A 55,430-nucleotide genomic window follows, 5' to 3' on the forward strand; every position below is an offset into this window, starting at 1 on the left:
GAGCTGGCTCGCTGTCGCGCTCGGCCTGCTCGTCGTCGCACCGGGGCTGCGCCAGCGACGTACCGTCGTCGCGCTCGCCGCGTCGGCGCTGCTCTATGGCGGGGCCTATGCCGTGGTCAGCGTCGCGCCCGACCTGCGCTACAATCTCTGGACGATGCTCGCCGGGATGGCGGGCCTGTGCATCCTGCTCGCCGAGCGCCCCGCCCTGCCCTGGTGGCGCTGGGCCCTCGCGGGCGCGCCGCTGGTCGCGGTGTCGGCGGTCGAGGTCGCGGCGATGGCCTGAACGGTGGAGCGCATTCTAGGCCATCAACGCCCGCAATCCCGCGCGATAGTCGGGATGGCGCGGCGTCCAGCCGAGCAGCCGCTTCGCCCGGCCGTTCGCGACCCGGCGATTCTCGGCATAGAAGGCGCGCGCGGCGGGGGAGAGGCCGGCCCGGTCGAGCGGCAGCAGCGGCGGTGGCGCGATGCCGAGCAGGGCGCAGGCCGCCTCGATCACCGCATTCTGGCTCGCCGGGCGGTCGTCGGCGAGGTTGAAGACCCCCGCCGGGCCGCGCTCGATGCTCGCCAGCACCCCGCCGACGATGTCGTCGACATGGATACGGCTGAACACCTGTCCGGGCAGGTCGACGCGATGCGCCTGTCCGCTGCGCACCCGGTCGAACGGCGAGCGGCCGGGGCCGTAGATGCCGGGCAGGCGGAAGACACGGACCTGCGGATGGAGCGCCTGCCACGCCAGGTCGGCGGCGGTGCGGGCGGTGCGGCGCCCGGCCCCGACCGGCGCGGCCTCGTCGACCCAGGCGCCGCCGGTGTCGCCATAGACCCCGGACGAGGACAGATAGCCGATCCAGCGCGCGTCCGATCGCGCGATCGCCGGCCCATGGCGGGCGAGCACCGGGTCCGCGTCGCCGTCGGGCGGAACCGACGACAATATGTGGGTTGCCCGGCCGATTGCCGCGGTGACGTGCGCCTCGTCGGCGAACGTTGCACGATCGATCGTTTCGACCGCGAATTCCCGCTCTTGCGCCGCGATCACGATATGCGATGCTGTGTAGCCGGGACCGAAGACCAGAAGGTGCGCCATGCAGCCGGTTTAGCCGCGACGGTCGCGACCGCCAGCATTGTTTGTGACGACAAGAGGACTAGATCGAGGCCATGCTCGACGCCCAATCCGCCGCCGCCGCTCCGCCCGTCATCCGGCGCGAGGACTATCGCAAGCCCGACTGGCTGATGCCCGATGTGCATCTCGAATTCCGGCTCGATCCGGCGCGGACGCAGGTCGCTGGCCGGCTGAAGGTCACCCGGAACGGCGCCCATGGCCGGCCGCTGCGTCTCAACGGCGACGGGCTGACGCCGCTGGCCGTGCTGATCGACGGCGAGCCGCAGGCCGACGCCTGGCGGATGGACGGGCCCGATCTGCTGATCGACCTGCCCGGCGACGCCCATGTCGTCGAGACGAGGGTGGAGATCTCGCCCGAGGCCAATTCGCAGCTCATGGGCCTCTACGCATCGGGGGGCAACCTGTGCACCCAGTGCGAGCCCGAGGGCTTCCGCCGGATGATCTTCTTCATCGACCGGCCCGACGTGCTGAGCCGCTACACGGTGCGGATGGAGGCCGACAAGACGCGCTTCCCGGTACTGCTGTCGAACGGCGACAGGACCGCGAGCGGCGATCTCGACGGCGGCCGCCATTTCGCCGAATGGACCGACCCCTTCCCCAAGCCGAGCTATCTGTTCGCGCTGGTCGCGGCCGACCTTGCCGCCAATGTCGACAGCTTCACCACCAAGAGCGGTCGTCCGGTCAAGCTGGCGATCTGGGTGGTCGAGAAGGACCTGCCCAAGACCGAACATGCGATGGCGGCGCTCAAGGCGTCGATGGCCTGGGACGAGAAGGTCTATGGCCGCGAATATGACCTGGGCGAGTTCAACATCGTCGCGGTGGCCGACTTCAATTTCGGCGCGATGGAGAACAAGAGCCTCAACATCTTCAACTCGCGCTACATCCTCGCCGATCCCGAGACCGCGACCGACATCGACTATGACGGCGTGTCGGGCGTCGTCGCGCACGAATATTTCCACAACTGGTCGGGCAATCGCGTCACCTGCCGCGACTGGTTCCAGCTCTCGCTGAAGGAGGGCTTCACCGTCTTCCGCGACCAGAGCTTCACCGCCGACCAGGGATCGGCCGCGGTCAAGCGGATCGAGGACGTCCGTCTGCTCCGCGCCGCGCAATTCCCCGAGGACGCCGGCCCGCTCGCCCATCCGATCCGGCCGGAAAGCTATATGGAGGTGTCGAATTTCTACACCGCCACCGTCTACAACAAGGGCGCGGAGATCATCCGCATGCTCCACACCATGTTGGGCCCACAGAAATTCCGCGCCGGCTGCGACCTCTATTTCGCGCGCCACGACGGCACGGCCGCAACCTGCGAGGACTTCGTCGTGGCGATGGAGGACGCCAGCGGCGTCGACCTGACCCGCTTCCGCCTGTGGTATTCGCAGGCAGGTACGCCGCGCGTCCGCGCCGCGCTGAGCCATGAACCGGCCGGCGCCCGCGCGCTGCTGACGCTGGAGCAGACGGTGCCGCCGACCCCGGGCCAGCCCGAGAAGCAGCCGATGCCGATTCCGCTGCGCATAGCCCTGTTCGGCGAACGCTCGGGCCGCGCCTTCGAGGAGGAGCGGCTCGTCGTCCTCGAGGACGAGCGCTGCGAGATATTGTTCGAGGGGATCGCCGAACGCCCGGTGCTGTCGATCAACCGCGGCTTCTCCGCCCCCGTCATCATCGATTCGGACCGGTCGGCGGCCGATCTCGCCTTCCTGTCGGCGCACGACGACGATCCCTTCGCCCGCTATGAGGCGATGCAGCAGCTGATGGTCGATACGCTGGTCGGCGCGGTGTCCACCGGCCAGGCCGACCATGGCCCGGTGATCGAGGCGGTGCGCAACACGCTGACCGATCCCAAGCTCGATTCGGCTTTCATCGGCGAGACGATGCTGCTCCCGTCCGAGGCATTCATCGGCGACCAGATGGCGGTGGTCGATCCGGTCGCGATCCACCGCGCCCGCGAGGCGCTGCGCCGCGATCTCGGCGGCCAGCTCGAAGGCGAGTGGCGCGACGCCTATGAGCGCAGCCGCGCCAACCGCTTCGAGCTGTCGCCCCAGGCGAAGGGTGCACGGCGGCTGCGCACGATCGCGCTCGGCTTCATCATGGCGAGCGGGGCGGAGGATGCCGCCGGCATCGCGCTGCGCCAGTTCGAGGAAGCCGACAACATGACCGACCGGCAGGGCGCGTTCGGGGTGCTGGCGAACAGCCTCGCGCCCGAGCGCGACGTGGCGATCGCGGCTTTCTACGATCGCTTCCGCGACAATGGGCTGGTGCTCGACAAATGGTTCTCGACCCAGGCCTTCTCGATCCGTCCCGACACGCTCGATCGGGTCGAGGAGCTGTCGCGCCATCCCGACTTCACCCTGGCCAACCCGAACCGGCTGCGCTCGCTGGTCGGCGCGATGTCGGGCAACCAGCTCGTCTTCCACGAGGCGGGCGGGCGCGGCTACCGCTTCCTGGCGGACATGCTGCTCAAGGTCGACGGCCTCAACCCGCAGACCGCCGCCAAGCTCGTCCCCCCGCTCGGCCGCTGGCGCCGCTTCGACGAGGGCCGCGCCGCGCTGATGAAGGCCGAGCTGCAACGCATGCTCGACACGCCGGGCCTGTCCAAGGACGTGTTCGAGCAGGTATCGAAGAGCCTAGCCTGAATCCCGGCCCTCGTCCGCATCGGACCAATAAGCGCTTGACGCGAGCGGCGCGTCATAGTCCGATCGGCCTGGGGTCATCGGGGGGGAACGGCATGGCGGACGATCAGGCGGGCAGCGCGTTCCGGTTCAACGGCAACTGGCGCGAATTCGCGCCGATCGCCTTCACCAACCTGCTGCTGATGATCGTCACCCTCGGCATCTACCGCTTCTGGGCGAAGACGCGCGAGCGCCGCTATCTGTGGAGCCGCACCGACTTCATCGGCGATCCGCTCGAATGGACCGGCACCGGGCTCGAGCTGTTCATCGGCTTCCTGCTCGTCGCGCTGCTGCTGTTCGTGCCGATCATCGTCCTCCAGTTCGTCGTGCAGGGCCTCGCCATGCGCGGCCAGATCGGGCTCGCGGGACTGCTGATGCTGGTCGCCTATGCGGGCCTGATCTATCTCTACGGGCTCGCCCGCTACCGCGCGACACGCTACCGGTTGAGCCGCACCTTCTGGCGCGGCATCCGCGGCGGCAGCGACGACCGGGGCTGGGGCTATGCGCTCACCGCGACGTGGAAGACGGCGGTCGGCGCCTTCGTCTTCGGCTTCCTGATCCCCTGGTCGATGACCAGCCTGTGGAACGACCGCTGGAACCGGCTGAGCTTCGGCAACCAGGGCTTCGCCGCCACGGCCGACTGGCGCCCGATCATCGGCCGCTTCCTGCTCTTCTACCTGCTGCCGATCGCCGGCTGCATCGGCGGGGCCAGCCTGCTGCTCGGCAGCTTTGACCCCAGCCGGCCGCCCAACCCGGCGATCTTCGGCGCCTTCCTGATCGGCGCCTTCGCCGTCTATTTCGCGATCGGGATCGTCGCGATCGTCTATTACGCCGCCTTCCTGCGCGAGGCGATCGGCGCGCTCGCGCTCAACCGGCTCCAGTTCGCCTTCACCGCGCGGACGTTGGACTGGATCAAGCTGATCCTCGGCCACATCGGCCTGATCATCGTCACCCTCGGCATCGGGCTGATCTTCATCGGCTACCGCAACTGGTCCTTCTTCATCCGCCATATGGAAGCGAGCGGCGAGATCGATCTCGCCGGGCTGACCCAATCGACCACCGAGGAACCGCGCCAGGGCGAGGGGCTGCTGGACGCGTTCGATGTCGGAGCCTTCTGAACCGGAGTCGGATCGCGTTCCGGCCTGGCTCCATGACGGCCAGTCCGCCATCCGCCATGACCTGTTCGTCGCGCTGTCGGGCGACCGGCTGCTGATCGACGGCTTCGATCCGGTGCCGCTCGACGCGCTGCGGCGGATCGACGGGCGCGGGCTCCAGTTCGGCCGCGGCGACATGAGCGGCTGGCGGCTCGGCTTCGACGCAGCGCCGCCCGAAGCGTTGCTGCGCCGCCTTCCCGCCGCCGCCCGCTATGGCGGACCGATCGACCGGATCGGCCTGTGGGGCGCGGCGGCGATCGCGCTCTGCCTATCGGTGCTGGTCATCCTCGGCACGATCCAGGGGCTCGATCTGCTCGCGCGCATGATCCCCTATCGCTGGGAACAGCGGCTCGGCGACGCGATCAGCGGCGATTTCGGTGCCCGGGCCTGCCGCACGCCCCCGGGCCAGGCGGCACTCGACGAGCTTGCGCGGCGGCTGTCGTCCGCCGACCGGCCGGTCCGTGTCGGCGTGGTCGACATCCCCATCGTCAACGCGGTCGCGCTGCCCGGCGGCCGCATCCTGATCTTCCGTGGGCTGATCGATACGGCCCGGTCGCCCGACGAGGTGGCGGGGGTGCTGGCGCACGAGATCGGTCATGTCGAGCATCGCCACGTGCTGGTCGCGCTGCTCCGCCGCTTCGGCATCGGCCTGCTGGTCGGATCGGGCGGGACCGCCGCCGACTATGGCCAGGCGCTGCTCGAATCGCGCTACAGCCGGGCGGCCGAGAGCGAGGCCGACGCCAGCTCGATCGAGCATCTCGTCCGCGCCGGGATCAGCCCGACGCCGACCGCCCGGCTGTTCGACCGGCTCGGCCGCGACGAGGCGGCGATGCCGAAGCTGTTCGTCTACATGGCCAGCCACCCGCCCTCGGCCGAGCGCCGCGCGCGGTTCGACGCGGCAGCGAAGCGGGTGCCGCACCCCCGGCCGTCGCTCGACCCGGCGCGTTGGGCCGCGGTCCGCGCGATGTGCGGCAAGACGAAGGCAAAGGACCAGTTCGAGCTTCGATTCTGACGCCCGCCGGGTTAGACCTTGAAGAGAACCTGATTCACGTCATCGGCGGAAGCGCAAAGCGCTTCCACCTCAAACGATCAGGCTCTAAGCCCGGCCCATGACCGCCTATCTCACCCGGCCCGACCAGCCCGCGCTCGCCTATCGTTATCGCCCCGGTCGCGGGCCGACGATCGTCTTCCTGCCCGGCTACCGATCCGACATGGAAGGCGAGAAGGCGACCGCGCTCGACGCCTGGGCGGGGCGGGAGGGGCGGGCGATGCTGCGGCTCGACTATTCGGGCTGCGGCGCAAGCGAGGGCGCGTTCGAGGATTTCACCCTGGCCGACTGGCGCGACGACGTGCTCGCCATGATCGGCGCCTTTGCGCCGGCCGGACCGCTGATACTGGTCGGATCGTCGATGGGCGGCTGGCTGGCGCTGCTCGTCGCGCTGGCGCTGCCGGGGCGGGTGCAGGCCATCGTCGGCATCGCCGCCGCGCCTGACTTCACCGACTGGGGCTTCTCCGCCGACGTCGTCGAGCTGCTCCGCCGCGAGGGGCGGATCGCGGAGCCGAGCGATTATTCCGACGAGCCCTATGTCACCACGCTCGGCTTCTGGGAATCGGGACAGGCCAACCTGCTGCTCGACGGCGAGATAGCGTTCGACGGCCCGGTGCGGCTGCTCCATGGCGAGCGGGACGACACGGTGCCGGTGTCGATCGCGCTGCGGCTCGGCAGGGCGCTCCGTTCAGGCGACGTGCAGACGACCCTGATCAAGGAAGGCGACCACCGCCTGTCGCGGCCGGGCGACATCGCCCTGCTGATCGCGACGGTGGCCCGCCTGATGGAGCCCTGATGCTGTCGCTGCTCATTGCCGCTGCCGTGGCCGCGGCGCCCCCCGCCGCCCCGCCGAACCAGGAAGCGCACAGCGTGCGCGGCCGCAAATGCGCGGCGTTGGCCGACAGCAACCCGACCGCCGCAGTCGACGAGGCGCAGGCCTGGGCCGCCGCCGGCGGTGGCATGGCCGCGCGCCAATGCCTCGGCATTGCCCAATCGGCGCTCGGACAATGGCCGGCGGCGACCGCGACCTTCGAAGGCGCCGCCAAGGAGGCACAGATCGCGATGGACCCGATGGCGGTTGTGCTGTGGATGCAGGCCGGCAATGCCGCGCTGGCGGGCGACGACCCCGCCCGCGCCCGCACCGCCTTCGATCGCGCGCTGGCCCTGCCCGGACTGTCCGACGAGATGAAGGGCGAGGTCCATCTCGACCGCGCCCGCGCCGGCGTCGCCGTCAACGACCTGCCCGGCGCCAAGGCCGACCTGGCCGAGGCGACCCGGCTGGTGCCGCGCGACGCGCTCGGCTGGCTGCTCAGCGCCAACCTCGCCCGGCGGATGAAGGACCTGCCGCTCGCCTTCAGCGCGATCCGCCAGGCGGCGACGCTGTCGCCCGACGATCCCTCGATCGCCTATGAGGCTGGCAACATCGCCGCCGCCTCGGGCAATATGGCCGATGCGAAAGCCGCCTGGACCCGCGCCGCGACCGCCGCGCCCGACAGCAATGCCGGCAAGGCGGCGGCGCTGGCGCTGAAGGGCGGGGAGGGGGCTTCCCCGCAATAGCTTTCGCCGCGCCCGATCAGGCTCTAGACAGAAGCCGGTCAAGCAGGGGAGTGGCGGATGCGGCGGATACTGGGAGCGGCGGTCGGAACGGCGATATTGTTCGGCGCGGGGACGGCCCAGGCCGGGCTGCGCGCCGTCTATATCGACGTGCGCGAGGCGAAGCAGCTCCAGATCGACGTCCACGACAATGGCGACGCCCGTATCGCGGAGGTCGGCAGCGAGGATTACGGCCTGCTGATCGGCGGGGAGTTCTACATCGTCGACGTCGAAGGCAAGAAGGCGACGGTGGCGCGGCTCAAGGATGTCGCGACCGCGATCGACCGGGTGCTGCCGCCGATCTTCAAGGGCCTGTTCGACCAGGCGGCCGAGACACGGCCCAAGGTCGCGCTGACGATCGAGCCGGGCGAGCCAGGCAGCGCAGGCGGGCGCGAGGGGCGCGTCTATCATGTGAAAGGGCTCGACAGCAGCAAGCCCGACAAGCCCGCCGACTACCTGATCAGCAGCGATCCCGACCTCAAGCCGGTCGGCGCCGCGCTCGAGCAGTTCATGAACGCCGCGATCGTGCCCTCGGCGCCGCTGCTCGGGTCGATGGCGACCGAGATGATCGGCGAGACGCGGACGATCTTCGCGCTCGGCACGCCGATCGACGTCGACGGCCGCTTCCGCCTCAACCTCGCCAGCAAGGCCGCCTTTCCGTCCGCCTATTTCCGCCTGCCCGCCCAGCCGCAGAGCGTCGAGGCGCTTGTGCTGTCGATGAAGCAGTCGATGGAGAAGGGGGACGGCGGAGAGGAGGGGAAGTAAGGCCCCAATATATCCCCCTCCCTTGCAAGGGAGGGGGAAACGAGGTCAGTGCGCGATCCCCGCGGCGGCGAGGAGGGCGAGGGTCATGATCTCGGCGGCGTTCGAGGACATCGTCGCGATCTGGACCGGCTTCTCCATGCCGACCAGCATCGGCCCGATCATCGAACCGCGACCCAGCTCGCGCAGCAGCTTGGCCGAGATGTTGGCCGACTGCAGCCCCGGCATGACCAGGACGTTGGCCGGCGCCGACAGCCGGTTGAACGGATAGAGCTTCATGATCGACGGATTGAGCGCCGCGTCGGGCGCCATCTCGCCTTCATATTCGAAGCTGACGCCGCGCGCGTCGAGCTCGCTCACCGCGCCACGCACCGTTTCCAGCCAGTTGCCCGACGGGTTGCCGAAGGTCGAATAGCTCAGGAAGGCGACGCGCGGCTCATGGCCCATGCGGCGCGCGACGGCGGCGGTCGCCTCGGCGATGTCGGCCAGCTCGGTAGCCGACGGACGCTCGGTCACGGTCGTGTCGGCGATGAAGGTGGTATGGTTCTGGCCGACGAACAGGTGGATGCCGAGCGGCTTCTTGCCCTCGATCGGGTCGAGCACGCGACGGATCGGACGGAAGGTCTGGCTGTAGGTACGGGTGGTGCCGGTCACCATCGCGTCGGCCTCGCCGAGCGCGAGCAGCAGCGCGCCGAAGATGTTGCGATCCTGGTTGACCATCGCCTGCACCTCGCGGCGCAGTGTGCCGCGGCGCTTGAGCCGGTCGTAGAGATAGTCGACCATCCGCTCGATCAGCGGCGAGTTGCGGCTGTTGTGCAGCTCGTAGGTCTCGGGATCGTCGACACCGAGCTCGCGCAGCTTGTCGGGCACGTCGTCGCGGCCGACCAGCACCGGCGTGCCATAGCCGAGATTCTTGAACTGGATGGCGGCACGCAGCACCACCTCCTCCTCGGCCTCGGCGAAGACGACGCGCTTGGGATGCGCGCGCGCGGTCTCGGACGCGAGGGTCAGGACCGAGGTGGTCGGGTTGAGGCGCGCCTTCAGGCTGTCCTTGTAGGCGGCCATGTCGAGGATCGGCGCGCGGGCGACGCCCGTGTCCATCGCCGCCTGGGCGACGGCGGCGGGCACCACCTCCATCAGCCGCGGGTCGAACGGCGCCGGGATGATATAGTCGCGACCGAAGCGCGGCGCCGCGCCGCCATAGGCGGCGGCGACCTCCTCGGGCACCTGCTCGCGCGCCAGTTCGGCGAGAGCGCGGGCGGCGGCGATCTTCATCTCCTGGTTGATGCCCGTCGCGCGCACGTCGAGCGCGCCGCGGAAGATGAAGGGGAAGCCGAGCACGTTGTTGACCTGGTTCGGATAGTCCGACCGTCCGGTCGCGACGATCGCGTCGGCGCGCACCGCCTTGGCGTCGGGCGGCAGAATCTCCGGATCGGGATTGGCCATCGCGAAGATGATCGGGTGCGGCGCCATCGTCTTGACCATGTCGGGGGTCAGCGCCCCCTTGACCGACAGGCCCAGGAACACGTCGGCGCCCTCGACCGCCTCGGCCAGGGTGCGCTTGGTCGTGGGGGTGGCGTGGGCGGACTTCCACTGGTTCATGCCTTCGGTGCGGCCCTGGTAGACGACACCCTTGGAATCACACAGCAGCACCTTGTCGGGCGACACGCCGACCGACTTGATCAGCTCGGTGCAGGCGATGGCCGCCGCGCCGGCGCCGTTGACGACGACGGTCATGTCCTTGAGCTCGCGCTTCGTCAGATAGGCGGCGTTGATCAGGCCGGCTGCGGCGATGATCGCGGTGCCGTGCTGGTCGTCGTGCATCACCGGGATGTTCATGCGCTCCTTGAGCGCCTGTTCGATGATGAAGCACTCGGGGGCCTTGATGTCCTCGAGGTTGATGCCGCCGAACGAGGGTTCGAGCAGCGCCACCGCGTTGATGAACGCCTCCGGGTCCTCGGTGGCGAGCTCGAGGTCGATCGAGTCGACATCGGCGAAGCGCTTGAAGAGCACCGCCTTGCCCTCCATCACCGGCTTCGACGCGAGCGCGCCGAGATTGCCGAGGCCGAGGATGGCGGTGCCGTTCGAGATGACCGCGACGAGATTGCCCTTGGCGGTGTAGTCGTAGGCGGTGGCGGGATCGGCGGCGATCGCCTTCACCGGGACGGCGACGCCGGGCGAATAGGCGAGGCTCAGGTCGCGCTGCGTCGCCATCGGCTTCGACGCGACGATCTCGATCTTCCCCGGCCGGCCGGTCGAATGGAAGAACAGCGCCTCCCGGTCGGAAAATTGCACCTTGCTGTCGCTCATGGAACGGCCCCCTCGACGCCTTGTCAGATGTTTGCCCGCCCCGCTTTTGGGGCATGGCCCGGGAGTCCACAAGTCGCTATCAGCGTCCGGATGGCGCAAACCGCAAAAAAGGATACGGCCCCGTCAGCATCGGCCCCCACCCCGATGATGGCGCAATATCTGGCATTGAAGGCGGCGGCCGAGGACTGCCTGCTCTTCTACCGGATGGGCGACTTCTTCGAGCTGTTCTTCGACGACGCGAAGACGGCCTCCGCCTGCCTCGACATCGCGTTGACCGCACGCGGCGAGCATGACGGGCAGCCGATTCCGATGTGCGGTGTCCCCGCCCATTCGGCGGAGGGCTATCTCGCCCGGCTGATCAAGGCCGGCCATCGCGTCGCGATCGCCGATCAGACGGAGAGCCCGGCCGAGGCGAAGAAACGCGCCGGCTCCAAGGCGCTGGTCGGCCGCGCGATCGTCCGCGTCGTCACCGCGGGGACGCTGACCGAGGAGGCGCTGCTCGATTCGCGCGCGGCCAACTGGCTGGTCGCGGTGGCGAGCGCGGGGCAGGGGGCCGATCGCCGCATCGGCATCGCCGCCGCCGACATCTCGACCGGGCGGTTCGAGATCGCCGGGCTGATCCCCTCCGCGCTCGACGCCGAGCTTGCCCGGCTCGACGCCGCCGAGATCGTGGTCCCCGAGGATTTCGAGGAGCCGCCCGCCGGCGCGGTCGCCTGGCCGCGCGAGCATTTCGAGTCGGTGCGCGGCGAGGAGCGGCTCAAGCGGCTGCTCGGCGTCGCGACGCTCGATGGTTTCGGCGCGTTCACCCGCGCCGAGCTGGCGGCGGTGGGGGCGCTGATCGCCTATCTCGAACGCGCCGGCCAGGGCAGCCTGCCTTTCCTGCAGCCGCCGCGTCGCCGCGTCGTCGCCGATCATATGATGATCGACGCGGCGACCCGCGAGAGCCTGGAGATCACACTGAGCCAGGCGGGCGTCCGCAAGGGCAGCCTGCTCGACGCGGTGGACCGCACCGTGACCGGCGCGGGCGCGCGGCTGCTCGGTGCCGATCTGTCCGCCCCGCTGACAGACGTCGCCGCGATCGAGGCGCGGCTCGACCTGGTCGCGCTGTTCGAAGGCGACGGCGCGCTGCGCGACCGGCTGCGGTCCGCCCTTCGCGCCCTGCCCGATATCGGCCGCGCGCTCGGCCGGCTGGTCGCGCGGCGCGGCAGTCCGCGCGACCTCGGCCAGCTCCGCGACGGGCTCGATCAGGCGCGGCTGCTCCACGAGCTGCTCGGCCGCGCCGCGCCGATGCCGACGCTGCTCGCCGATCTGCTGCCCCAACTCGTCGGCCATGACGAGCTGGTCGACCTGCTCCGCCGCGCGCTGGTCGCGACCCCGCCGATCGACGCGGCGCAGGGCGGCTATATCGCCGAGGGCTACGACCCTGCGCTCGACGCGCTGCGCGGCCAGGGCGGCGAGGGGCGCAAGGCGATCGCCGCATTGGAGGCGCGCTACCGCGCCGAGACCGGCATCCCCTCGCTCAAGATCAAGCATAACGGCGTGCTCGGCTATCATATCGAGGTGCAGGCCAAGCATGCCGATCCGCTGATGACGGCGGATTCGGGCTTTACCCATCGCCAGACGCTGGCCGGGGTGGTGCGCTTCAACGCGCCCGACCTGCACGAGCAGGCGATGCGGGTCGGCCAGTCGGGCGAGCATGCGCTGGCGGCCGAGGCCGCGCATCTGGAGGAGCTGATGGCCGCCGCGCTCGGCCGCACGGGGGAGATCGCCGCGACCGCCGATGCGATCGCCCGGCTCGACGTCGCGGCGGCGCTCGCCGAGCGCGCTGCCGAAGGCGGCTGGACCCGCCCGCATTTCGAACCGCACAGCTGCTTCGACGTGATCGGCGGCCGCCATCCGGTGGTCGAGGCGGCGGTGGCGGCCCAGGGCGCGCGCTTCGTCGCCAATGACTGCCGCTTGTCGGAGCAGGAGCGGCTGTGGCTGGTCACCGGCCCGAACATGGGCGGCAAATCGACCTTCCTGCGCCAGAACGCCGCGATCGCGATCCTTGCCCAGGCGGGCAGCCCGGTACCGGCGACGAGTGCGCGGCTGGGCATCGTCGACCGGCTGTTCAGCCGGGTCGGCGCATCGGACAACCTCGCGCGCGGGCGATCGACCTTCATGGTCGAGATGGTCGAGACCGCGGCGATCCTGGCGCAGGCGACCGAGCGCAGCTTCGTCATCCTCGACGAGGTCGGGCGCGGCACCTCCACCTATGACGGCCTCGCCATCGCCTGGGCGGTGGTGGAGGCGGTGCACGACATCAACCGCTGCCGCTGCCTGTTCGCGACCCATTATCACGAGCTGACCCGGCTGGCCGAACGGCTCGACGCGCTGTCGCTCCACCATGTCCGCGCACGCGAGTGGAAGGGCGAGCTGGTGCTGCTGCACGAGCTCGCGGACGGCCCGGCCGACCGCAGCTACGGCATCGCCGTCGCCAAGCTGGCGGGGCTGTCTCCGCCGGTGCTGGCCCGCGCCCGCGACGTGCTCAAGAAGCTCGAGGCCGGGCGTGCCGCAACCGGCGGGCTCGCCGCCGGGCTCGACGACCTGCCGCTGTTCGCCGCCGCCGCGCAGGTCGAGCAGGCCGCGCCCGATCCGCTGCGCCACGAGATCGAGACGATCGACGTCGACTCGCTCTCCCCGCGCGAGGCGCTCGACATCCTCTACCGGCTCAAGTCGCTGGCGCGCGACGCGGCGGAATAGCCGCGCCGTCGCTCGTCCAGCCGCGCCGTTGGTTGGTCGAAGCCCGCTTGCCCCCGAACCGGCGCGAAACCAAGGGTCGTCCTGCTTTTTTCGGGAGGACCATCATGACCAGGCAGATTCGCCTTGCCGCCGGGGCGGCGCTCGGCGCGCTCCTTGCCGGCGGCACCGTCGCGGCGATCGCGGCGGCGCCGACCGCACCCTATACCGCGCCGGTTCCGGCGGTGGCTGAGGTTCCGCCGCCGCCCGCCGTCCCGCCGGCTCCCCCCGCGCCGCCGGCTCCGGCGATGGCGGCGATCCCGCCGATACCCCCCGTCCCGCCGCTGCCGCCCGGCGAGGGCGTCGTCATCCGTCACGGCCGGCTGAGCGAGGCGGAGCGCGCCGAGATCCGCGCCGCCGTCGAGGAAGCCCGTGCCGCCGCGCGCGAGGCGGCCGCGGAGGCCCGACGCGACGCGATGCGCGACGTCCAGGAAGCCCGCCGCGAAGCCGCCCAGGCCCGACAGGAGGCATTGGCCGAGGCGGCCGAGGCGCGCCGCGCCGCATTCGAGGCGGCGCGGGAGGGCCGCAGCGGCGAGGTTCGTGCCGCGCTGGTCAGCGCGCGCGCCTCGGTCGCCCAGGCGCGCGGCATGCACGAAGCCGATCGCAGGACGGCGCTCGACAGCATCGACCGCGCGCTGTCGAACCTCGACCGCGACTGGAGCCGGAGGCCGACGCTGCAATGATCGGCGACGGTCAGGGCAGCGCGTAGCCCACTGTCGACTGGGCGACGAGCCGGTCCTCGCTGTCCTGCCACAGCCGCACGTCGATCGTCGCGAGGCGGCGGCCGAGCTTGAGCAGCCGCGCATCGGCGATCACCGGCGCAACCGCACAGGCGCGCAGGAATGCCATGTTGAGGCTGTGCGTCACCGCCATCGCGACCGGCCCGGCATGGGCGAGCACCGCCGCCCAGGCGGCGACATCCACCAGTCCCATCAGCACCGGGCCGGAGACGATGCCGCCGGGCCGGACCATGTCCTCGTCGGGATCGAGCCGCAGCCGCGCATGGCCGGGCGCGAGCGCGACGAGTTGGCCCAGCGCGGGCCGAGCCCTGGCCGGGAAGGAACCGTCGATGAAGGCCGCAAGGCCATCGAGATCGAACTGCAGCGGAGGGAAGGAGGAGGTCATGGTCCGCTCCTAGCGGGCGGGCGCCGCGCCGACCAGCGCGCGCAGTCCTTCGAAGGCGCGGGCGAGCCGGTCATGGCCGATCGCCCCGCCGATCGAGATGCGCACCGCGCGCTCGGCCGCCGCCGGATCGACTGCGAAGCGCTCACCAGGGACGATCGACAGGCCGAGTGGAGTCAACCGCGACGCCAGCTCGGCGGGGGCGACGGCAGCCTCGGCCAGCCGCAGCCAGATATGATAGCCCTCGGGGTGGGCGGCATGGTCGAGCCCCGCGAGCAGCGGCGCGACCCGCCGCTGGCGCGCCACGCCCTCGGCCCGCACCCGTGCGACGAGATCGGCGAACACCCCCTCGCGCAGCCAGTGGGTGACGAGCGCCGCGTTGAGCGGCGGCGCCATCACCGAGGTCTCGCTGATGTCGCCGACCAGCCGCCGCGCCGCATCCGGCGAAGGCGCCCGCACATGCGCGACGCGGAGCACCGGCGAGACGATCTTGGCGACGCTTGCGATATGCCAGCTCCGTTCGGGTGCGAAGGCGGCGAGCGGCGGCAACGGCCGGGCAGGAAGCTGGCCATAGGCATCATCCTCGATCAGGATCAGACCGTGGCGGCGGATGATCGCCGCCAGCCACAGCCGTCGTTCGAGGTCGAGCGTCGCGGTGGTCGGGTTGTCGTTGGTCGGCACGGCATAGACCGCCTTCGCGCCCGCCAACGCCGCCGCCTGGACCGCATCGGGGTCGAGCCCCTCCCCGTCGCCGGGGATCGCGCGCACCGTCAGGCCGAAACGGCGGGCGAGTGCGAGCAGCCCCGGATAGGTCGACCGCCCGGCGCAGATGACGTCGCCGGGCGCGAACATCGTACCAATGATCGCGTGGAGCGCGTTCTGGCCGCCCGCCGTGATGATCGCCTGGTCCTCGGCGGTCGCCATGCCACGCGCGGCGAGCGCCTGCGCCGCCTCCTGCCGGTCGCGCAGCGCGCCGCCGCTCGGCTGATACTGGAGCAGCGGCGATTGGCCCCCGGCGCGGAGCAGCTTCGCCATGCCGTCGCGCATCGCCTGCCCGAGCAGCGCGAAGCCGGGCTGGGGCGGCATGATCATCCCCGAATCGGCGGTCAGGTCGGCAAGCGGCAGCCCGGCGGCATTGCGGACATAGGAGCCGAGCCGCCCCGCCCCCTCGATCAGCCCCGCGTCGCGGGCGAGGCCATAGGCGCGGGTCACCGTGGTCAGGTCGACCCCCAGCTCGGCCGCCAGCTCGCGCTGCGGCGGCAGCCGCTCGCCGGGGCGTAGCACGCCGGTCCGCACCGCATGGTCGATCGCGTCGGCGATGGCCAGATATTTGGGACCGCCACGGTCGGCGAGATGGTCGAGCCAGCTTTGCATGGAGGGGGCCGGGCATTATGTATGGTTGTGTCAGCCATACAAACTTCTATCTCGCGGGCAAGCATTTCGCAGGAGTTCGACATGGTCGATCAAGCCGCCGAAAAAGACTGGCCCAGGCTGGAGCCGATCCGCACCGGCCTGCGCGGCCGCTGCCCGCGCTGCGGCGAGGGGCGGCTGTTCCAGGGTTTCCTCAAGCTCGCCGACGGCTGCGACCATTGCGGGCTCAGCTACGACTTCGCCGATCCCGCGGACGGCCCCGCCTTCTTCGTGATCTGCTTCGGCTGCGTTCCCGCCGTCACCTTCGCGCTGATGCTCGAGATCTGGACCAACGCTTCGTTGCTCACCCAGCTGCTCGTCACCGGGCCGATGCTGATCGCCACCTGCGTGCTGCCGCTGCGCCCGCTCAAGGGCTGGCTGGTATGCAGCCAGTTCTTCTTCAAGGCGGGCGAGGGACAGATCAGCCGGCCGTGGAGCCCCTATGGCGCCGGCGGACCGCAAGTGCAGCCGCCCAAGCGGCGCTGGTAAACACGCTTCTCCACGCGGGGACGCTTCCACCACGGGCCATCACGCCTTATGTGGCGGATATGGCCACCAAGTTCGACCTGCTGCCGCAGCGGCGCGCGATCATCGATCGGCGCGCGGTCGCCGACACACTGGCCGAGCTGTTGCCCGGCAGCAGCGACGCCGCGGCACTGCGCGCGGGCGCGACCGCGGCCCTGAAGGCGGCGCTCGATACCGGCCGTACCGAGATAGCACGCCGCCTCGCCGAGCAGCCGACCCGCGGGTCGGAGACGGCCGCCGCCTATGCCTTCCTGACCGACCAGATATTGCGGCTGATCTTCGACTTCACGGTCGAGCGGCTCTACCCGATCAACAACCCCTCGGCCGCCGAACGGCTCAGCCTGGTCGCGGTCGGCGGCTATGGACGCGGCGAGATGGCGCTCCATTCGGACGTCGACATCGCCTTCCTCACCCCATGGAAGCAGACGAGCTGGTCCGAGCAGGTCATCGAATCGATGCTCTATTCGATGTGGGACCTGGGACTGAAGGTCGGCCATTCGAGCCGCTCGCTCGACGACATGATCCGCATGGCGAAGGGCGACCTCACCATCCGCACCGCGCTGCTCGAAGGCCGCTTCGTATGGGGCGACGAGGCGCTGTACGACGAGGCGAGCGCGCTGTTCCGCCGCGACGTGCTGACCGGCACCGCGCGCACCTTCGTCACGGAGAAGCTGGCCGAGCGCAACGAGCGCCACAAGCGGATGGGCGACAGCCGCTATGTCGTCGAGCCCAACCTGAAGGAGGGCAAGGGCGGCCTGCGCGACCTGCACACGCTCTTCTGGATCGGCAAATATGTCTACCAGGTGCTGTCGGTGCCCGAGCTGGTCGAGAAGGGGCTTTTGACCCGGGCCGAGCTGCGCCAGTTCCAGAAGGCCGAGAATTTCCTGTGGGCGGTGCGCTGCCACCTCCACATCGTCGCGGGCCGGGCCGAGGACCGGCTGACCTTCGACGTCCAGCCCGAGATCGCCCGGCGGATGCGCTATGCCGAACGGCCCGGCAAGTCGGCGGTCGAGCGCTTCATGCAGCATTATTTCCTGATGGCGAAGCGGGTCGGCGACCTGACCGCGATCTTCCTGGCGCATATCGACGAGACCTTCGCCGCGCGCGGGCGCCGCTTCGGCCTGCCAAGCCTGCGCCGCCGGCCGTCGAAGCTGGACGGCTTCGTGCTCGATCGTGGCCGGCTCGCCATCCCGTCGGACGACTTCTTCGTGCAGGACCCGGTGCGGCTGGTCCAGATGTTCGCGATCGCCGACCGTCACGGGCTGGAGATCCACCCGCTGGCGATGCGCGCGGCGGGGCGCGACGCGAAGCTGATCGACAATGGCGTGCGCCGCGATCCGCGCGCCAACGCCTTCTTCATGGACGTGCTGACCTCGCACAACACGCCCGACACGGTGCTGCGCTGGATGAACGAAGCCGGCGTGTTCGGGCGCTTCGTTCCCGATTTCGGCCGGGTCGTCGCGCAGATGCAGTTCGACATGTACCATCACTACACGGTCGACGAGCATTCGATCCGCGCGATCGGCCTGCTCAGCCAGATCGAGAAGGGCGAGCTCAAGGAGGATCACCCGCTCGCGTCGAAGATCCTGCCAGGGCTGGTGCAGCGGCGCGTCCTCTATGTCGCGGTGCTGCTCCACGACATCGCCAAGGGGCGCGGCGGCGACCATAGCGTGCTCGGCGCCGAGGTGGCCGAGCGGCTGTGCCCGCGCTTCGGCCTGAGCCCGGCCGAGACCGAGACGGTCGCCTGGCTGGTCCGCTATCACCTGGTCATGTCGGACACCGCGTTCAAGCGGGACCTGTCCGATTTCAAGACGATCCTCGACTTCGCCGAGCGGGTGCAGAGCCCCGAGCGGCTTCGCCTGCTGCTGTGCCTGACGATCGTCGACATCCGCGCGGTCGGCCCCGGCGTGTGGAACGGCTGGAAACGCCAGCTGCTCGGTGACATCTACGAGGCGGCGGAGGAGGTGCTGCGGCTCGGCCACAAGCAGACCGGCCGGCGCGAGCGGATCAACGCCAAGCAGGAGCAGCTCCGCGACCGGCTCGGCTGGGACGAGGACCGCTTCGACCGCTTCGCCGCCCGCCTGCCAGAGGCCTATTGGGTCGCCGAGAGCGTCGACATCCTCGAACGCAACGCCCGGCTGATCGAGACGGCCGACGCCGACGGCAAGCCGCTGTCGATCTCCGCCTCGCCCGATCCGGATCGCGGCGCGACGCTGGTCAGCATCTATGCGGGCGACCATCCCGGCCTGTTCTACCGCATCGCCGGGGCGATCCACCTGGCCGGCGCCAGCGTGATCGACGCGCGCATCCACACCACGCGCGACGGCATGGCGATCGACAATCTGCTGGTGCAGGACCCGTTCGGCCAGCCCTTCGAGGGCGACGACCGGATGCGGCGGCTGAGCGTCGCGATCGAGGATGCGCTCGCCAACCGCAGCCGGATGGCAGACAAGCTGCTCGCCAAGCCGCTCGCCCGGCCCCGTGCCGACGCCTTCTCGATCGAGCCCGCGGCACTGATCGATAACCGCGCGTCGAACCGCTACACGGTGATCGAGGTCAACGCCCGCGATCGGCCGGCGCTGCTCTATGCGCTGGCGCACGCGCTGTTCCAGGCGAAGGTGATGATCCATTCGGCGCACATCGCCACCTATGGCGAGCGCGCGGTCGACGTCTTCTACGTGGCCGACTTGACCGGCGACAAGATCACCAGCGCGGCGCGGCTCAAGACGCTCGAACGGCTCGTCCTCGACGCGGCGGCCGGCACGCCGGTGCGCAAGGCGGCCTGACGGCCCTCAATCGCCCCGCAGCGCCGCGACGATGATGTCGGCGGCATCGCTTGCCGACGTCGCGCCGCTGTCGATCCGAAGGTCGGGCGCCGGCATCGCCGCGAGGCAGGCGGCGAGGCCGGGGCGCAGGCTGCGCAGCAGCTCGACCGAGCGGAGCTTCCCGAAGGCGGCGCGATCCGCGGCGACCAGGCGCCGCTCCTGCTCCGCATCGGACAGGGTCAGTGCGACGTGGAGCACCCGCCCGCCCGCCGCGGCGACGATCGCCGACATCCGTTCGGGGAAATCGGCGGCGACGCTGGGTTCGGGCGCGAAGGTGAAGATCAGCGATCGGCCCTCGCGCGCCGCCGCGGCGATCGTCTCGATCCAGAAATGCTCACGCAGCCGGATGAATTCGGGCGAGCCGAAGGGGAATACGGCCGCCACCGCATCGACCACCAGATGGTTGTGGAACAGTGCGATGCCGGTCCGCTCGGCGACCAGCCGCGCGACGGTGAGCTTGCCGGCGGCGACCGGGCCGTGGAGGAAGACGAGCTGCATCGCCCCGGTCTACCGGCCGCCGCCGCGCTTTACCACATCGCCGCCGTCCGCCGCATGAGGTGCGTGCCGGGGCCATAGGGCGACGGCCCGTCGCGATCGGCATAGGCGAAGCCCTGCGCCGCCCAGAAGCCGTCGGCGCCGTTGACCGCGGTCAGGGTGACGTCGTCGAAGCCCGCCGCCACGGCCTGGCGCAGGACCAGTGCCAGCGCGGCCCGGCCCGCCCCCGTGCCCTGCGCCGAAGCCAGCAGCGCGAGATCGTGGAGATAATAGCCGTCGGCGTCGGACGGGATCGCGCCGAGCGGCCGGTCGAGCTTCGGCGGATCGTCGCGCCGCCAGGGATGGCTGATCAGATAGCCCTCGACCGGCCCGCCGTCGCCGCGCACGAACACATGGCAGCCGGCGGGATAGAGCGCGAGCCGCTCGACATAGATGGCGGGCCGCTCGGTATAGGCCGCGCCGTGGACGGTGTCGGAGATCGCCGCCACCGCTGTCAGGTCGTCCACGCGCATCGGCCGCCAGCGACCCGTCATTGCCTTGCCGATCATAGGCCGAACCTCACCCGTCCCTCGTCGTCGATCGCGAAGCCGGGGTTCCAGGCGATTTCCCAGGCATGTTCGTCGGGATCGGCGACATAGCCGCGAAAGCCGCCATGCGGCGGCGCATCGGCCGGGCGCAGCAGCGCGCCGCCGGCCGCGACCAGCCGCTCCATCAGCGGCGCGACCAGCTCGCGCGCGGCGACGTTGTGCGCGAGCGCGAAGGCGCCGCGCTGTTCCAGGCCTGCGCGGTTCATGTCCTCCTCCAGCGCCGCCTTGAGGAAGGTGCCGAGCACCAGCCCGTTCATCTGGTAGAAGATGATCTCGTCATTCTCGAACACCGGCGTCCAGCCGAAGCCGTCGCCGTAGAAACGCCGCGACCGGGCAAGGTCGGTCGTGCCGAGGGTGATCACCGAAACCTGCTGCATCATGTCCACAACCCTTCGTCGGCCGGCGCGGGCTGCACCGGCGTGCCAGGTCATGGGGCTCGCGGCCGGAAAGCTGTTCCGGCGACGGCCAGGACCCGCGAGGGGCGGGGGCCGGGCCAACCGCACCGGCCTTTCCTTTTCTGACTCCCGCAGGATAGCGAGCGACGGCGCAAGAAAAAAGGGCCCGCCCGGATCGCTCCGGACGGGCCTCGTCATTTTGCGGTGGACCGCCTTTACATCGCGGCGTGGGCCAGCGCGGCCAGCAGCAGCAGCGCGACGATGTTGGTGATCTTGATCATCGGGTTCACGGCGGGACCTGCGGTGTCCTTATAGGGATCGCCGACGGTGTCGCCAGTCACGGCCGCCTTGTGCGCGTCCGATCCCTTGCCGCCATGGTTGCCGTCCTCGATATATTTCTTGGCATTGTCCCATGCGCCGCCGCCCGAGGTCATCGAGATGGCGACGAACAGGCCGGACACGATCACGCCGAGCAGCAGCGCGCCGAGCGCGGCGAAGCCGTTGGGCTGGCCCGCGACCTGCGCGATGACGAAATAGACGACGATCGGCGCCAGCACCGGCAGCAGCGAGGGGACGATCATCTCCTTGATCGCCGCCTTGGTGACCAGGTCGACGGTGCGGGCATAGTTGGGACGGCTGGTGCCTTCCATGATGCCCGGATTGTCGCGGAACTGGGCGCGCACCTCCTCGACCACCGAACCCGCCGCGCGGCCCACCGCGGTCATCCCGAAGGCGCCGAAGATATAGGGCAGCAGCGCGCCGAGCAGCAGCCCGACGATGACATAGGGGTTGCTCAGCGAGAAATCGACCTGGAGGTCGGGGAAGTAGATGCCCAGGTCGGTGGTGTAGGCGCCGAACAGCACCAGCGCGGCGAGGCCGGCCGAACCGATCGCATAGCCCTTGGTCACCGCCTTGGTGGTGTTGCCGACCGCGTCGAGCGCGTCGGTCTTGACGCGGACGCTGTCGTCCAGGCCCGACATCTCGGCGATGCCGCCGGCATTGTCGGTGACCGGGCCATAGGCGTCGAGTGCCACGACCATGCCGGCCAACGCCAGCATCGCGGTCGCCGCGAAGGCGATGCCGATCAGGCCGGCGAGCTGATAGGCGACGACGATGCCGACGCAGATCACGATCGTCGGCAGCGCGGTCGATTCGAGGCTGATCGCGAGGCCCTGGATGACGTTGGTGCCATGGCCGGTCTCGGACGACTTGGCGATCGAGCGGACCGGGCGATAGCTGGTGCCGGTATAATATTCGGTGATCCAGACGAGCAGGCCGGTGACGGCGAGGCCGACGAGCGCCGAATAGAAGATGTGCATCGCCGGGAAGCTGGTGGCACCCACCGTGATCGGCGCCGAAAGATCGCCAAGCACCTGCTGCGTCGCGAGGTAGATCGCCGGGATCGACAGGATCGCGGTGGTCCAGAAGCCCTTGTAGAGCGCGCCCATGATCGACTGGTTCGAACCCAGCCGGACCATGTAGGTGCCGATGATCGAGGTGATGATGCACACGCCGCCGATCAGCAGCGGCAGCGCCATCAGCTTGCCGATCCAGGCCGCGTCGCCCGCGACGAGCAGCGCGGTCAGCACCATGGTGGCGCCGACGGTGACGACATAGGTCTCGAACAGGTCGGCCGCCATGCCGGCGCAATCGCCGACATTGTCGCCGACATTGTCCGCGATGGTCGCGGGGTTGCGGGGGTCGTCCTCGGGGATGCCGGCCTCGACCTTGCCGACCAGGTCGGCGCCGACATCGGCGGCCTTGGTGAAGATGCCGCCGCCGAGACGCGCGAAGATCGAGATCAGCGACGCGCCGAAGGCGAGCGCGACGAGCGCGTCGATGACGATCCGCTCATTGGGCGCATGGCCTCGCGGGCCGGTCAGGTACCAGTAGAACACCGCGATCGCGAGCAGCGCGAGGCCAGCGACCAGCACGCCCGTGACGGCGCCCGCGCGGAAGGCGACGGTCAGGCCGCTCTGCAGGCTGGTGCGCGCGGCTTCGGCGGTGCGGACATTGGCGCGAACCGAGATGTTCATGCCGACATAGCCCGCCGCGCCCGACAGCAGGGCGCCGATGACGAAGCCGACCGCCGAGGTCAGGCCGAGAAAATAGAAGACCAGCGCGGCGACGATGACGCCGACGATCGCAATGGTGCGATACTGGCGGCCCAGATAGGCCTGGGCGCCTTCCTGAATCGCCGCGGCGATGTCCTGCATCTTTTCATTGCCGGCCGACGCGGCCAGTACCTGGCGGCTGGTAAACAGCCCGTATAATATGGCGAGCAGCCCGCAGCCGATCGCGACCTGTATGATGAGCATCCTGACTCCCTTCGCTCTGTAAGCGCGGGGATCGAGCTTTTCCGCCCTTTTTTCTCCCCCGACACGTGGCGGCCTTGTATGTCTTTGTTAATCGTCCGCCGCAAGGGTTCGAATTTCCGAGGGGCCGGAACCTGAAAAAGGGGCAGCAATACTTCCCGAACCGGCCACTCGACTTGGCCGATCAGCGCCGATGTTCGAAGCCCAGCGTCCCGGGCAGCGGCACGGGACCGTCGCGATCATGGAGACGGAGACCCGAGCCCGCTTCGAACCGTCCGATCACGGTCGCGTGGCGCGCCGCCGCGGCGGCCGCACCGGGCGGCACCGCGGCGATGAGCTGGTAATCGTCGCCCGCCGTCGCGGCGGCGATCCGCGCGGCACGGTCGCTGCCGAAGGCGCGCGCCTCGTCCGACAGCGGCACCGCGTCGAGGTCGATCGCGACGGCGAGGCCCGAGGCGTCGGCGATCCGGGCGGCGTCGATCAGCAGCCCATCCGACACATCGGCCATCGCATCGGCAAGCGGCGCGAGCGCGCGGCCCTCGGCGAGGCGCGGCATCGGCAGACGATAGGCCTTGAGCAGCCGGCGCGGCCCTTCGATCTCGCCCCGCGCGACGCGGAGGCCGAGCCCGGCGTCGCCGACCGGTCCCGTCAACACCAGCAGGTCGCCGGCCTTCGCGCCGCGCCGGTCGGGCACGCCGCCGGCGGGCGCCTGGCCGATCGCGGTGAGGCCCAGCACCCGCGCCTGACCCGCCGGCTGGGAAACCGTGTCGCCGCCGAGCAGCGGTACCCCGAAATGGTCGAGCGCGCGGCCGAGCCCGTCGACGAACGCCGCGTCCCAGTCCGCGGCCCCGGTCAGGCCGAAGCCCATGAGGACACCAATCGGCTCGGCACCCTTGGCGGCGAGGTCGGAGAGATTGACCGCGAGCAGCTTCCACGCGACGTCGCCCGCCGGATCGCCGGGGAGATAATGAACGCCCTCGACCAGCATGTCGTGGGTGAACACCAGGTCGCGGCCGACCGGCGCGGGCAGCACCGCCGCATCGTCGGCCAGCCCCCGCGCGCCCGGATGCCGGGCAAGGCCGCGCAGGCGGTCGATCAGGCGTCGCTCGTCGCTCATCGGGTCACCATCCCTGAATCGCCGGCCTTTTCATAGCCCGTCATCCCGCCAGCCGGCTCACCGCGTCCCAGCTCAGCTTGACCCCGACCAGCATGGTCAGCCCGTAGACCATCACGTAGAAGCGCTCGGGATCGATCCGCCGCACCAGCCGCACCCCCGCAAAGGTCGCCAGGATCGCGATCGGCAACAGCGCCGCCGAGGCGAGCAGGTTGACCGGCGTGAACTGGCCGAGAGCGACATAGGCGGGCACCTTGATCCAGTTCATCAGCGCGAAGAAGATCGCGGTGGTGCCGACCAGCACGTCGCGCGGCAGCTTCTGCGGGAAGACCCAGAGCTGGTAGGGCGGGGCGCCGGCATGGGCGATCTGGCTGGTCAGCCCCGAGACGGTCGCACACAGCACGCCGACCCAGTCGGGCAGCACCCGGGCGGGGGCGGGCGTGCCGCCGCGCTCGACCCACAGCCGCTGCCCGCCGAACAGGACGGAGATCAGGCCGAGCGCGAGCAATATCCAGCTTTCCGGCAGGCTGGCAGCGAAGAGATAGCCGAGCAGGATGCCGAGGATCGCGCCCGGCAGCATCACCCGCATGATGTGCCGGTCCCAGCTGTGGCGGAAGGCCCAGACGCCGACCGCGTCCTGGACGATCAGCAGCGGCAGCACGATCGCCGCCGCCTGGACCGGCGGCACGACCATCGCCACCAGCGGCATGGCCAGGGTGCCGAAGCCGATGAAGCCCCCCTTGCCGAGGCCCATGAGGATGACCGCCGGGATGCCCAACAGCCAGAACAGCGGATCGTGGAGGATCGTGGTGTCGACCGTCACCCGCGTGGGCCTAGGCGCGCACGGCCTTCGCGATGCCGTCGAGCACGCCGTTGACGAAGCCCTTTTCCTTCTTGTCGTAGAAGGCGTCGGCGACATCGACATATTCGCTGATCACCGTCGCGGTCGGCACGTCGGGGCGGGCGATCAGCTCATAGGCGCCGACCCGCAGGATCTGCCGCATCGGCCGGTCGAGCCGCTCGAGCGTCCAGCCGCTCGCCAGCCGCGCACCGATCGCGGTGTCGATCTCGGCGCGGCGGGCGTCGACACCCTTCACCAGATCGTCGAAGAAGGCGACCTCGGCCGCCGCATATTCGACATCCTCGATCGTCGCGCCCAGCCGGTGCTGGTGGAATTCGTCGAGCAGCGCGGCGAGCGGGGTGCCTTCCATCTCCTGCTGGTAGAGAGCCTGCGCGGCGGCGAGGCGGGCGGCGCTGCGCGAGCGGGCGCGTTCGTTGATCTTGGCCATTGTCCTATCGTTCCAGTCTGGCGGCGACCGATGCCGCGTGCGCGGGCAGCCCTTCCGCCGTGGCGAGCGCGACCGCCGCCGGCCCGATCGCGGCGATCGCCGCCGAATCGAGCGCGATGAAGCTGGTCCGCTTCATGAAGTCCAGCACCGACAGACCCGAGGCGAAGCGCGCCCGGCGCCCGGTCGGCAGCACATGGTTGGGACCGGCGACATAGTCACCGACCGCTTCCGGCGCGTGGCGGCCGAGGAAGACGGAGCCGGCATGGCGGACCCGGTCGAACAGCGCCTGTGGATCGGCGACCGCCAGCTCGAGATGCTCGGGCGCCAGCCGGTCGCTGAGCGCGGGCACCTCGTCGAGGCTGGCGACGGTGACGATCGCGCCGTTCGCATCCCAGCTCGCCCGGGCGGTCGCCTCGGTCGCGAGCCGGCCAAGCTGTGCCTCGACCGCGGCCGCGACCGCATCGGCGAAGCCGGCGTCGTCGGTGAACAGGATCGACTGGCTGGTCGGATCATGCTCGGCCTGGCTGAGCAGGTCGGCGGCGATCCAGGCGGGGTCGTTGTCGCGGTCGGCGACGACGACGATCTCGGACGGGCCCGCCACCATGTCGATGCCGACCACGCCGTAGAGCTGGCGCTTCGCCTCGGCGACCCAGGCGTTGCCGGGGCCGACCACGACGTCGACCGGCCGAATCCGTTCGGTGCCGTAAGCGAGCGCGGCGATCGCCTGCGCGCCGCCGATCCGCCACACTTCGTCGACCCCGGCAAGCGCGGCGGCGGCGAGCACCAGCGGGTTGACGACGCCCTCCGGGGTCGGCGTCACCATGACGATCCGGTCGACTCCGGCGACCTTGGCGGGGATCGCGTTCATCAGCACCGAGGAGGGATAGGCCGCGCGACCGCCCGGCACGTAGAGCCCGGCCGCCTCGACCGCGCCCCAGCGCGCACCCATGCGGACGCCGGCCTCGTCCGTGCGGCTGCTGTCGGCAGGGCGCTGGGCGGCGTGATAGGCTCCGATGCGCGCGGCGGCGAGTTCGAGCGCGGCACGCAGGTCGGCGTCGAGTGCGGCGAGCGCGTCCTCACACTCGGTCTGCGGAATCCGCCAGCCCGACGAATCGAGGTCGTGCCGGTCGAAGCGGCGCGTATAGTCGGCGAGCGCGGCATCGCCCCGCTCACGCACTGCCGCGACGATCGCCGCGACGTCGCGCGAGACATCGGCGTCGGCCTCGCGCCGGCCGTCGACCAGCGCGGTGAAGGCGGCGGCGAAGTCCGCGTCGCGGCTGTCGAGCCTAAGCGGCATCCTTGGCCTCTACCGCCTTGCGGAAACCCTCGACCAGCGGGCCGATCTCGGCCGCCCGCGTCTTGAAGGCTGCGCGGTTGACGATCAGCCGCGACGAGACCTGGGCGATCGTCTCGACCTCGGCGAGGCCGTTATCCTTGAGCGTCCGGCCGGTCGATACCAGGTCGACGATCCGGCTCGACAGGCCGAGCACCGGCGCGATCTCCATCGCGCCGTTGAGCTTGACGCATTCGGCCTGGACGCCGCGCGCCTCGAAATGGCGGCGGGTGATGTTCGGATATTTCGTCGCGACGCGGACATGGCTCCATTCGCGCGGGTCGTCGCCGGCCGCCATCGCGACAGGCTCGGCAACCGAGATGCGGCAATGGCCGATATCGAGGTCGACCGGCGCGTAGAGCTCCGAATAGTCGAACTCCATCAGCACATCCGACCCGACGATGCCGAGCTGCGCCGCGCCATGGGCGACGAAGGTCGCGACGTCGAAGGCGCGGACCCGGATCAGGCCGATGTCGGGACGGTTGGTGGCGAAGCGCAGCAGCCGGCTGTCCTCGTCGCCGAAGGCCGGCTCGGGCACGATGCCGAGCGCGGCGAACAGCGGCAGCACCTCCTTGAGGATGCGTCCCTTGGGCACGGCGATGATGATCTGCGCGGTCATGACGCGCCGCGCCTTAAAGCAGCGCGGCCCGGCTGACAACGGACCCGGCCGATTCGGCTCCGCTTCCCCGCCCCGCCCGTCATGCCAGCCTCCGCCGGCATGAAGGACGAGGAGAGAATCACAGCAGCTCGCGCAGCGCCAGCACGCCGAGGACCGCGAAGATCGCCGCGGCGGCGACGCGCATCGCCTTGAGCGGCACGATCCGGGTGATCCGGTCGCCCAGGAAGACGGCGGGGACGTTGGCGATCATCATGCCCAGCGTGGTGCCGATCGCGACCAGCTCGACCGCGTGGTAGCGCGCACCGAGCGCGACGGTGGCGATCTGGGTCTTGTCGCCCATCTCGGCCATGAAGAAGGCGACGACAGTGGTCAGGAAGACGCCGTAACGAGCGGGCTTCACCGCAGCCTCGTCCTCGTCGATCGTGTCGGGGACCAGCGTCCACACCGCCATGGCGAGGAAGCCGAGCGCGACCGCGAGGCGGAACCAGGTGCCGTCGAGGAGCCCCGACACCGCCGAGCCCGCCCAGGCGGCGAGCGCATGATTGACGATGGTGGCGACGAAGATGCCGAGGATGATCGGCACCGGCGCGCGGAAGCGGCAGGCGAGGATGATGGCGAGCAGCATCGTCTTGTCGCCGATCTCGGCGAAGGCGACGAGCAGGGTCGAGGCGAGGATCACATCCATGCGAACATTCCGGGCCGGGCGGACAGTGGACGGACGACACCAGACCCCCCGCCCGGCAGGCGGAGGTCGGGTGTCATCGGTCTTGCCAAGCTCGAAAGCTCGATCGCGCCATGGGGTCTCCCCCAAGCATGTTGACGCGATCCCCGCCCGCAGGCGGCCGGCTACTCCCCGGATGACGCGGCCGCGGTAGGGGAAGCGGGGGAGAAGGTCAATCCGCCAATACCCCCCTCCCTTTCAAGGGAGGGTTGGGGGTCGGGTGACGGAGCCGAGGGGCTCGATGCCCTCGGCGGCGGTTTCGGAACGAGGACGGGAAAGGGGGCTCGCTGACGCTCGCCACCCACCCCCCGACCCCCTCCCTTGAAAGGGAGGGGGAGTCAGGCGTTCCGCGCGGTCTCGAACAGGAACCAGGCACGCTCCTCGGCCTGGTCGGTCCATTCGTCCAGGATGCCGCTGGTGGCATTGTCCTTGGCGGCGTCGACGATCTCCTTGGCCTCGCGCAGCTTGGCGACCAGCGCGAGATTGTCGTCGCGCAGTTCCTTGAGCATGTCCTGCGCGCTGACGAAGTCGGCGTCATTGTCCTTGATCGACTGACGCCGGGCGATGTCGCCGACCGAGCGCAGCGTGGTGTTGCCGGTCTTGCGGACCCGCTCGGCGATCACGTCGGTGGTCGCCAGGATCTGCGCCGCCTGATCGTCCATCAACAGGTGATAGTCCCGGAAATGCGGACCCGACACATGCCAGTGGAAATTCTTCGTCTTGAAATAGAGCGCGAAGCTGTCGGCCAGGATGCCGTTCAGCGCGTCGGCGACGCTCATCGCGCTGTTGCTCTGCAGGTCGGTGGGGGTCGCCAGGGCGGACTTCGGTTTCTTGGCCATGATCTCGGGTGCTCCCTTCTCGATTCGGCTCGTCAACGATCATCGTGACAAAAGGTGTCGCGAGCGTCGCCTGAAAATCCTCGGTCGCAGAAATCGACCGATTCGATCAGCGGGTCGATCCGGGATATCCACAGCATCCTTGACTCTGGCCCCCTTCCGCCATTAAGGGCCCATCCGAACAGCGGCGCGCGACGCCGCTTTATTTTTTGCACAGCGATTAAGGGTTTCGGGTCATGGCCAAGCCGACCACCGTCAAGATCAAGCTCGTCAGCACCGCCGACACCGGCTTCTTCTACGTCACCAAGAAGAATCCGCGCACCCAGACCGAGAAGCTGAGCTTCCGCAAGTACGATCCGGTCGTGCGCAAGCATGTCGACTTCAAGGAAGCCAAGATCAAGTAAGCGCCGCGCGGGCTTCGCGCCCGCGGCCTACCGGTCGAAAGACACCCGCCTTCCGGCGGGTGTTTTCGTTTGTTCGGGCTTGTTTGTTTAGCCCTCAAGCGCCGGGCGGCCAGCATCCGCTGGCCTTGGCTTTCCTCGCAAAAGCTCGGGCGGCCGTTCGGCCTTGCGGAGCCTGCGGCTCCGTTTCCCCCAATTCCCGTCACGCCGGCGGAGGCCGGCATCTCAGGCGGCTCCTGCCTCGGCCTCTTCTCCTCTCTCCCGAGATCCCGGCCTCCGCCGGGATGACGGGAAGGAGTGCCCCTGCCTTATCCCGCGCGGATGAAGCCGCCGAGCGAGCCGGCCAGTTCCTCGACCGCGATCACGAAGCGCGACACCGAGATCGGCTTCGACACATAGGCGTCGGCGCCCGCCTCGCGCACCCGGCTCTCGTCGCCCTTGCCGGCATAGGCGGTCACCGCCATCACCGGGATCGCCTCGAGCTGCCCGTCGGCCTTCATCATGCGAATCAGCTCGACCCCGCTGATGTGCGGCAGCTGGATGTCCATGATCACGAGCTGGGGCAGGAAGAGGCGGATGGCGTCGAGCGCCTCGCGCGCGTCGCGGACCGTCCTGACCTCCGCGCCATGCGCTTCGAGCAGGTCGCGAAAGAGCCGGAGATTCAGCTCATTATCCTCGACAATCAGGATTTTTTTCGCCACGGCAGCCACATCTAACCGAGCGGCGAGCCTACGTCATGCCCTTCGCGGAATCAAATCCCGCAAATTCCCGCGGTCCCGGCGACGATGCGTCGCTGGTGACCGGGCTCAAGGCGCTCGCCTGGACGCTCGACGACCCGGCCCGCGCGCGCCGGCTGCTCGACCTGACCGGGCTGACCCCCGATGCGCTGCGCGCCGGCGCGACCGACCCCGCGATCCTCGGCGCGCTGCTTGATTTCCTGTCGGGGCACGAGCCCGACCTTGTCGCCTGCGCCGAGGCGATCGGCGCGACGCCGACCGAGCTGATCCGCGCGCGGGAGGCGCTGTCGTGACGTCCAACGCGACGATACGCGCGACCGGCGGCCGGCCGTTGCTGATCACCGACTGCGACGAGGTGCTGCTCCACATGGTCACGCCCTTCGGCGCTTGGCTCGACGAGGCGCACGCGATCGACTTCGCGATGGAGCGGCCCGACTTCAGCGGCGCGCTCACCCGCCGCGCCGACAGCAGCCCGGTCGAGGAGGAGCATATCGGCCCGCTGCTCGACGCCTTCTTCACCACCGAGATGCACCGCCAGACGCTGGTCCCCCATGCCGCCCGCGCGCTGGCGACGATCGCCGAACTGGCCGACATCGTCGTCCTCACCAACCTGACCGACCAGTTCCACGCCGGCCGGGTCGCGCAGCTCGAGGCGGTCGGCATCCGCCACCGCGTCCAGTGCAATCAGGGCGGCAAGGGCCAGCCGGTCGCCGACCTGGTCGCCGAGTACCGGCCGTCGGCGACGGTGTTCGTCGACGACCTGCCCCACCATCACGCCTCGGTCGCGCGGCACGCGCCGGAGGTCTGGCGGCTGCACATGATCGCCGAGCCGCGCCTCGCCCGCCACCGCGCGCCCGCCGCCGACGCGCATGCCCGGATCGACGACTGGGCGGAGGCGCTGCCCTGGATCGTCGCGCGCTTCGCCTGAGAGTCTGTTAACAGCCCGCTTGACGCTTGGCGGGGACTACAGGAAAGAAACCCCATGACCATCGACAGCCGCCTTGCCGAACTGGGGATCGAACTTCCGGCCCCCGCCGCGCCGGTCGCCGCCTATGTGCCGGCGGTCGAGGCGAACGGCCTGCTCCATATCTCGGGCCAGCTCCCCTTCCGCGCCGACGGCAGCCTGATCACCGGCCGGCTCGGCCAGGACGTGACACTGGAGGAGGGTGCCGAAGCGGCGAAGCGCTGCGGCATCATGCTGATCGCGCAGATCAAGGCGGCGCTGGGCGGCGACCTGTCGCGGGTCGAGCGGATCGTCAAGCTGGGCGCCTTCATCGCGTCGACCACCGACTTCACCGACCAGCCCAAGGTCGCCAACGGCGCATCCGAGCTGATGCAGGCCGTGTTCGGCGACGCCGGCCGCCATGCGCGCAGTGCGGTCGGGGTTCCGGTGCTGCCGCTCGGCGCGGCCGTGGAGGTCGATGCCATTGTCGCTGTTCGGACTCTTTGATCGCTGGCGTTTTCCGGTCCCCGACGCCCGGCGCGTCGGCTTCCTGACGCGCACCCCCTTCGCCAACAGGGGCCTGCACGGCAGCCGCCATCCCGAGAACAGCCGCGCCGCGATCGAGGCGGCCGTGGCGATGGGCTATGGCGTCAAGGTCGACGTCCAGTTCAGCCTCGACGGCCTGGCCTATGTCATCGCCGATCCGACGATCGAGCGGATGACCGGCGAGAGCGGCCAGGTCCGGCATTTGTCGAGCAAGCATCTCGGCGAGGTCCGCCTGCGCGGCAGCGAGGAGACGATCCCCCAGCTCAAGGAGATATTGGGCCTGGTCGCGGGCCGCACCCCGGTGCTGGTCGAGCTCCGCACGATCGAGGGCCATGTCTCGCAGCTCTGCGTCGCCGTGCGCCACGCGATCGAAGGCTATCGCGGCGAGGCGGCGGTGATGTCGCTCCATCCCGAGGTGCCGCGCTGGTTCGCCTCGCACGGCAGTCGCATCACCCGCGGACTGATGCTGTCCGACGACAGTGTCTACGCGCGCGAGGCGGGGGCCGAGCAGATCAAGGCGATCTGGCGTTCGCGCCCCGAATTCCTGGCGGTCGACATTCGCGACCTGCCGAGCCGCTTCGCCCAGCGCCAGCGCAAGCGCGGCATCCCGATCCTGGCCTGGACGGTCGGATCGGCCGAACAGCAGGCGATCGCCGCCGATTGCGCCGACCAGATCATCTTCGAGGCGCCGGGATGGTAGAGCCCGTCACCGCCCGGACGGCGGAGGGGGTATGCAGCATCGATCGGGACGCGTGGGACGCGTGCGCGGGCGACGACAACCCGTTCGTCTCGCACGATTTCCTGTCGATCCTGGAGGAGTCGGGCAGCGCCACCGCGCGCACCGGCTGGCAGCCGATCCCTATCGTCATCGACGGCAATGACGCCCGCCCCGCCGCGATCCTGCCCGCCTATGCGAAGAGCCACAGCCAGGGCGAATATGTGTTCGACCATGCCTGGGCCGACGCCTGGCAGCGCGCGGGCGGCGACTATTATCCCAAGCTGCAGATCGCGGTGCCGTTCAGCCCGGTGCCTGGGCCCCGGCTGCTGCTCCGCGATCCCGGCCTCGCCCCGGCGCTGATCGCGGCGGCGGAGGCGCTGGTCGAGCAGCACGGCCTGTCGTCGGCGCACGCCACCTTCGTCGCGCCCGAGCAAGTGCCGCTGTTCGAGGCGGCGGGCTGGCTGATCCGCACCGACCGCCAGTTCCACTGGGCCAATCGCGGTTATGGCAGCTTCGAAGACTTCCTCGGCGCGCTCGCGTCGCGCAAGCGCAAGGCGATCCGCAAGGAGCGTGCCGCGGCGGTCGCGGGGCTGGAGATCGTCCACCTGACCGGCGCCGCGATCGAGGAGCGGCATTGGGACGCCTTCTGGCGCTTCTACCAGGATACCGGATCGCGCAAATGGGGGCGACCCTATCTGACCCGCCACTTCTTCTCGCTGCTCGGGCGGCGGATGGCGGACAGGGTGCTGCTGATGCTGGCGCTGCGCGATGGCGAGCCGATCGCCGGGGCGCTCAACCTGATCGGCGCCGACACGCTCTACGGCCGCTACTGGGGCTGTACCGAGGAAGTGCCCTTCCTCCATTTCGAGCTCTGCTACTATCAGGCGATCGACGCCGCGATCGAGCGCGGCCTCGCCCGGGTCGAGGCGGGGGCGCAGGGCGAGCACAAGCTGGCGCGCGGCTATGAGCCTGTGCCGACCTACTCCGCGCACTTCATCCCCCACGCCGGCTTCCGCCGCGCCGTCGCCGACTATCTGGACCAGGAGCGCCGAGCGGTGGCCGCGAACATCGAAGGGCTGGAGGAGTATACGCCGTTCCGAAAGGGGGCGTGAGTCTTTGATTAGGCCTCAGGCGCCGGCGGTCGCATCCGCGACCTTGGCTGTCCTCGCAGTAGCTCGGGCGGCCGTTCGGCCTTGCGGGACGCTGGTGCGTCCCGACGCAGAGCTGATCGTCGGAGCCCGCCAGGGCTCCGCAAGCGCGAACGCGCGCCCGAGCTTCTGCGAGGATAGCCAAGCGGGCGGATGCCCGCGCCGGCGCCTGAGGCTAAACAAACTACGCCGCCAGGCGGTTTCCGAACCCCAGCATCGCACGCGCCTGGCGCTGCGCTTCGAGCACTTCGCGCGCGGTCATCTCCTCGGCGATCTCGGCGCGGCACTCGGCGGCGCGGAGGTTGCCGCCGATCGCGGCGATGTTGAACCATTTGTGCGCGGCGACGAGGTCGAGGGGGCAGCCGTCGGCCCCCGCCGAGAAGGAGACGCCGAGCTGGAAGCAGGCGTCGATGTCCCCCGCCATTGCGTCGCGCAGGCGGGCTTCGGTCAGGAATTGATGCGACTTGAGGCTGTGACCCATGTCTCGCTCCACTGTTCCCCCGGGAGCGATGACGGCCTCTGCTGGCCGACCGCGCCGTTCCCCAACAAGGTTAACGGCGCAGCGGGGACAGGCTTAAATTTCCCCTCCCTTTCAAGGGAGGGGCCGGGGGTGGGTGGCGAGTGCAGCGAGCCTCCTCGCTCGTCCCGTAGAACTCCGCCAAGGGGGATCGACCCCTTGGCTGCGTTACCCACCCCTAACCCCTCCCTTGAAAGGGAGGGGGATAGATCAGAGGTCCGGCTCCACCGCGAGATTGTCGATCAGCCGGGTGCCGCCGAGCTTGGCCGCGGCGATCAGGCGGGCGGGGCCGTCGAGCCGGTCGACCGGTTCGAGGGTCGCCGCGTCGACCAGCGCGACATAGTCGATCGGGTCGAAGCCCGCCTCGGCCAGCCGCGCGGTCGCCGCCGCGAGTGCCGCCGCGACGTCGCCACCCCGGCCGATCGCCGCCGCCGCCTCGCCGAGCGCGCGGGGCAGGGTGCGCGCGGTGACGCGCTCCTCGGGGCTCAGATAGGCGTTGCGCGAGGACAGGGCGAGACCATCATCGTCGCGCTGGGTGGGCACGCCGATGATCTCGATGTCGATGTCGAGATCGGCGACGAAGCGGCGGATCACCGCAAGCTGCTGGAAATCCTTCTCGCCGAAGAAGGCGATGTCCGGCTTCACCTGCTGGAACAGCTTGGTGACGACAGTGGCGACCCCGGCGAAATGGCCCGGGCGGGCCGCGCCGTCCCAGCGCTCGCTGACCCCGCCGACCGAGATGCTGGTAGCGAAATCCTGCGGATACATCGTCGCCACGTCGGGCGCCCAGAGCAGCGCGGCGCCGGCGGCCTCGAGCATCGCCACGTCGGCCGCCTCGCGGCGCGGATAGGCGTCGAGATCCTCATTGGGCCCGAACTGGGTGGGGTTGACGAAGATCGACACCACCACCTGGCAGCCGCGGCTGCGCGCCGCATCCACCAGCGCGACATGGCCGCGATGGAGCGCACCCATGGTGGGCACCAGCGCCACCGGCGCCCCACTTATCCTCAATTTTGCGACCTCCTGCCGGAGATCGTCTATGTTCCGAACGATTTGCACCAATTATAGTCCCCGTTTAGTGAGACGCTCCTTGGACAAGGCCGGCCGCTCGATCAAGCGCGGTGCGGCGAAGGGAACATAGTTTGCCAAACGCCCATCTCATCACCTTCGCCAACGAAAAGGGCGGATCGGGGAAATCGACCACTTCGGTCCACGTCGCGGTCGCGCTCGCGACCGCCGGGCGGCGGGTCGCCGCGATCGACCTCGATACGCGCCAGCGCACCCTCGCCCGCTATCTCGAGAACCGGCTGGCGACCGCGCAACGCACCGGCGAGGCGCTGGCCACGCCGAGCTTCGAGACCTTCGATCCGGCGCGCGGCCATCTGCTCGACGATCTGATCGAGGGCTTCGCCGCCGATCACGAGGTCATCGTCATCGACACGCCGGGCCGCGACGACGAACATGCCCGCGCCGCCATCGTCCGCGCCGATACGCTGGTGACGCCGATCAACGACAGCTTCGTCGACCTCGACCTGATCGGCCAGGTCGACCCCGAGACCTTCAAGATCCGCCGCCCGAGCTTCTATTCGGAACTGGTCTGGGAGGCACGCAAGGCGCGCGGCCGGATCGACGGCGGCACGGTCGACTGGGTGCTGCTGCGCAACCGCCTCCAGCACCTCGAGGCGCGCAACATGCGGCGCGTCGCCGACGCGATGCAGGAGCTGTCGAAGCGGGTCGGCTTCCGCGTGATTCCCGGCCTGTCCGAACGTGTCATCTACCGCGAGCTCTTCCCCAAGGGGCTGACCCTGCTCGATCTCAAGGCGATCGGCAGCGAGGCCGGGATCGGTCATGTCGCCGCGCGGCAGGAGCTGCGCGAGATGGTCGCGGGCCTCGCACTGTCGCAATGGCCCCAGCATCAGGCCGCGCCCAGCCAGGCGGCGGCCGGATGATCCTGTTGCTGCTGGCGGCCGCGGCGGTCGCCTGGTGGCAATGGGGGCGCGGGCTGGACCGCCAGCAGCTCACCGCCGCCGCCTCGGCGCTCGGCGGTCTGCTGCTGCTGACCCGCGGCGCGTGGATGATCGCGCTGCCGATGTTCCTGCCCGGCATCTGGCTGCTGATGCGGCCGGACCGCATGGGCGCCGCTTCACCGCCGGCGATGGACGGGGAAGAGGCCCGCCGCGTGCTTGGCGTCGCCCCCGGCGCCGATGCCGACGCGATCCGCGCCGCGCACCGCCGGCTGGTCGCGCGGGTCCATCCCGACCAGGGCGGCTCGGCCGAACTGGCCGGGCGCGTCAACGCGGCGCGCGACATATTGCTGGCGGAACTGCGGAAGCGCTAATCACGTTGAGCGCTCGCCTTACGGCATCCGCCTGTACCGTCCCTCAACGGAGGATGATTTGACCCATCGTTTCGACCCGACCTCGCTGCGCGAATATGACATCCGCGGAATCGTCGGAAAGACGCTGGGGCCCGCCGACGCCTATGCGATCGGCCGCGGCTTCGCGACCCATGTCCGCCGGGCCGGCGGCACCCGGGTCGCGGTCGGGTGGGACGGGCGCGTCTCGTCCGAATCGCTGCGAGACGAACTGGTCCGCGGCCTGACCGGGAGCGGCGTCGACGTCGTCCGCACCGGCCTCGGCCCGACCCCGATGCTCTATTTCGCCGAGGCGACGCTCGAGGTGGACGGCGGCATCCAGATCACCGGCAGCCACAATCCGGCCGATTATAACGGCTTCAAGATGGTGCTGCAGCACAAGCCCTTCTTCGCCGACCAGATCCAGTCGATCGGCCGCATGGCCGCCGAGGGCGAGTGGGAGGAAGGCGCCGGCACCGTCACCGACGCCGATGTCGAGGACCTCTATGTCGACCGGCTGCTCCAGGACTTCGCCGGGCCGGCCTTCCGGATCGGCTGGGACAATGGCAACGGCGCGGGCGGCCGCATCCTGGAGAAGCTGGTGAAGCGCCTGCCCGGCGAGCACCTTGTCCTCTATGCCGAGATCGACGGCCGCTTCCCCAACCATCATCCCGACCCGACCGAGGAGAAGAACCTCGCCGACCTCAAGGCGCTGGTCGCGGAGAAAGGGCTCGACTTCGGCATCGCCTTCGACGGCGATGCCGACCGGATCGGCGCGATAGACGGTCGGGGCCGGGTGGTGTGGGGCGACCAGATCCTCTCGATCCTCGCCGAGCCGGTGCTGGAGGAGGTGCCCGGCGGCACGATCATCGCCGACGTCAAGGCCAGCCAGGCGCTGTTCGATCGGATCGCCGAGCTCGGCGGGACGCCCTGCATGTGGAAGACCGGCCATAGCCTGATCAAGGTGAAGATGGCCGAGACCGACAGTCCGCTCGCCGGCGAGATGTCGGGCCACATCTTTTTCAAGCATCGCTGGTACGGCTTCGACGATGCGCTTTATTCGGCGGTCCGCCTGATCGAGGCGATCGGCCGGCTCGGCGGATCGCTGACCGCGCTCAAGGACCGGATGCCGGTGCTGGTGAACACCCCCGAGATGCGCTTCCAGGTCGACGAGAGCCGCAAGTTCAAGGTGGTCGAGGAGGTGCTCGACCGGCTCGAAGCGGCCGGCGCCAAGGTGAACCGCACCGACGGCGCGCGCGTCGACACCCCCGACGGCTGGTGGCTGCTGCGCGCGTCGAACACCCAGGACGTCCTCGTCGCCCGCGCCGAGGCGAAGGACCAGGCCGGACTCGACCGCCTGCTCGCCCAGATCGACGAGCAGCTGGCGCTGTCGGGCCTCGAGCGCGGGGAACAGGTCGCGCATTGAAGCCGAGACCGCCCGTCATCCCAGCGAAAGCTGGGATCTCCCTTCTTTCGCCTTGTTCTCCCCGCGCGAAGGCAGTGAGATTCCAGCTTTCGCTGGAATGACGGGAGAGGGCGGGCCATGACCGACCTCCCCCCACCCCTCGCCGACTGGTTCGCGGCCAAGGGCTGGGCGCCGCGCCGGCACCAGATGGAGATGCTCGCCGCTGCCCGCGCCGGGCAGGACGCGCTGCTCGTCGCGCCGACCGGATCGGGCAAGACCCTCGCCGGCTTCCTGCCCACGCTGGTCGAACTGGTCGAGGCGCCGCGCGAGGGGCTCCACACCCTCTATGTCTCGCCACTCAAGGCGCTCGCGGTCGACGTCCGCCGCAACCTGCTGACCCCGATCGAGGAGATGGGGCTCGACATCCGGGTCGAGACGCGAACCGGCGACACCCCGTCCGACCGCAAGGCACGGCAGCGGGCGAAGCCGCCGCAGATATTGCTGACCACCCCCGAATCGCTCAGCCTGCTGCTCTCCTATCCCGACAGCGCGGCACTGTTCGCGGGGCTCCGGACGGTGGTGATCGACGAGGTCCACGCCTTCGCCACCACCAAGCGCGGCGACCTGCTGGCGCTGTCGCTCGCCCGGCTCGGCAGCCTCGCGCCCGGCCTGCGCCGGGTCGCGCTGTCGGCGACGATCGCCGACGTCGACGCCTATCGCGGCTGGCTGTCGGGCGACGGCGACTATCGGGCGGTGGCGCTGGTCGAGGGCGATCCCGGCGCGACGCCGCGGATCGACATGCTGATCCCCGAGGGGCGCATCCCCTGGGCCGGCCATTCGGGGCGCTACGCCGCCGAGCAGGTGATGGCCGAGATCGAGACCCACAAGACGACGATCATCTTCTGCAACACCCGCAGCCTCGCCGAGCTGATCTTCCAGGACCTGTGGAAGGTCAACGCGATGAGCCTGCCGATCGGCATCCATCACGGATCGCTGTCGCGCGAGGCGCGCCGCAAGGTGGAGGAGGCGATGGCGGCCGGGCGGCTGCGCGCGCTGGTCGCGACCGCCAGCCTCGACCTCGGCGTCGACTGGGGCGATGTCGACCTTGTGATCCAAATGGGGGCGCCCAAGGGCGCCTCGCGCCTGCTCCAGCGGATCGGCCGCGCCAATCACCGGCTCGACGAGCCGAGCGAGGCAGTGATCGTCCCGGGCAACCGCTTCGAATATCTGGAGGGCCGCGCGGCGCTCGACGCGATCGCGGCGGGAGACCTCGACAATGAGCCGTTCCGCGCCGGCAGCATCGACGTGCTCGCCCAGCATGTGCTGGCGATCGCCTGTGCCGGGCCGTTCCGTGCCGAGGATCTGCTCGCCGAGGTCAACCGCGCCGCGCCCTATGCGACGCTGACCCCCGCGCAGTTCGACCGGGTGCTCGGCTATATCGCCAATGGCGGCTATGCGCTGAAGGCCTATGAGAAATTCCGCCGTCTCACCCGCACGCCGGACGGGCAGTGGCGGCTCAGCCACCCCAATTTCGCCGCCCAGCACCGGCTCAATGCCGGGATCATCGTCGAGGCGCCGATGCTCGACGTGCGGTTCCGCAACGGCCGCAGCCTCGGCAAGGTCGAGGAGGGGTTCGGCACCACATTGTCGCCGGGCGACTGCTTCTTCTTCATGGGCATGGCGCTCGAGGTGCAGAAGATCGACCTCACCGACCTGATCGTCCGCGCCACCTCCAAGCCCGCGCGCATCCCGACCTATGGCGGCGCGCGCATGCCGATCTCGACCCACCTCGCCGACCGGGTGCGCGCCTATCTCCACGACCCGTCGCAATGGCCGCGCTTCCCCGACGACGTCCGCGAATGGCTGGAGATGCAGGACCGCCGATCGCGGCTGCCCGCGCCCGACGAACTGCTGGTCGAAACCTTCCCGCACGAGAAGCGCCACTATATGGTGATCTACAGCTTCGAGGGCTGGAACGCGCACCAGTCGCTCGGCATGCTGCTGACCCGGCGTATGGAGAGCCAGGGTCTGTCGCCGCTCGGCTTCGTCTCCTCCGACTATGCGATCGCCTGCTATTCGATCGAGCCGGTCACCGACCCCGCCAGCCTGTTCTCGCCCGAGATATTGGAGGAGGAGTTCGTCGACTGGGTCGAGGGGTCGGCGCTGCTCAAGCGCGCCTTCCGCGAGGTGGCGGTGATCGGCGGGCTGGTCGAGCGCCAGCATCCCGGCAAGAAGAAATCAGGCCGGCAGGTCACCTTCTCGACCGACCTGATCTACGACGTGCTGCGCCGCTACGAACCCGACCACCTCCTGCTCGACGCCGCCTGGGCCGATGCGCGGGCGAAGATGACCGACGTCGGCCGGCTCGGCGCGCTGATCGAGCGCGCGGCCGAGCATATCGTCCATGTGCAGCTCGACCGCGTCTCCCCGCTCGCGGTGCCGGTGCTGGTGCTGATCGGCCGGGAGACGGTCGCCCAGGGCCTCGCCGACGACGTGCTGCTGATCGAGGCCGACGCCCTCGCGGCCGAGGCGATGCGGGAGTGACTCCCAGGTCCCCTCCCCGCAAGGGAGGGGAATGTCACCGCCCCGCGCACCCCAGCGTTGCCGCATCGATCGCGGTGGCGACGCCCTTGAGCAGATAGCCGTCGGAGCGGTTGCGGCCGTCGTTCGACACCCAGGCGATCCGCATCGAGGTCGCGCCGCGCATCGCCCCGATGATCGCGGCGTCGGCGCGGGGGTCGGGGGCCCAGGCGTCCAGGCTCGCCGCGACCAAGGGGAAGCTGCGGTCGCCGAAGATCAGCCGGATGGGGCTGTTCGGCCGGCGGGGCTCGCGCAGGCGGAAATGGACCTGCCCGCCGATCTTCTGCCGCGGCCAGACCGCGACCGACGCGAAGCTGCGCCATTCGCCCGAACCGCGCCGTTCCGGCGTCGCGATCGCATAGCAGCGCAGCGGTCGCGCATCACGGAACGCGCCCCAATTGCCGAAAATTCCCAGTGGTACCCGGCCCGGCGGGGCCGCCGAAACGAGCACCGGCAGGGCGAACAGCCAGCAAATCCGCGCCTTCAACTGTCAACCCCCTGCTCGTACGACTGTAGCAAAAATATCACAAATTCCGTTGTTTATCTGGCGTTCATGCAACAACTCGCGCTTTGGTGCACTAGGCCACCCACGTCTCCGGCACCAAAAGGGGACGAGGTTAGAAATGGAGTTATACTATGCGTAGCATCGTTGTCGCCGCCCTCCTCGCGGCCAGCGCAGCCACCCCGGCCCTCGCCCAGGACAATGCGCCGTTCACCGGCCCCCGCGTCGAAGGCATCGTCGGGTGGGATCGCGTTTCCAACAACGGGCATGACGACGCCGTGACCTACGGTCTCGGCGCCGGATACGATTTCCAGATGGGCGGCGCGGTCCTCGGCGTCGAGGCGGAAGCCTCGGATTCGAGCGCCAAGAGCTGCATCGGTTCCGCCACCGCCGCCGATCCGCGGCTCTGCGCCAAGGCCGGCCGTGACCTCTATGTCGGCGGCCGCGTCGGCACCGTCGTCGGCGGCAAGGCCCTGCTCTATGCCAAGGCGGGCTACACCAACGCGCGCGCCAAGGCGTCGCTCGACGACGGCACCACGGTGCTGCGCGACAGCGGCAACTATGACGGCGTCCGCGTCGGCGCCGGCGTCGAATATGCCCTCGGCACCAACGCCTATGTGAAGGCAGAGTATCGCTACTCGAACTATGAGCAGGGCTTCTCGCGCAATCAGGTCGTGGGCGGCTTCGGTTTCCGCTTCTGATCACCCGTTGTTCGTTGCGTAGCATGGAAGGGCCCGGCGGCGACGCCGGGCCCTTTTCCTTTGCCCGGAAGCGGGGGAGCGAATACGCGACGAACGCCCGCGATTTATCCCCAGCTTTTGACGCTTTGGGCTGGCGGGGCCGCAAAGCCGCGCTATAACCATCCTCCATTTGACATCGGGGATACCGGGGCAGTCTATGAAGGCTACGATCGAACGCGCGACGCTTCTCAAGAGTCTGGGTCACGTCCAGTCGGTCGTCGAACGGCGCAACACCATCCCGATCCTGTCGAACGTGCTGATCGAGGCAACGCCCGAAGGCACGCTCCGCCTGATGGCGACCGACCTCGACCTGCAGATCGTCGAGGCCGTTCCCGCCGCGGTCGATCAGCCGGGCGCCACCACCGTGTCGGCGCACACGCTGTTCGACATCGCCCGCAAGCTGCCCGAAGGGTCGCAGGTCCAGCTCTCGGCCGCCGAGGGCAAGATGCAGGTCGTCGCCGGCCGCGCCCGCTTCAACCTGCAGACCCTGCCCAAGGACGATTTCCCGATGATCGCCGAGGGCGAGCTGCCGACCCGGTTCGAGCTGCCCGCCGAGACGCTCAAGCAGCTCATCGACAAGACCCGCTTCGCGATCTCGACCGAAGAGACCCGCTATTATCTCAACGGCATCTTCTTCCACGTGCAGGACGAGGGGTCGCCGGTGCTGAAGGCCGCGGCGACCGACGGCCATCGTCTCGCCCGCGTCACCATCGCCCGCCCCGACGGCGCCGAGGGGATGCCCGACATCATCATCCCGCGCAAATGCGTGGGCGAGTTGCGCAAGCTGCTCGACGAGGTCGACGGCTCGGTCGACATCACCCTGTCGTCGACCAAGATCCGCTTCGGCCTCGGTACCGCGATCCTGACCTCGAAGCTGATCGACGGCACCTTCCCCGATTACAACCGGGTGATCCCGACCGCGAACGACAAGCTGCTCAAGATCGATCCGAAGAGCTTCATGGAGGGCGTCGACCGCGTCGCCACCATCGCCTCGGAAAAGACCCGCGCGGTCAAGATGGCGCTCGACCGCGACAAGATCACCCTGTCGGTGACGAGCCCCGAGAACGGCACCGCGGCCGAGGAAGTCCCCGGCGACTATGCCGCCCCCGGCTTCGAGATCGGCTTCAACGCGCGCTATCTGCTCGACATCCTCGGCCAGATCGACGGCGACACGGTCGAGGTCCATCTGGCCGACGCCGCCGCGCCGACGCTGATCCGCGAGAACGACAAGGCGCCCGCGCTCTACGTCCTGATGCCGATGCGGGTCTGATCGCGACGCGGGGGCGATAGCCGGGGAGGAGGACGCAGATGCCGGTCACGGTCGCGCCCGATCTCCAGGCCATCGTCGACCGCATCGCCGCGGAAATGGCCGGCCGCGAGGAACGCGGCAAGGTCGCCGACTATATTCCCGGCCTCGCCCGGGTCGATCCGAAGCATTTCGGCATCGCCGTCGCCACCCATGACGGCCGCATGTTCGCGGCCGGCGACGCCGACGCCGCCTTCTCGATCCAGTCGGTGTCGAAGGTGTTCGCGCTGACCATCGCGCTCGGCAAGGTCGGCGACGCGCTGTGGAAGCGGGTGGGGCGCGAGCCGTCGGGCAACGCCTTCAACTCGATCGTCCAGCTCGAGGCCGAGCAGGGCATCCCGCGCAACCCGTTCATCAACGCCGGGGCGATCGTCGTGTCCGACGTGGTCCTCGCCGGCCATGCGCCGAAGGAGGCGATTGGCGAGATATTGCGCTTCGTCCGCGATCTCGCCGGCGACGACGGCATCGTCATCGACGACGAGGTGGCGCAGGGCGAGGCCGATACCGGCTTCCGCAACGCCGCGCTCGCCAACTACATGCGCAGCTTCGGCAATATCCACCATCCGGTCGATCAGGTGCTGGGAGTCTATTTCCACCAGTGCGCGCTGGCGATGAGCTGCCGCCAGCTCGCCCGCGCCGGCCGCTTCCTGATGCACGAGGGTCAGCACCCCGACACCGGCTTCAACATCGTCTCGCCAATGCGCGCGCGCCGGATCAACGCGCTGATGATGCTGTGCGGCCATTATGACGGATCGGGCGAGTTCGCCTTCCGGGTCGGCATCCCCGGCAAGTCGGGGGTGGGCGGCGGCATCCTCTGCGTGGTGCCGGGCATCGCCTCGATCGCGGTATGGTCCCCCGGCCTCAACGAGCGCGGCAACTCGACCCTCGGCTCCCTCGCCCTCGAACGCCTCGCCGCGGCGACAGGCTGGTCGGTGTTCAACCAGCGCGAGCCGGGGTAAAGCGATCTAGCTCAAGATCGTCTCGAACTGGTCGCGCCATTGCGGATTGAGGACCTCGACCAGATCGATCTTCCACGACCGCTTCCAGGCCTTGAGCGCCTTCTCGCGGGCGATGGCTTCAGCGATCGTCGCATGCGGTTCGGCGAGCACCAGCCGGCCCAGCTTGTAGCGGGCGCAGAAATCCGAACCCTGGCCGCTCCGGTGCTGATGATGCGCGCGGGCAGGTCGGCGGTCACGCCGACATAAAGGACATCGCGAACCCGATTGGTCATGACGTAGGTCCAACCGCCGTTCATGGCTTCATACGCCCCCCATCGTCATCCCAGCGAAAGCTGGGATCTCACTTTTCTTTGTTCCTCGCCCTTGTCGGGAGCGTGAAAAGGCAGGGAGATCCCAGCTTTCGCTGGGATGACGGCGTGTTTTCGGCCCGCGCCTATTTCGTATAGGGCACGAATTCGCCCAGCCCGCAGGCGCCGTAGGTGATCGGCGAGCTCGGCTCGGCGATCGTCACCAAGTCGTTGCCGCAGAGCTGGCTGGTGTTGGTGTGGGTGATCAGCACCCGGTTGGGACGGAGCAGCGCGCAGCGGCCGCCATCGGGCTGGTTGACGTACCAGCGGCGCGATGATTCCTTATAGATGATCGCGGTCTCGTCGACGATCCGGATCGACTGGATGCGGCGGAGCTGGACGCATGACACCGGCGCCCCAGCGGTGCGGCCCGCCAGTTCCTTCTGCGCCTTGGCGGAGAGCGGCTGCGGCGCGTCCGACGCAGCGAGCAGCAGCGGCAATGCGAACAGGGGAAGGAGCGAACGGGCTCGGGGCATGGCGACTCTCCTCGATCTTCCGATCATAGACGGAATCACCCGCGGAAAACATCTTTCGCCGCGCGCCGCCGGGCCAGTTCCTCGACGCTGCCCGCGCGCATGAAGGGGTTGGTTTCGCGTTCGAGGCCGATCGTCGTCGGCACCGTCGCCTCACCCCTCGCCCGCGCCGCGTCGACCTGCTCCATCCGCGCCCGGATCGCGCCGTTATCAGGTTCGGCGACGAGCGCGTAGCGGCCGTTGGACTGGGTATATTCGTGCGCGCAATAGACGCGGGTCGCATCGGGCAGCGCCGCCAGCCGGTCCATGTTCGCGTGCATCTGCGCGGGCGTGCCCTCGAACAGCCGGCCGCAGCCCATCGCGAACAGCGTGTCGCCGACGAACACCGCCTGCTCGCCGGGCAGGTGGATGGCGATATGGCCGGCGGTGTGCGCGGGCACCTCCATCACCGTCCCCTCGACCGCGCCGATCCGGACGGAATCGCCCTCGCGCAGCGGCACGTCGAGCGAGGGGATCTTCGCCGCCTCGGCCGCCGGCGCGCTCACCCGCGCGCCGGTCGCCGCCTTGATCGCGTCGTTGCCGCCGATATGGTCGCCATGCCAGTGGGTGTTCCAGATCTGGCCGATCGTCCAGCCGCGCCGTTCCGCCTCCGCCAGCACCGGCTCGGCCACCGCCGGATCGACCGCGACGGTCTCTCCCGACGCCGGCTCGTGCAGCAGCCAGACATAATTGTCGCTGAGCACCGGGATGCGGACGATCTCGACGCTCATCTCACCAATGGCCCGTGTTCGGCATCGATGCCCAGGGCTCGGCCGGGGCAAGCCGCTCGCCGGCCTGGAGCAGCTCGATCGAGATGTTGTCGGGGGTGCGGACGAAGGCCATGTGCCCGTCGCGCGGCGGCCGGTTGATCGTCACGCCGGCGTCCATCAGCCGCTGGCAGACCGCGTAGATATCGTCGACGCGATAGGCGAGATGGCCGAAATTGCGCCCCTCGCCATAGCCCTTCTCGTCCCAGTTGTGGGTGAGCTCGACCTGGGCCTGCTCGTCGCCCGGGGCGGCGAGGAAGATCAGGCTGAAGCGTCCCGCCTCATTGTCCATGCGATCGATCTGGCGCAGGCCGAGCAGCTCGAAGAAGCGGATCGTCTCCTCGGGATCGGACACGCGGATCATGGTGTGGAGATATTTCATTCGCCCTATCTAGGAGCCGGCGCCGGCGATGCAAAGAGGCGCGGGAGACTGGGACGCTATCTTCTGGATAGGCATATCTAACCGTTCGTCCCGAGCGCAGTCGCGGGGCTCGGGACGAACGGAAAATATCAACTGGCTTGAACCAGCCATCGGCGCGACGGCTTCCCCTCGCCCGCAAAATCGCCAATGAGGGGCCATGACCGTGGCCCGCCTGATGCTGACCGACTTCCGCAGCTATGCGTCGGCGACGATCGCGGCGGGGCCGGGCTTCGTCGTGCTGACCGGCGAGAACGGCGCGGGCAAGACCAACATCCTCGAGGCGGTGTCGATGCTCGGACCGGGACGCGGCCTGCGCGGCGCGGCGCTGGCGGAGATGGCGCGCGAAGGCGGGGCGGGCGGCTTCGCCGTCGCGGCCGAGCTGTCGGACGAGGTGCGGCTCGGCACCGGCACCACGCCCGGCGCGCCCGAGCGGCGGCAGGTGCGGATCAACGGCGCGCCCGCCTCGGCCACCGCGCTCGGCGAATGGCTGTCGCTGCTGTGGCTCACCCCGGCGATGGACCGGCTGTTCACCGAGGGCGCCGAGGGCCGCCGCCGCTTCCTCGACCGCCTCGTCCTCGCGATCGAACCCGGCCATGCCCGCCATGTCAGCCGCTACGACGCCGCGATGCGCGCGCGCAACAAGCTGCTCGCCGCCGAGGGACCGCCCGACGACGCCTGGCTCGACGCGCTGGAGGCGCAGCTCGGCCAGCACGGCCAGGCGATCGCAGAAGCGCGCGCCCGCACCGTCACCGCGCTGGCCCTGCGCATCGCTGCCGAGCCCGACGCGCCGTTCGCCCGCGCGGCGCTGGCGATCGAGGGCTGGGTCCCGTCGCGCCGGCCGCTCGCCGAGGAGCTGCGCCACGGCCGCGCCCGCGACAGGACGGCCGGCCGCACCCTGGCGGGGCCACACCGCCAGGACCTCGCCGTGGCGCACGCCGCCAAGCAGCAGCCCGCCGCCCGCGCCTCGACCGGGGAGCAGAAGGCGCTGCTGCTCGGCATCGTCCTCGCCCATGCCGACCTCGTCGCCGAACGGCGCGGCCGGCGGCCGATCCTGCTGATGGACGAGGTCGCGGCCCATCTCGACCCCGTCCGCCGCGCCGCGCTGTTCGAACGCCTCGGCCGGAGCGGGGGACAGATCTGGCTAACCGGCACCGAACGCGCGCTGTTCGACGGGATCGGCGAGGCGACCTGGCTGGCGGTGGGTGCGGGACGGGTGGAACCGGCCTGAATGTCGTGCGAGGCGACATTCGTCGCCCATCGAAGCCGGCGTGGAAGGCCGTCGGCACGCCGCTTTCCTTTGGCTTTTGTGACAGCCGTCGCTATATAATGGGCATGACGAACGAAACCGAAAATTCCCCCAACGCGAACAGCTATGGCGCCGAGTCGATCAAGGTCCTCAAGGGTCTCGACGCGGTGCGTAAACGGCCGGGCATGTATATCGGCGACACCGACGACGGGTCGGGCCTCCACCATATGGTGTTCGAGGTGTCGGACAATGCGATCGACGAGGCGCTGGCCGGACATTGCGACCGGATCGTCATCACCCTGAACCCCGACGGATCGGTTTCGGTCGAGGACAATGGCCGCGGCATCCCGACGGGCATCCACCCCGAGGAGGGCGTCTCGGCGGCCGAGGTCATCATGACCCAGCTCCATGCCGGCGGCAAATTCGACAACACCAACGACGCCAATGCCTACAAGGTGTCGGGCGGTCTCCACGGCGTCGGCGTGTCGGTGGTCAACGCGCTGTCCGACGTGCTCGACCTGACGATCTGGCGCGACGGGGAGGAGCATTATATGCGCTTCCAGCGCGGCGACGCGGTCGCCCCGCTCAAGGTCGTCGGCCCGGCCAACGGCAAGAAGGGCACCAAGGTCACCTTCCTGCCCTCGCCCGAGACCTTCAAGATCACCGAGTTCGACTTCGACAAGCTCGAGCATCGCTATCGCGAGCTGGCCTTCCTCAACTCGGGCGTCCGCCTGTTCCTGGTCGACGAGCGCCATGCCGAGCGCAAGGAGATCGAGCTGTTCTACGAAGGCGGTATCGCGGCCTTCGTGAAGTATCTCGACCGTACCAAGGTCGCGCTGATGCCCGATCCGGTCGCGATCATGGGCCAGCGCGACGATGTCGGCATCGACGTCGCGCTGGAGTGGAACGACAGCTATTATGAGCAGGTCCTCTGCTTCACCAACAACATCCCGCAGCGCGACGGCGGCACCCACCTCGCCGCCTTCCGCGCGGCGCTGACCCGCACGCTCAATAATTATGCGGAGAAGTCGGGCGCGCTGAAGAAGGAGAAGGTCACCCTCACCGGCGACGACATGCGCGAGGGGCTGACCGCGATCGTCTCGGTCAAGTTGCCCGATCCCAAATTCTCGTCGCAGACCAAGGACAAGCTGGTCTCGTCCGAGGTGCGCCAGCCGCTCGAAAGCCTGATGGCCGACAAGCTGGCCGAATGGCTGGAGGAAAATCCGGCCCACGCCCGCTCGATCGTCCAGAAGATCATCGACGCCGCCGCCGCGCGCGAGGCCGCCCGCAAGGCGCGCGAACTCACCCGGCGCAAGGGGGTGATGGACATCGCCTCGCTGCCCGGCAAGCTCGCCGACTGCCAGGAGCGCGATCCCAGCAAGTGCGAGCTGTTCCTGGTCGAGGGCGACTCGGCCGGCGGATCGGCCAAGCAGGGCCGCGACCGCGTCTACCAGGCGATCCTGCCGCTGAAGGGCAAGATCCTCAACGTCGAGCGCGCCCGCTTCGACCGGATGCTGTCGTCGAAGGAGGTCGGCACGCTGATCCAGGCGATGGGCACCGGCATCGGCCGCGACGACTTCAACATCGAGAAGCTGCGCTACCACAAGATCGTCATCATGACCGACGCCGACGTCGACGGCGCGCATATCCGGACGCTGCTGCTGACCTTCTTCTACCGGCACATGAAGCCGATCATCGAGAACGGCCATCTCTACATCGCCCAGCCGCCGCTCTATAAGGTCGCGAAGGGCCGGTCCGAGGTCTACCTGAAGGACGACGCCGCGCTCGACGAATATCTCGTCACCGGCGGCCTCGGCGCGATGATGCTCGAAACCCCGTCGGGCGCGCGCTCGGGCGACGACCTGCGCGTGCTGGTCGAGCATGCCCGCCGCATGCGCTCGCTGATGCGCTTCGTCCCCAAGCGCTACGATCCGGTGATCGTCGAGGCGCTGGCGCTGACCGGCGCGCTCGATCCCGAAAGCGGCGACGAGGGCCATCGCGCCTCCGCCCGCGCCGTCGCCGCCTGGATGGGCCGGATCGATCCCGAGGCGGCCTGGTCAGGCGACCTGGCGGAGGATGGCGGCTATCATCTCCAGCGGCTGTGGCGCGGGGTGACCGACCATCATCTGATCGACCCGGCCTTCCTGCGCTCGGCCGAGGCCCGCAAGCTCCATGCGCTCGCCGCCGAGCAGGCGGAGAGCTATGCGAAGAGCGCGCGGCTGGTACCGCTGCGCAGCGCCGCCACGCCGACCGGCGACGACGAGGACGAGCCCATCGTCGACACCCGCGGCACCGCGGTCCACCAGCCGTCGAACCTGCTCGACGCGGTGCTGGCGGCGGGCCGCAAGGGCATGTCGATCCAGCGCTACAAGGGGCTGGGCGAGATGAACGCCGAGCAGCTCTGGGAAACTACGCTCGACCCGGCCAACCGCGCGATGCTCAAGGTCGAAGTGGCCCAGGCCGACGTCGCCGACGAGATCTTCACCCGGCTGATGGGCGACGTGGTCGAACCGCGCCGCGAGTTCATCCAGGAGAACGCGCTCAGCGTCGCCAACCTCGACGTGTGACCTGCCCCCGCTCCATCGTCATCCCGGCGAAAGCCGGGATCTCCCTTCCATTGTCTCGATAAAGGCAGGGAGATTCCAGCTTTCGCTGGAATGACGGTCAGGACGGGCCCGGCTTCCACAGCCGCCACACCATCGCCGCGAGCACCGCGACGCCGAACAGCAGCAGCCCCCACAGCACCGCCTTGCGCGGGCTGAACAGGCTGTCGTCGGGCTGGGCGAGGCTCAGCATCGGCGCCGCCGCGGCGGCGACCGTCGCCCGGGGCAGCGCGTCCTCCGCGCCGGGGCGGTAGCCGGGGACCAGCTCGCCGATCGCGAGATAGCGGCTCTCGGCCCCCGCCGCGCCGGCGGCCAGCGTATAGGGCGGCTTGCCGTCGAACAGCACCGCGAGCCGGGCCGGTTCGAACAATAAAGTCAGCCGGGGCGTGGCGGCAAAGCCGGCCGTACGGCGGTCGGCCTCGATTCGGTAGTCGCTGAAGGCCCCGCCCGACAGCTCGACCGGCGCGGAGGATCCGGCCCGCAGGCTGCCTGATCCGATCGGCGTCCAGGGCTGATCGGGCGCGTTGCGGCCCGACAGCGTGACCGGCACCAGCATCTCGCCCGCCGCCGGCGCGATCGCCACCGCCCCAAGGATGGCGGGGCGGGGCAGGGTGAAGCGGATATCATGCGCGTCGATCCGACGCGGCGGGCTGGTGGCGATGGCGGGCCGGTCGTCGGCGTCGAGCCGCCGGGCGACGCCGATCGTCGCGCCGCGCAGCTCGACCGGCGCCAGCAGCCGCTGCGGGCTCGTCCAGGTCACGCGCAGATAGCGGCCCTTCAGGTCGAGGTCGTCGAGCGGGATCGCCTCGGGGCCCAAGGCGCCCACGCGGTCGCCTTCCCGCCGATAGAGGATCTTGCCGCCGGCCGGCGTCCAGTCGGCGAGGTCTGCGCTCGTCTCGACCGTGAAGCGCACCGGCTGCTGCGGGGGCAGCACCGCGTCGAGGCGCAGGCTGCGCACCCTCGCTGCGATCGCGCGCGTGTCGAACAGCGCGCCGAGCGTGACCGGTTTCGACGGCGCGACGGGCCCGCGCACCACGGTGACGACGCGGTCGCCGTCGCGCTGCTCGACGCGGAGCTCCGCCCCCTCTGCGGCGAGCGCCCCGGCCGGGCCGACGATCGGGAAGGCGCCGAGCCGCACTTCATCGAGCGCGGCGCGGCCTGCCGCCGGGCCGGTGATCGCCATGGCGAGCGGCGCGCCCGCGCCGTCGAACACGCGGATGTCGGCGCGGTTGGGGGAGCGCAGCGCCGCCAGCGCCTCGGCCGGGAGGTCGATCCGCTGCACCGCGCCGCCCGCCGCCGGGATCACCGCCAGCCGCACCGCATAGGCGGAGGGATCGGCGGGGTTCGCCGCCTCCTGCCCCGAACAGCCGGCGAGCAGCGCCAGCGCCGCCGCCGTCATCGCCCGGATCATGCCGCGACCTCCTTCGTCTCCTCATCCTTCGGCGCGTCGCCGCGCGGCGGCAGCGGCGCGAAATAGCCGACCACCAGCATCAACGCGCCGACGACGATGAAGGTCACGATCCGCGCGCCGCCGCTGGCGTTCGACAGGTCGACGAAGAACAGCTTGAGTATGACGACGACGAGCAGCGCCGCTCCCGCGATCCAGACGCCGCGATGCGCCCGGCGATGCGCGAACAGCATCAGGCCTAGCGAGAGCAGCGTCCACAGGATGGTGAGTCCCGCCTCCACCACGGCCGACCCGAGCAGCGCGTCAGCATCCCAGGCGACGCCCAGATAGTGGTGGGCGAAGCGCAGCCACAGCATGTTGACGTCGACGAAGCCGAGCCCCGCCAGCGCCATCCACGCACCGCGTCCCGCAACCCAGCCGAAGCCGGCATAGGGCGGGGCGACCGCGATCAGGCTGCGCCGCCACAGCACCAGCACCGCGAGCGCCAGCGCCAGGGTCAGCTCGACCGGATTGAGCAGCGGCACATAGGGCAGTGGCGCGGCGTCACCCTCGGCAAGCAGCGCGGCGGCGAGCGAGCCGCCATAGACGAGCGTCGCGACCGGCAGCGCCGCTTGCGCATGATAGCCGGCGAGGTGGCGGTCGAGCGGCCAGCGCCGTTCGCCGGCCGGCCGCCGCGCCGCGCCGCCCGCCCAGAGGACGAGCAGGGCGAGCACCGCCACCGCCGCGACCAGGAACACGACCCCGGCCCAGCTGCTGTCCCACAGCGCGGCACGGTCGATCCCCAGCCACAGCGCGTCGGCGAGCAGCGCCACCGCCAGCCACACCCCGCCGACATGGCCCAGCCGCTGGAGCAGGCGCCGGCCGGCGCCCTCCGCATCATGGTCGTTGGCATGGAGCAGGTGGAGGTGCAGCCCGATCGCGACGATCCAGGCGATCCAGCCGGGATGGTAGAGGATATGGTGGTTGAGCGCGGCCTGCCCGACCCAGGTCCCGGCGAGCACCACCAGCGTGACCCGGCCGGGCCAGGTCGCGACGTCCCAGCGCAGCCGCCGCCCGACCAGGGCCGCGGCCCCCGCGCTGGCGACGAGCGCGACCATCGTCAGAAGCTGCTGCGTCGCCGCCGCGAACACCGGCACCGCGCCGTCCCCCGGCGATGGCACGGTGCGGCAGATCTCGGCGATCAACGCCAGCGACCAGAGCAGGAAGCCGGCCAGGAAGACGGGCTTGCCGACCATCGCCTCCACCCCCGCATAGGCGCGGGCGGGGAGCGACCCGCTGTGCGGCAGCGGCGCGGCGCGCAGCCACCAGGCGGTGAGCAGCACCGGCAGCGCCGCGAGCAGCCCGGTCAGGAAGACCGGATTGACGATCGGCAGCGCCTGCGGCCCGCTATCGAGCAGGGCGAGGAACATCAGCGCGGCGACGCCCTGGAGCAGCAGGCCGAAGGCGCGTGGCATCCAGCGCGCCTGCCGCATCCCCACCCAGAAGGCGCCTGCGCCTTCGAGCGCCCAGGCCGATCCGGTCCAGCGGGCGCCGAGCGCGAGCGGAATGGCGAGGGTGACGAAGCCGACGCCGACCGCCAGCATCGTCTCCGCGAGCAACCGATAGCCGTCATCGCCGCGCCGCCGCACCGCGACCGCGAGAACCAGGTAGAGCGCCGCGAAGCCGAGCGCCGCGAAGGCCGCGCCATAGTCGAAGGCCGCGACCAACCCTGCCTCCAGCCCGAAGCCGGCGAGCGCGGTGCCGAACAGCAGGCTGCTGTCGACGAAGCGCCCTACCCGGCTCTCGCTGTTGCGCGCATAGAGGATCGCGATGGCGAGGTAGATCAGCACCGAGACGATCAGGAAGGACTGCGCGACCGCATAATCCTGCGGCTGGTAGCTGGTCGCGCCCCACAGGACGGCAACCCCGAAGGTGGCGGCGAAGCCGATCAGGTTGATGCTGCGCCACGCCTTCTTCCAGGCGAGCGCGAGCACGCCGAAGTTGAGCAGCAGGTGATAGCCGAACATCACCGCCACCGGCCCGCCGTCGCCACCGAGCAGCAGCGGTACCGCATAGCCGCCCGCGAAGGCCGCGGCGGCGAGGCCCTGCGCGTCCTGGAGCAGCGCCAGCGCGACGGCGGCGGCGCAGACCAGCACCATCAGCACGAAGGCCCCGGGCAGCGGCAGGATCGGGTAGAGCGCCGCCGCGGCGAAGATCGTCAGGTAGAGGATGGCGACGCCGCCGCCCTGCAGGGCAAGCGCGAAGCCGGGCCGCGCGATCCGCCGGTTGAAGCCGACCGCGAGCAGCGCGATCCCCGCCGCTGCGACCAGCGCCAGCCGCACCTCGATCGGCAGCAGCCCGGCCCCGGCCGCCCAGCGCGCGAGGAAGGCGAGGCCGATGAACAACACGACGAGGCCGGCGCGGACGATGGTGTTGCCGCCCAGCAGCCATTCGCGCGCGGCCGCGAAGCCACGCTCGACGATACCGGGCTCGGCCGGCTCGGCAGGGGCGGCAGGAGGAGCGGTCCGCTCGGGAAGCCGGACGACCGTCGGCTGCGGCGGCCGTTCGGGCTCGACCGCAACGGGCGCTTCGACCGCCGGGCGCGGCGCCGCCGTCTCATTGACGATCCGGACCCCGCCTCGTTCGGCCGGTTCGGCAGGAACGGGAGCGGCCTCGACGCCGCGATCGGCGAGCATCGCCCGGACCTCGGCGCGCACCGCAGCGCGCAGGCCCCAGCCGGCCCCAACCCCGACGATCGCGCCGAGGATCATGCCATATTGCTCGAAATCGGCGGCGAACAGGCCCAGCAGCCCCCCGACGATCAACCCCCACAGGATCATCCCTGCCTCCCTGTTGTCGCCCCCGCTCAAGGTCTAGAACGGACGGTTGTTCGCCGAAACAATTATTTGGCCCCTCCCGGCGATGTCGAAACAGGTTCGGCATGCCGGAAAGGGGAGCTATGAGCGCATCATGACCCAGCCCATCCATATCCTCGTCGACGCCGACGCCTGCCCGGTGAAGGAGGAGATCTACAAGGTCGCCTGGCGGCACGAGCTGCCGGTCACGCTGGTCAGCAACCAGCATCTGCGCGTGCCCCAGCATCCCCTTGTCGACAAGGTGGTGGTGGGCAGCGGCTTCGACGCCGCCGACGACTGGATCGCCGAGGCGAGCCGCCCCGGCGTGGTGGTGGTCACCGCCGACATATTGCTCGCCGACCGCTGCCTGAAAGCCGGCGCCGCCGCGATCTCGCCCGCCGGCAAGCCCTTCACGGTCCAGTCGATCGGATCGGCGGTCGCCACCCGCGCGATCATGGCCGACCTGCGCGCGGGGATGACGGGCGAGGGGATCGGGGGCCCGCCGCCCTTCTCCAAAGCCGACCGCTCGCGCTTCCTGTCGGCGCTCGACGATGTGCTGGTGCGGCTGAAGCGGCTCTTCCCTACCGCTTCTCCGCCAGCGCCTTGAGCCGGGCCGCCTGGCCGCCCATCACCCCGTCGACCACCGGCGCCAGCGCCGCGCCGCCGCCGGGAATGTGGCCGCCGACCGCATAGGTCTGGCGGAACTCGGTGCCGCCCGCGACCGGCTTCAGCTCCCAGCTCAGCGTCCCCGCCACGCCCATCGCCTGGAACGGGCCGAGCGCGCCGTCGAGCCGGATCATATGGTTGGGATCGATCGCGATTACCCGCATATGCGCCGATTCGCCGCCGGTCTTCGGCAGCTTCTCGCAGAAGCAGCCGCCGACCGCCGGTTCGAGCCGCATGTTCGCGGCGTCGCCCGACCAACTGTGCGCCGGATCCCACCAGCGGCCGGGGACGAGCAGCGCCGCATAGACCGCCTCGGGCGGGGCGGCGATCGTCAGCACGGTGCGCACCGCGAAGCCCGAGCCATCGGCCGACACGACCTCTGCCCCGGCCGGAGCCGTCACGGACAGCAGCGTCGCGACCGCGACGGCCCTCGCCCGTGCGGTCATGCCGCCACGCGCGGGCGGATGTCGAGCTCGCCGAGGAAATCGCGCTTGCCGATGGGCACGCCACGGTTGCGCAGGATCGCATAGGCGGTCGTCACGTGGAACAGGATGTTGGGCAGCACGAAGTCGCGGACATAGCTGGCACCCGTGAAATGGAGCGCGAGGTCTCCGATCTCGAGCACGATCGGCGCCTCCTCACGCCCGACGATCGCCGCGGCGGGGACGCTGTCGAGATAGGCGATCGTCCGCGCGATCCGGTCTCGCAGCTCGGCGACGCTCGTCTCCTCGTCGGGGAAGCTCGGCGGGGTCTG

At 69.9% G+C, this 55,430-nt stretch carries 53 protein-coding genes, 1 pseudogene and 1 riboswitch (2 of these 55 cut by a window edge); of the genes and pseudogenes, 27 read left to right on the plus strand and 27 right to left on the minus strand.

The window, feature by feature from the left end; translation table 11 throughout:
* A protein-coding gene (locus B5X82_RS13240; RefSeq protein ID WP_079648625.1) for a DUF2029 domain-containing protein crosses the window boundary here: on the plus strand, nt 1–283 show its final stretch. 1,085 nt of this gene lie to the left of the window's left edge; the window shows 283 of its 1,368 coding nt (coding positions 1,086–1,368); its start codon lies beyond the left edge, outside the window; the stop codon is at nt 281–283.
* Between the two features lie 15 nt (nt 284–298).
* Here the strand turns inward: B5X82_RS13240 and B5X82_RS13245 are convergent, their stop codons facing one another.
* Entirely contained in the window at nt 299–1,081 is a 783-nt protein-coding gene (locus B5X82_RS13245) for a Rossmann-fold NAD(P)-binding domain-containing protein (protein WP_079648626.1), read from the minus strand.
* Nucleotides 1,082–1,152: 71 nt separating this feature from the next.
* Here B5X82_RS13245 and pepN point away from each other — a divergent pair, with 71 nt between their 5' ends.
* The 6 genes from pepN to B5X82_RS13275 all read left to right on the plus strand — a co-directional run bounded on the left by pepN (nt 1,153) and on the right by B5X82_RS13275 (nt 8,346).
* Complete coding sequence (pepN, locus tag B5X82_RS13250) at nt 1,153–3,750, plus strand: aminopeptidase N (RefSeq protein WP_079648627.1); 2,598 nt, start codon at nt 1,153–1,155, stop codon at nt 3,748–3,750.
* 92 nt (nt 3,751–3,842) lie between these two features.
* Nucleotides 3,843–4,904, plus strand: coding sequence for a YjgN family protein (locus tag B5X82_RS13255; protein ID WP_079648628.1), 1,062 nt, complete (start codon nt 3,843–3,845; stop codon nt 4,902–4,904).
* Nucleotides 4,888–5,952 (plus strand): M48 family metallopeptidase, encoded by a 1,065-nt coding sequence (locus B5X82_RS13260; protein ID WP_235862686.1) that lies wholly within the window; start codon nt 4,888–4,890, stop codon nt 5,950–5,952. The genes B5X82_RS13255 and B5X82_RS13260 overlap by 17 nt, the downstream gene beginning before the upstream one ends.
* Before the next feature lie 97 nt (nt 5,953–6,049).
* Nucleotides 6,050–6,784 carry an alpha/beta hydrolase gene (locus B5X82_RS13265; protein WP_079648629.1) on the plus strand — a complete coding sequence of 245 codons (735 nt, stop codon included), beginning with the start codon at nt 6,050–6,052 and terminating at the stop codon, nt 6,782–6,784.
* Nucleotides 6,784–7,545 (plus strand): tetratricopeptide repeat protein, encoded by a 762-nt coding sequence (locus B5X82_RS13270; protein ID WP_079648630.1) that lies wholly within the window; start codon nt 6,784–6,786, stop codon nt 7,543–7,545. Before B5X82_RS13265 ends, B5X82_RS13270 begins: the two co-directional genes overlap by 1 nt.
* A 57-nt stretch (nt 7,546–7,602) precedes the next feature.
* The gene (locus B5X82_RS13275; RefSeq protein WP_079648631.1) at nt 7,603–8,346 is read left to right on the plus strand and encodes a hypothetical protein; all 744 of its coding nucleotides are present in this window, start codon (nt 7,603–7,605) and stop codon (nt 8,344–8,346) included.
* A 45-nt stretch (nt 8,347–8,391) separates the two neighbouring features.
* On the opposite strand, the gene B5X82_RS13280 is transcribed toward B5X82_RS13275, so the two are convergent.
* Nucleotides 8,392–10,653: an NADP-dependent malic enzyme gene (locus B5X82_RS13280; protein WP_079648632.1), complete on the minus strand. Its 2,262-nt coding sequence runs from the start codon at nt 10,651–10,653 to the stop codon at nt 8,392–8,394.
* Nucleotides 10,654–10,797: 144 nt separating this feature from the next.
* On the opposite strand from B5X82_RS13280, the gene mutS reads away from it, so the two are divergent.
* Nucleotides 10,798–13,395, plus strand: a complete 2,598-nt coding sequence (gene mutS / locus B5X82_RS13285) for a DNA mismatch repair protein MutS (RefSeq protein ID WP_176152555.1) — start codon at nt 10,798–10,800, stop codon at nt 13,393–13,395.
* Between the two features lie 104 nt (nt 13,396–13,499).
* Nucleotides 13,500–14,114, plus strand: a complete 615-nt coding sequence (locus B5X82_RS13290; protein ID WP_079648634.1) for a hypothetical protein — start codon at nt 13,500–13,502, stop codon at nt 14,112–14,114.
* A gap of 10 nt (nt 14,115–14,124) precedes the next feature.
* Here B5X82_RS13290 and B5X82_RS13295 read toward each other — a convergent pair whose 3' ends face one another.
* Nucleotides 14,125–14,556 carry a PaaI family thioesterase gene (locus tag B5X82_RS13295; RefSeq protein ID WP_079648635.1) on the minus strand — a complete coding sequence of 144 codons (432 nt, stop codon included), beginning with the start codon at nt 14,554–14,556 and terminating at the stop codon, nt 14,125–14,127.
* A gap of 9 nt (nt 14,557–14,565) precedes the next feature.
* The gene (locus B5X82_RS13300; RefSeq protein WP_079648636.1) at nt 14,566–15,927 is read right to left on the minus strand and encodes an aminotransferase-like domain-containing protein; all 1,362 of its coding nucleotides are present in this window, start codon (nt 15,925–15,927) and stop codon (nt 14,566–14,568) included.
* 81 nt (nt 15,928–16,008) lie between these two features.
* Here B5X82_RS13300 and B5X82_RS13305 point away from each other — a divergent pair, with 81 nt between their 5' ends.
* Nucleotides 16,009–16,452: a DUF983 domain-containing protein gene (locus B5X82_RS13305; protein ID WP_079648637.1), complete on the plus strand. Its 444-nt coding sequence runs from the start codon at nt 16,009–16,011 to the stop codon at nt 16,450–16,452.
* Nucleotides 16,453–16,511: 59 nt separating this feature from the next.
* Nucleotides 16,512–19,274, plus strand: a complete 2,763-nt coding sequence (locus B5X82_RS13310) for a [protein-PII] uridylyltransferase (RefSeq protein WP_079648638.1) — start codon at nt 16,512–16,514, stop codon at nt 19,272–19,274.
* A gap of 6 nt (nt 19,275–19,280) precedes the next feature.
* Here B5X82_RS13310 and B5X82_RS13315 read toward each other — a convergent pair whose 3' ends face one another.
* The 11 genes from B5X82_RS13315 to B5X82_RS13365 form a co-directional block, all read right to left on the minus strand.
* Nucleotides 19,281–19,811, minus strand: coding sequence for a P-loop NTPase family protein (locus B5X82_RS13315; RefSeq protein ID WP_079648639.1), 531 nt, complete (start codon nt 19,809–19,811; stop codon nt 19,281–19,283).
* Between the two features lie 29 nt (nt 19,812–19,840).
* The gene (locus B5X82_RS13320) at nt 19,841–20,356 is read right to left on the minus strand and encodes a GNAT family N-acetyltransferase (RefSeq protein WP_079648640.1); all 516 of its coding nucleotides are present in this window, start codon (nt 20,354–20,356) and stop codon (nt 19,841–19,843) included.
* Nucleotides 20,353–20,775 carry a VOC family protein gene (locus tag B5X82_RS13325; RefSeq protein WP_079648641.1) on the minus strand — a complete coding sequence of 141 codons (423 nt, stop codon included), beginning with the start codon at nt 20,773–20,775 and terminating at the stop codon, nt 20,353–20,355. The genes B5X82_RS13320 and B5X82_RS13325 overlap by 4 nt, the downstream gene beginning before the upstream one ends.
* A gap of 230 nt (nt 20,776–21,005) precedes the next feature.
* Entirely contained in the window at nt 21,006–23,108 is a 2,103-nt protein-coding gene (locus tag B5X82_RS13330) for a sodium-translocating pyrophosphatase (RefSeq protein WP_079648642.1), read from the minus strand.
* Nucleotides 23,109–23,289: 181 nt separating this feature from the next.
* Nucleotides 23,290–24,222, minus strand: a complete 933-nt coding sequence (gene thiL / locus B5X82_RS13335) for a thiamine-phosphate kinase (protein WP_079648643.1) — start codon at nt 24,220–24,222, stop codon at nt 23,290–23,292.
* Between the two features lie 40 nt (nt 24,223–24,262).
* Nucleotides 24,263–25,042: a sulfite exporter TauE/SafE family protein gene (locus B5X82_RS13340; RefSeq protein WP_079648644.1), complete on the minus strand. Its 780-nt coding sequence runs from the start codon at nt 25,040–25,042 to the stop codon at nt 24,263–24,265.
* 10 nt (nt 25,043–25,052) lie between these two features.
* Complete coding sequence (gene nusB / locus B5X82_RS13345; RefSeq protein WP_079648645.1) at nt 25,053–25,508, minus strand: transcription antitermination factor NusB; 456 nt, start codon at nt 25,506–25,508, stop codon at nt 25,053–25,055.
* A 4-nt stretch (nt 25,509–25,512) separates the two neighbouring features.
* Complete coding sequence (gene hisD, locus B5X82_RS13350; protein WP_079648646.1) at nt 25,513–26,805, minus strand: histidinol dehydrogenase; 1,293 nt, start codon at nt 26,803–26,805, stop codon at nt 25,513–25,515.
* Entirely contained in the window at nt 26,795–27,460 is a 666-nt protein-coding gene (gene hisG / locus B5X82_RS13355; RefSeq protein WP_079648647.1) for an ATP phosphoribosyltransferase, read from the minus strand. Before hisG ends, hisD begins: the two co-directional genes overlap by 11 nt.
* A 118-nt stretch (nt 27,461–27,578) precedes the next feature.
* Entirely contained in the window at nt 27,579–28,145 is a 567-nt protein-coding gene (locus B5X82_RS13360) for a TMEM165/GDT1 family protein (protein ID WP_079648648.1), read from the minus strand.
* A 2-nt stretch (nt 28,146–28,147) separates the two neighbouring features.
* Nucleotides 28,148–28,321: riboswitch (yybP-ykoY riboswitch) on the minus strand.
* A 198-nt stretch (nt 28,322–28,519) separates the two neighbouring features.
* On the minus strand, nt 28,520–29,020 hold the full coding sequence (locus tag B5X82_RS13365; protein ID WP_079648649.1) for a Dps family protein: 501 nt from the start codon (nt 29,018–29,020) through the stop codon (nt 28,520–28,522).
* A gap of 233 nt (nt 29,021–29,253) precedes the next feature.
* On the opposite strand from B5X82_RS13365, the gene rpmG reads away from it, so the two are divergent.
* Nucleotides 29,254–29,421 carry a 50S ribosomal protein L33 gene (rpmG, locus tag B5X82_RS13370; RefSeq protein WP_010125625.1) on the plus strand — a complete coding sequence of 56 codons (168 nt, stop codon included), beginning with the start codon at nt 29,254–29,256 and terminating at the stop codon, nt 29,419–29,421.
* A 305-nt stretch (nt 29,422–29,726) separates the two neighbouring features.
* Here rpmG and B5X82_RS13375 read toward each other — a convergent pair whose 3' ends face one another.
* Nucleotides 29,727–30,119 carry a response regulator gene (locus B5X82_RS13375; protein ID WP_176152556.1) on the minus strand — a complete coding sequence of 131 codons (393 nt, stop codon included), beginning with the start codon at nt 30,117–30,119 and terminating at the stop codon, nt 29,727–29,729.
* 95 nt (nt 30,120–30,214) lie between these two features.
* Here B5X82_RS13375 and B5X82_RS13380 point away from each other — a divergent pair, with 95 nt between their 5' ends.
* The 5 genes from B5X82_RS13380 to B5X82_RS13400 all read left to right on the plus strand — a co-directional run bounded on the left by B5X82_RS13380 (nt 30,215) and on the right by B5X82_RS13400 (nt 33,474).
* Nucleotides 30,215–30,448 carry a DUF3572 domain-containing protein gene (locus B5X82_RS13380; protein ID WP_030092700.1) on the plus strand — a complete coding sequence of 78 codons (234 nt, stop codon included), beginning with the start codon at nt 30,215–30,217 and terminating at the stop codon, nt 30,446–30,448.
* Between the two features lie 74 nt (nt 30,449–30,522).
* Nucleotides 30,523–31,083, plus strand: a complete 561-nt coding sequence (locus tag B5X82_RS13385) for a hypothetical protein (RefSeq protein WP_079648776.1) — start codon at nt 30,523–30,525, stop codon at nt 31,081–31,083.
* Nucleotides 31,084–31,137: 54 nt separating this feature from the next.
* Nucleotides 31,138–31,605 carry a RidA family protein gene (locus B5X82_RS13390; protein ID WP_079648651.1) on the plus strand — a complete coding sequence of 156 codons (468 nt, stop codon included), beginning with the start codon at nt 31,138–31,140 and terminating at the stop codon, nt 31,603–31,605.
* On the plus strand, nt 31,577–32,344 hold the full coding sequence (locus tag B5X82_RS13395) for a glycerophosphodiester phosphodiesterase family protein (protein ID WP_235862687.1): 768 nt from the start codon (nt 31,577–31,579) through the stop codon (nt 32,342–32,344). Before B5X82_RS13390 ends, B5X82_RS13395 begins: the two co-directional genes overlap by 29 nt.
* A complete protein-coding gene (locus tag B5X82_RS13400; protein WP_079648653.1) occupies nt 32,338–33,474 on the plus strand; it encodes a GNAT family N-acetyltransferase in 1,137 nt (378 codons plus the stop codon). The genes B5X82_RS13395 and B5X82_RS13400 overlap by 7 nt, the downstream gene beginning before the upstream one ends.
* A 220-nt stretch (nt 33,475–33,694) precedes the next feature.
* Here B5X82_RS13400 and B5X82_RS13405 read toward each other — a convergent pair whose 3' ends face one another.
* Together B5X82_RS13405 and panC are read right to left on the minus strand one after the other, a co-directional pair.
* Nucleotides 33,695–33,991 (minus strand): hypothetical protein, encoded by a 297-nt coding sequence (locus tag B5X82_RS13405; protein WP_012048991.1) that lies wholly within the window; start codon nt 33,989–33,991, stop codon nt 33,695–33,697.
* Between the two features lie 246 nt (nt 33,992–34,237).
* Complete coding sequence (gene panC / locus B5X82_RS13410; protein WP_079648777.1) at nt 34,238–35,086, minus strand: pantoate--beta-alanine ligase; 849 nt, start codon at nt 35,084–35,086, stop codon at nt 34,238–34,240.
* Nucleotides 35,087–35,169: 83 nt separating this feature from the next.
* Here panC and B5X82_RS13415 point away from each other — a divergent pair, with 83 nt between their 5' ends.
* The 4 genes from B5X82_RS13415 (at nt 35,170) to B5X82_RS13430 (ending at nt 40,329) form a co-directional block, all read left to right on the plus strand.
* Entirely contained in the window at nt 35,170–35,976 is an 807-nt protein-coding gene (locus B5X82_RS13415) for a division plane positioning ATPase MipZ (protein WP_079648654.1), read from the plus strand.
* Complete coding sequence (locus B5X82_RS13420) at nt 35,973–36,365, plus strand: J domain-containing protein (RefSeq protein WP_079648655.1); 393 nt, start codon at nt 35,973–35,975, stop codon at nt 36,363–36,365. Before B5X82_RS13415 ends, B5X82_RS13420 begins: the two co-directional genes overlap by 4 nt.
* A 58-nt stretch (nt 36,366–36,423) precedes the next feature.
* Nucleotides 36,424–37,806, plus strand: a complete 1,383-nt coding sequence (gene pgmG / locus B5X82_RS13425) for a phosphoglucomutase/phosphomannomutase PgmG (protein WP_079648656.1) — start codon at nt 36,424–36,426, stop codon at nt 37,804–37,806.
* A gap of 117 nt (nt 37,807–37,923) precedes the next feature.
* Nucleotides 37,924–40,329, plus strand: coding sequence for a ligase-associated DNA damage response DEXH box helicase (locus B5X82_RS13430; protein ID WP_079648657.1), 2,406 nt, complete (start codon nt 37,924–37,926; stop codon nt 40,327–40,329).
* 34 nt (nt 40,330–40,363) lie between these two features.
* Here the strand turns inward: B5X82_RS13430 and B5X82_RS13435 are convergent, their stop codons facing one another.
* Nucleotides 40,364–40,852, minus strand: coding sequence for a hypothetical protein (locus tag B5X82_RS13435; protein ID WP_079648658.1), 489 nt, complete (start codon nt 40,850–40,852; stop codon nt 40,364–40,366).
* A gap of 149 nt (nt 40,853–41,001) precedes the next feature.
* On the opposite strand from B5X82_RS13435, the gene B5X82_RS13440 reads away from it, so the two are divergent.
* From B5X82_RS13440 to B5X82_RS13450, 3 genes are all read left to right on the plus strand, one after another.
* A complete protein-coding gene (locus tag B5X82_RS13440; protein WP_079648659.1) occupies nt 41,002–41,568 on the plus strand; it encodes an outer membrane protein in 567 nt (188 codons plus the stop codon).
* Between the two features lie 196 nt (nt 41,569–41,764).
* Complete coding sequence (gene dnaN, locus B5X82_RS13445; RefSeq protein WP_079648660.1) at nt 41,765–42,877, plus strand: DNA polymerase III subunit beta; 1,113 nt, start codon at nt 41,765–41,767, stop codon at nt 42,875–42,877.
* A 38-nt stretch (nt 42,878–42,915) separates the two neighbouring features.
* Nucleotides 42,916–43,872, plus strand: coding sequence for a glutaminase (locus B5X82_RS13450; RefSeq protein ID WP_079648661.1), 957 nt, complete (start codon nt 42,916–42,918; stop codon nt 43,870–43,872).
* A 6-nt stretch (nt 43,873–43,878) separates the two neighbouring features.
* On the opposite strand, the pseudogene B5X82_RS13455 reads toward B5X82_RS13450, so the two are convergent.
* The 4 genes and pseudogenes from B5X82_RS13455 to B5X82_RS13470 form a co-directional block, all read right to left on the minus strand.
* Nucleotides 43,879–44,168, minus strand: a pseudogene (locus B5X82_RS13455) (GIY-YIG nuclease family protein).
* Nucleotides 44,169–44,305: 137 nt separating this feature from the next.
* The gene (locus B5X82_RS13460) at nt 44,306–44,695 is read right to left on the minus strand and encodes a hypothetical protein (RefSeq protein ID WP_235862688.1); all 390 of its coding nucleotides are present in this window, start codon (nt 44,693–44,695) and stop codon (nt 44,306–44,308) included.
* Between the two features lie 35 nt (nt 44,696–44,730).
* The gene (gloB, locus tag B5X82_RS13465) at nt 44,731–45,462 is read right to left on the minus strand and encodes a hydroxyacylglutathione hydrolase (protein WP_079648663.1); all 732 of its coding nucleotides are present in this window, start codon (nt 45,460–45,462) and stop codon (nt 44,731–44,733) included.
* Nucleotide 45,463: 1 nt separating this feature from the next.
* Nucleotides 45,464–45,880 carry a VOC family protein gene (locus B5X82_RS13470; protein WP_079648664.1) on the minus strand — a complete coding sequence of 139 codons (417 nt, stop codon included), beginning with the start codon at nt 45,878–45,880 and terminating at the stop codon, nt 45,464–45,466.
* Between the two features lie 196 nt (nt 45,881–46,076).
* Here B5X82_RS13470 and recF point away from each other — a divergent pair, with 196 nt between their 5' ends.
* The gene (recF, locus tag B5X82_RS13475; protein WP_079648665.1) at nt 46,077–47,147 is read left to right on the plus strand and encodes a DNA replication/repair protein RecF; all 1,071 of its coding nucleotides are present in this window, start codon (nt 46,077–46,079) and stop codon (nt 47,145–47,147) included.
* Between the two features lie 104 nt (nt 47,148–47,251).
* Nucleotides 47,252–49,732 carry a DNA topoisomerase (ATP-hydrolyzing) subunit B gene (gene gyrB / locus B5X82_RS13480; protein WP_079648778.1) on the plus strand — a complete coding sequence of 827 codons (2,481 nt, stop codon included), beginning with the start codon at nt 47,252–47,254 and terminating at the stop codon, nt 49,730–49,732.
* A 97-nt stretch (nt 49,733–49,829) separates the two neighbouring features.
* Here the strand turns inward: gyrB and B5X82_RS13485 are convergent, their stop codons facing one another.
* The gene (locus B5X82_RS13485; RefSeq protein ID WP_079648666.1) at nt 49,830–51,179 is read right to left on the minus strand and encodes a DUF3999 domain-containing protein; all 1,350 of its coding nucleotides are present in this window, start codon (nt 51,177–51,179) and stop codon (nt 49,830–49,832) included.
* On the minus strand, nt 51,176–53,995 hold the full coding sequence (locus B5X82_RS13490; RefSeq protein ID WP_079648667.1) for a DUF2339 domain-containing protein: 2,820 nt from the start codon (nt 53,993–53,995) through the stop codon (nt 51,176–51,178). Before B5X82_RS13490 ends, B5X82_RS13485 begins: the two co-directional genes overlap by 4 nt.
* A 130-nt stretch (nt 53,996–54,125) precedes the next feature.
* On the opposite strand from B5X82_RS13490, the gene B5X82_RS13495 reads away from it, so the two are divergent.
* On the plus strand, nt 54,126–54,617 hold the full coding sequence (locus tag B5X82_RS13495; RefSeq protein ID WP_176152557.1) for a YaiI/YqxD family protein: 492 nt from the start codon (nt 54,126–54,128) through the stop codon (nt 54,615–54,617).
* Here the strand turns inward: B5X82_RS13495 and B5X82_RS13500 are convergent.
* Nucleotides 54,592–55,122 carry an SRPBCC family protein gene (locus B5X82_RS13500; protein WP_079648669.1) on the minus strand — a complete coding sequence of 177 codons (531 nt, stop codon included), beginning with the start codon at nt 55,120–55,122 and terminating at the stop codon, nt 54,592–54,594. The two genes, B5X82_RS13495 and B5X82_RS13500, sit on opposite strands and share 26 nt — an antisense overlap.
* Nucleotides 55,119–55,430 carry the 3' portion of a DUF1993 domain-containing protein gene (locus B5X82_RS13505; RefSeq protein WP_079648670.1) on the minus strand. Its footprint extends 222 nt past the window's final position, so 312 of the gene's 534 nt are visible here — the last part of the coding sequence; its start codon lies off the right edge, out of view — the gene reads right to left on this strand; it ends in the stop codon at nt 55,119–55,121. Before B5X82_RS13505 ends, B5X82_RS13500 begins: the two co-directional genes overlap by 4 nt.

Source organism: Rhizorhabdus histidinilytica, assembly GCF_900167915.1.
Lineage (GTDB): Bacteria > Pseudomonadota > Alphaproteobacteria > Sphingomonadales > Sphingomonadaceae > Rhizorhabdus > Rhizorhabdus histidinilytica.

Bases quoted from the DNA above. Each gene is read 5' to 3' on its own strand.
- B5X82_RS13500 (WP_079648669.1), bottom strand. From the start codon at position 55,122: ATGACCGCACGGGCGAGGGCCGTCGCGGTCGCGACGCTGCTGTCCGTG.
- B5X82_RS13400 (WP_079648653.1), top strand. From the start codon at position 32,338: ATGGTAGAGCCCGTCACCGCCCGGACGGCGGAGGGGGTATGCAGCATC.
- hisD (WP_079648646.1), bottom strand. From the start codon at position 26,805: ATGCCGCTTAGGCTCGACAGCCGCGACGCGGACTTCGCCGCCGCCTTC.
- B5X82_RS13290 (WP_079648634.1), top strand. From the start codon at position 13,500: ATGACCAGGCAGATTCGCCTTGCCGCCGGGGCGGCGCTCGGCGCGCTC.
- B5X82_RS13430 (WP_079648657.1), top strand. From the start codon at position 37,924: ATGACCGACCTCCCCCCACCCCTCGCCGACTGGTTCGCGGCCAAGGGC.
- nusB (WP_079648645.1), bottom strand. From the start codon at position 25,508: ATGGCCAAGATCAACGAACGCGCCCGCTCGCGCAGCGCCGCCCGCCTC.
- B5X82_RS13270 (WP_079648630.1), top strand. From the start codon at position 6,784: ATGCTGTCGCTGCTCATTGCCGCTGCCGTGGCCGCGGCGCCCCCCGCC.
- B5X82_RS13310 (WP_079648638.1), top strand. From the start codon at position 16,512: ATGGCCACCAAGTTCGACCTGCTGCCGCAGCGGCGCGCGATCATCGAT.
- B5X82_RS13450 (WP_079648661.1), top strand. From the start codon at position 42,916: ATGCCGGTCACGGTCGCGCCCGATCTCCAGGCCATCGTCGACCGCATC.
- B5X82_RS13420 (WP_079648655.1), top strand. From the start codon at position 35,973: ATGATCCTGTTGCTGCTGGCGGCCGCGGCGGTCGCCTGGTGGCAATGG.
- B5X82_RS13330 (WP_079648642.1), bottom strand. From the start codon at position 23,108: ATGCTCATCATACAGGTCGCGATCGGCTGCGGGCTGCTCGCCATATTA.
- gyrB (WP_079648778.1), top strand. From the start codon at position 47,252: ATGACGAACGAAACCGAAAATTCCCCCAACGCGAACAGCTATGGCGCC.
- rpmG (WP_010125625.1), top strand. From the start codon at position 29,254: ATGGCCAAGCCGACCACCGTCAAGATCAAGCTCGTCAGCACCGCCGAC.
- recF (WP_079648665.1), top strand. From the start codon at position 46,077: ATGACCGTGGCCCGCCTGATGCTGACCGACTTCCGCAGCTATGCGTCG.
- gloB (WP_079648663.1), bottom strand. From the start codon at position 45,462: ATGAGCGTCGAGATCGTCCGCATCCCGGTGCTCAGCGACAATTATGTC.
- pepN (WP_079648627.1), top strand. From the start codon at position 1,153: ATGCTCGACGCCCAATCCGCCGCCGCCGCTCCGCCCGTCATCCGGCGC.
- B5X82_RS13320 (WP_079648640.1), bottom strand. From the start codon at position 20,356: ATGATCGGCAAGGCAATGACGGGTCGCTGGCGGCCGATGCGCGTGGAC.
- B5X82_RS13495 (WP_176152557.1), top strand. From the start codon at position 54,126: ATGACCCAGCCCATCCATATCCTCGTCGACGCCGACGCCTGCCCGGTG.
- B5X82_RS13265 (WP_079648629.1), top strand. From the start codon at position 6,050: ATGACCGCCTATCTCACCCGGCCCGACCAGCCCGCGCTCGCCTATCGT.
- B5X82_RS13295 (WP_079648635.1), bottom strand. From the start codon at position 14,556: ATGACCTCCTCCTTCCCTCCGCTGCAGTTCGATCTCGATGGCCTTGCG.
- B5X82_RS13460 (WP_235862688.1), bottom strand. From the start codon at position 44,695: ATGCCCCGAGCCCGTTCGCTCCTTCCCCTGTTCGCATTGCCGCTGCTG.
- hisG (WP_079648647.1), bottom strand. From the start codon at position 27,460: ATGACCGCGCAGATCATCATCGCCGTGCCCAAGGGACGCATCCTCAAG.
- B5X82_RS13245 (WP_079648626.1), bottom strand. From the start codon at position 1,081: ATGGCGCACCTTCTGGTCTTCGGTCCCGGCTACACAGCATCGCATATC.
- thiL (WP_079648643.1), bottom strand. From the start codon at position 24,222: ATGAGCGACGAGCGACGCCTGATCGACCGCCTGCGCGGCCTTGCCCGG.
- B5X82_RS13440 (WP_079648659.1), top strand. From the start codon at position 41,002: ATGCGTAGCATCGTTGTCGCCGCCCTCCTCGCGGCCAGCGCAGCCACC.
- B5X82_RS13280 (WP_079648632.1), bottom strand. From the start codon at position 10,653: ATGAGCGACAGCAAGGTGCAATTTTCCGACCGGGAGGCGCTGTTCTTC.
- B5X82_RS13275 (WP_079648631.1), top strand. From the start codon at position 7,603: ATGCGGCGGATACTGGGAGCGGCGGTCGGAACGGCGATATTGTTCGGC.
- B5X82_RS13490 (WP_079648667.1), bottom strand. From the start codon at position 53,995: ATGATCCTGTGGGGGTTGATCGTCGGGGGGCTGCTGGGCCTGTTCGCC.
- B5X82_RS13305 (WP_079648637.1), top strand. From the start codon at position 16,009: ATGGTCGATCAAGCCGCCGAAAAAGACTGGCCCAGGCTGGAGCCGATC.
- B5X82_RS13325 (WP_079648641.1), bottom strand. From the start codon at position 20,775: ATGATGCAGCAGGTTTCGGTGATCACCCTCGGCACGACCGACCTTGCC.
- B5X82_RS13360 (WP_079648648.1), bottom strand. From the start codon at position 28,145: ATGGATGTGATCCTCGCCTCGACCCTGCTCGTCGCCTTCGCCGAGATC.
- B5X82_RS13470 (WP_079648664.1), bottom strand. From the start codon at position 45,880: ATGAAATATCTCCACACCATGATCCGCGTGTCCGATCCCGAGGAGACG.
- B5X82_RS13390 (WP_079648651.1), top strand. From the start codon at position 31,138: ATGACCATCGACAGCCGCCTTGCCGAACTGGGGATCGAACTTCCGGCC.
- B5X82_RS13255 (WP_079648628.1), top strand. From the start codon at position 3,843: ATGGCGGACGATCAGGCGGGCAGCGCGTTCCGGTTCAACGGCAACTGG.
- B5X82_RS13385 (WP_079648776.1), top strand. From the start codon at position 30,523: ATGGTCACGCCCTTCGGCGCTTGGCTCGACGAGGCGCACGCGATCGAC.
- B5X82_RS13405 (WP_012048991.1), bottom strand. From the start codon at position 33,991: ATGGGTCACAGCCTCAAGTCGCATCAATTCCTGACCGAAGCCCGCCTG.
- dnaN (WP_079648660.1), top strand. From the start codon at position 41,765: ATGAAGGCTACGATCGAACGCGCGACGCTTCTCAAGAGTCTGGGTCAC.
- B5X82_RS13315 (WP_079648639.1), bottom strand. From the start codon at position 19,811: ATGCAGCTCGTCTTCCTCCACGGCCCGGTCGCCGCCGGCAAGCTCACC.
- mutS (WP_176152555.1), top strand. From the start codon at position 10,798: ATGATGGCGCAATATCTGGCATTGAAGGCGGCGGCCGAGGACTGCCTG.
- B5X82_RS13260 (WP_235862686.1), top strand. From the start codon at position 4,888: ATGTCGGAGCCTTCTGAACCGGAGTCGGATCGCGTTCCGGCCTGGCTC.
- B5X82_RS13300 (WP_079648636.1), bottom strand. From the start codon at position 15,927: ATGCAAAGCTGGCTCGACCATCTCGCCGACCGTGGCGGTCCCAAATAT.
- B5X82_RS13485 (WP_079648666.1), bottom strand. From the start codon at position 51,179: ATGATCCGGGCGATGACGGCGGCGGCGCTGGCGCTGCTCGCCGGCTGT.
- B5X82_RS13365 (WP_079648649.1), bottom strand. From the start codon at position 29,020: ATGGCCAAGAAACCGAAGTCCGCCCTGGCGACCCCCACCGACCTGCAG.
- B5X82_RS13395 (WP_235862687.1), top strand. From the start codon at position 31,577: ATGCCATTGTCGCTGTTCGGACTCTTTGATCGCTGGCGTTTTCCGGTC.